The organism is Vibrio sp. 1F253 (genome assembly GCF_041439295.1).
GTDB classification, from domain to species: Bacteria; Pseudomonadota; Gammaproteobacteria; order Enterobacterales; family Vibrionaceae; genus Vibrio; species Vibrio tasmaniensis_A.
Map to the genome: position 1 here is coordinate 1 of NZ_JBGONU010000026.1, position 57,671 is coordinate 57,671.

Consider the following 57,671-nt stretch of genomic DNA (forward strand, 5'->3'; position numbering starts at 1 on the left):
AGATGCTAGATGCTAGATGCTAGATGCTAGATGCTAGATGCTAGATGCTAGATGCGAGGTTGGTGTTGTTGGAGTGGTAAAAAGTTCAGGCGATAAAAAACGGAGCCTTGAGGGCTCCGCTTCTTATCGTATTCGGTAATTAAAAATTAACGAGCACGGAAGACGATGCGGCCTTTAGAAAGGTCGTATGGAGTCATCTCAACAGTTACTTTATCACCAGTAAGAATACGGATGTAGTTCTTACGCATTTTACCAGAGATGTGTGCTGTCACTACGTGACCGTTTTCAAGCTCAACACGGAACATTGTGTTTGGTAGAGTATCAAGGACAGTGCCTTGCATCTCGATTACGTCTTCTTTAGCCATCTAATCCTCTTTCGAAATTTGGCGGTTTTCAACGGCTTGATTGTGCCGTTAAAATCAAAATATGTAAAGTTGTCGCGTATTCTACCCTTGCCACCGCTGATTTACTAGCCTTTGATGACGTTGAAATCGTACTTTATAGTTCATCGCAGGGCATTCATCGATTTGATAACCCAAATATAACCATTGTTTTTGTTCTTTCTGGGCATGTTGGATCTGGAATAGAACGCCAAGAGTTCCCATGGAAATGTCGATATCAGGGTCGAAGAAGGTATAAAACGCGCTCGTACAGTGAGACATGATGTCTGTAACGGCAATGCCGACTAACTGCCCCTCATCATAGATGTGCATGAACTTTGTAGCAAGCCATTCATTTTTAGAGAAATGCAGAAACTCTTCTTTCTTCGGTGGATACATGGTTCCCGAACGGTGGCGAGCGGTTATATAGCGGCTATACAAGTCAAACCAGTTGTCATCCATTTCATCTTTCAGCTCCCAACGCAGCGCTTTGGCCTTGTTGAGTATTCGTCGTTGGCTCTTGGAAAACTTGACCTCGGGAATCGACAGTCGAATCGCTTGGCACGATGAGCAATTATCGCAATGTGGTTTATAAATGGTTGTTCCACTGCGGCGAAATCCATTCGCAAGTAGAACTTCATAGTTATCTGCGGTGTGCATGTGTTCATCAAGCGTGACTGCCACTCTTTCTTCGAGATGGGGTAAGTAACTGCAAGCGTGATTGTCTGTTAATCCAATTCTGATTTGTTGTAAATCTGGATTCATTAAGGCATTTCCTTTAGCCATTGTTTTTTAAAACATGCATCGTTAACGGACGTTTCTTTGAGTAATCGAAGAGAACTCAGGAATTCATCCCTATCAACCTCGATAGCGCCCAAGGATTCCAAGTGTGGGTTCATGACTTGGCAATCAATGAGTTGTCCGCCGAATTGTGTAAAGTGCTCGCAAAAGTACCATAGCGCAATTTTAGAGGCATTAGTCTTCAGGCTGAACATCGATTCACCGCAAAAGACTTGGCCTCTTTGTAACCCGTAAAGTCCGCCGATCAGTTCATCATCTTGCCAAACCTCAACCGAGTGGCAGAAACCTAATGAAGCGAGTTTGCGGTAGGCTGACTGCATGTCGCTGTTTAGCCAGGTTTCTTCTTCGGGCCTTAGTGAAGAGCAATAACCAATTACTCTGTCCGTCGCTTGGTTGATGCTGACTCGGTAATTGTGCTTTCTTTGAAACTTTTTAAGACTTTTTGACGGTTCGAATGTCTTAGGATTAAATACCGCTCGCGGTGCAGGGCTCCACCAAAGTATAGGCTCTCCTGGGCCATACCATGGAAATATACCTTGGCTATAAGCGTTCAGAATTCGTATGGGTGACAAATCACCACCGAACGCGAGTAGACCGTTGGGTTCATCAAGCGCGTCGAAGGGCGAAGGAAACTCTATACTAGTAGTATCAAGTTCGGTTAGGTATATAGTCATAAGTACCGCATTACAGATTAATCACTGACCAAGAGGTCTTTAGGAGTTTTACCATGAAGAAGTTGCTTTGGATTTTACTTGTTTTGCCCATGTTGGCAAATGCAGCTTACAACAGAAACCAAGCCAGACCAGTGAATGAGGTCGTTTACGGTGAGGTTGATACGGTCAGGTACATTACCCAACAGGAGATCGTAGAGTCGAAAGCGAATGGTTGGGAAACCTTGTTGGGTGCGGCAATTGGTGGTTTGGTTGGTAATCAGTTTGGTGGCGGCACAGGTAAAGAAGTCGCAACGGCGGTTGGTGCTGTAGCGGGGGCGGGGATCGCTCGTAATCGCGGTAATACGCAATATCGGGTGGAATATAAACTCGTTGAATTATTGGTTAAAACCAAGGATGACAATCTGGTTAACATCATTCAAGACGTTGACAATTCGATGTTGTTCAATAGAGGTGATGATGTGCGGATTCTCTATTTTTCAGATGGCGTTCGAGTTGATCTAGCGTACTAGTATATAAATGTGTTTAGTTGGCTAATTAATCGCCTTTATCGAGGGGATTAGCTCTGGAGTTCGTTGGAAAAGTTAGTTAGTCTGCAAGTACGAAGAATTATTCATCACCCGAAAATAGATACGCGCCAGTGACTTCGGGTGGTACAAGGACTATAAGAACTAATGGAAAGCCTTACGTTACAACCAATTCAGAAAGTGAGCGGGGAAGTTAACCTACCTGGCTCAAAAAGTGTTTCTAATCGTGCGCTTCTTTTGGCTGCACTTTCAACGGGAACAACTCGCCTAACAAACTTACTAGACAGTGATGACATTCGTCATATGTTGAATGCATTAACACAGTTAGGTGTTGATTATCAGTTGTCTGCAGACAAAACAGTTTGTGGAGTGACAGGTGTTGGTGGTGCATTTTCAAGTGACAAAGCCCTAGAGCTTTTCTTAGGTAACGCGGGTACAGCAATGCGTCCATTGGCTGCTGCACTTTGTTTAGGTCGCGGTGAATACGTTCTTACTGGTGAGCCACGTATGAAAGAGCGCCCAATTGGTCACTTAGTGACTGCACTGAGAGAAGCTGGTGCCGACGTTGAATACTTAGAAAACGAAAACTATCCACCATTGAAGATCACAGGTACCGGTCTGAAGAGTGGTACGGTTTCTATCGACGGTTCTATCTCTAGTCAATTCTTGACGGCATTTTTGATGGCTGCACCTTTAGCTGAAGGCGAAGTGACCATCAAAATCGAGGGTGAATTGGTTTCTAAGCCTTACATCGATATTACGCTGCATATCATGAAGCAATTTGGTGTGGATGTTATCAACAATGACTACCAAGAATTTGTGATTCCAACCGGGCAATCTTACACAGCACCCGGTGATTTCTTGGTTGAAGGTGATGCATCATCTGCGTCATATTTCCTTGCAGCCGCTGCTATCAAAGGTGGCGAGATTAAAGTGACAGGTATTGGCAAAAACAGTATCCAAGGTGATATCCAATTCGCTGATGCACTTGAGAAAATGGGTGCTGAAATTGAATGGGGTGATGACTACGTTATCTCTCGTTGTGGTGAGCTAAAAGGCATTGATATGGACTACAACCATATTCCAGATGCGGCGATGACAATTGCGACAACGGCTCTGTTTGCTAAGGGAACAACCGCAATCCGCAATGTTTACAACTGGCGTGTGAAAGAGACGGATCGCTTAGCGGCAATGGCAACAGAACTACGTAAAGTGGGCGCTGAGGTGGAAGAGGGTGAAGACTACATCATTGTTAACCCTGTGGCTGAACTGACGCACGCGGCGATTGATACTTACGATGATCACCGCATGGCGATGTGTTTCTCGTTGGTTGCTTTGAGTGACACCCCGGTGACGATCAATGAGCCAGGTTGTACATCAAAGACATTCCCTGACTACTTCGATAAGCTGAAAATGCTGAGTCTATAAAAATACTAAGTCTATAAAAATGATAAGTATATAAAGGTCCAGGAACAAAAAAGCTTGCCTAGATGGCAAGCTTTTTAATTATTGCTGAATTGTAAATTCTTTCGAAAGGTGATGCGCCAAGTACTTAAACATGTTAAATACCGCGGTTGTATTTTCTGTCGGCATTCCATTGTTGTCTAAGAAGTATTCACCTTTGAAAATGAGTACATCGTCTTTTTCTACTACGCTGTTTGCGCGCATGCCTTCAATGTAGTCATCATGTGATTGGATAATTTGGTTTGCGATAAGCAGTAAATCAAATTCTGCTATTACTTTCTTTGTCATGAGTTTATCTCTGATAACTGAATATAACGTTGAGTTTATGGTGTCGAACTAGAAATTCAATGATTTCACAACCGATTAAGAGAGTCTTTTAAAACATCCACAATTTATTTTGTGATTTATGACAAAAATAATTGAATGGGGCTCGCGTTAGATTCGCCGACAAGCTTAGTATGAGCGCGTTTAGACGTAATGCCTGATGAATAGGCTCTTGCAAGTATTCTTAGTGAGTACTTTATAGCTTCTTTATATTGTGACTCTTTTCTCTATGAGTCGTCGAATTGTCGAGCGATCAGATCCAATTTTGAAAAAAGCGGTTGATCTTCTAGTAATCTCGCACAATAGTAAAAAAAGAAGCAATGAATTTAGAATATCATGCGTAAAAGCCCACAAGTAAAATTGTTGGTGTTGAAGCATCGTGATTAAGGACGTTAGAGTCAATATGGGTAAATCGCTCGTTATAGTGGAGTCGCCAGCCAAGGCTAAAACTATCAATAAATATCTTGGCAAAGACTTTGTCGTTAAGTCGAGTGTAGGTCACGTTCGTGATTTACCAACGGCGGGTCAAAGTACAGGTCAAAAGGCTGCTGCAGTTTCAACCAAGGGTATGAGCCCAGAAGATAAAGCTCGTATCAAGAAAGAAAAAGATCGCAAAGCGCTTATTAAAAAGATGGGTATCAACCCTTATCAAGAGTGGGAAGCGAATTACCAAATCTTACCGGGCAAAGAAAAAGTCGTTGCTGAATTGCAAAAACTGGCTGAGAACGCAGACCATGTTTATCTCGCAACCGATTTGGACCGCGAAGGAGAAGCTATCGCATGGCACCTTCGTGAGATCATCGGTGGTGATGAAACGCGATACAAACGAGTGGTTTTTAACGAAATCACTAAAAATGCTATTCAGCAAGCTTTCGAAACTCCAGGCGAGCTAAATATCGACGGCGTAAACGCACAACAAGCACGACGTTTTATGGACCGTGTTGTTGGCTTTATGGTGTCACCACTGCTTTGGAAAAAAGTAGCACGAGGCCTATCCGCTGGCCGTGTTCAATCTGTAGCTGTAAAACTACTGGTTGAACGTGAGCGCGAGATCAACGCTTTTATCCCTGAAGAGTTCTGGGATGTGCATGCTGATACCAAAACGGCAGAGAAAACAGATTTCAGACTGCAAGTCGCTCAAAAAGACGGTGTTGCGTTTAAACCTGATAATGAAGCGCAAACACAAGCTGCAGTAAGCGTTTTAGAAAAAGCGCAATACGAAGTCTGTAAACGTGAAGACCGCCCAACTAAGAGTAAGCCGTCTGCACCTTACATCACGTCGACTCTGCAACAAGCGGCGAGCACACGTCTTGGTTACGGCGTAAAGAAAACCATGATGTTGGCTCAACGTTTGTATGAAGCGGGTTACATCACTTATATGCGTACTGACTCGACCAACTTGAGTTCAGAAGCTGTAGAAGCCGCACGTGAATACATTGGTTCTGAGTTTGGTGCACAATATCTTCCACCGAAAGCGCTTGTATACGGCAGCAAAGAGGGCGCACAAGAGGCTCACGAAGCGATTCGTCCTTCGAGTGTCGATGTTAAGTCTGAAGACCTAAACGGCGTAGACGCAGACGCACACAAGCTTTACTCGCTGATTTGGAATCAATTTGTTGCATGTCAAATGACACCTGCGCAGTACGATTCAACGACGGTAAGCGTTAAAGCTGATGAGTACACATTAAAAGCGAAAGGTCGTATTCTTAAATTTGATGGTTGGACTCGCGTTCAACGTCCAATGGGTAAAAATGAAGATACGATTCTTCCTGCTGTACAGGTTGGTGAAAAGCTAGACCTAATCGCATTAGACCCTAAACAGCACTTCACTAAGCCGCCAGCCCGTTTTACTGAAGCGGCGCTAGTTAAAGAGCTTGAGAAGCGTGGTATTGGCCGTCCTTCAACGTACGCATCAATCATCTCTACGATTCAAGATCGTGGTTATGTAAAAGTTGAACAGCGTCGTTTCTATGCAGAGAAGATGGGTGAAATTGTTACTGACCGTCTAGATGGCAGTTTCAATGATCTAATGAACTATGACTTTACAGCTCGTATGGAGCAGAAGTTAGACCAAATTGCAGAAGGCGAAGCAAGCTGGAAAGGCGTGCTAGATAACTTCTTCGAAGACTTTACAGGCGATTTGGAAAAAGCCGATTTAGATGAAGACGCTGGTGGCATGAAGCCAAATCATATCGTTGAAACCGATATTGAGTGTCCAACTTGTAGCCGTAAAATGGGTATTCGTACAGCTTCGACTGGCGTATTCCTAGGTTGTTCTGGTTATGCACTTCCACCAAAAGAGCGCTGTAAGACAACCATTAACCTTGGTGATGAAGACGGTATTATCAACGTTCTTGAAGAAGACGTTGAAACCGCAGCACTTCGAGCGAAAAAGCGTTGTCCGATTTGTGAAACGGCAATGGATGCTTATCTGATCGATGATAAGCGGAAGATGCATGTGTGTGGTAACAACCCTAACTGTGAAGGTTATGTGGTTGAACACGGCGAATTCAAAGTGAAAGGCTATGATGGTCCGCTTGTTGAGTGTGACAAATGTAGTTCTGACATGGTTTTGAAGAATGGTCGTTTCGGTAAATACATGGACTGTACGAGTGAAGATTGTAAGAACACTCGTAAGATTCTGAAGAATGGCGAAGTAGCGCCACCTAAAGAAGACCCAGTGCATTTCCCTGAACTCCCATGTGAAAATTCAGATGCATACTTCGTACTTCGTGATGGGGCTTCTGGTCTGTTTATGGCCGCGAGTAATTTCCCTAAATCACGTGAAACACGTGCACCATTAGTGGAAGAGCTGGTTCGTTTTAAAGACCGTATTTCACCTAAATTCCAGTACCTGGCATCAGCACCGGTTGCTGATCCTGATGGCAAGCCGACTGTAGTTCGTTTTAGTCGTAAGACAAAAGAAAACTACGTTCGTACCGAAGTGGACGGTAAACCTTCAGGTTGGACCGCTTTGTACATCGACGGTAAGTGGGAAGTTACGGATAAACGTAAAAAGCCTAAAGAGAAGTAACTGAATGTGTGACCCGATCTGATATGGGTTGACATTTTATTGATGAAAAAAGCAGCCATTAGGCTGCTTTTTTTTGATCTGAATATGACTAATTATGCTGTCTCTCGATCGTCGGCCTTACCTGTGTCTATTTGTTAAATTCAGGTCATGAAATAAATGAAATGGATAATAATCTTTAATTATGCAACCTTAACGTGATTGTAACTTAATTAAAATATTGTAAGTCACAGATCAGGTTTTAGTTGTATACCTGATGTGTTCCGAGTGTTAACTTAATGTTTCATAAAAACAGTGTAATGTGAGCTGCTTTAAGTCTTAGGAAAGCAATCGGCTTACATAACACAGAATGGCGTATTAAAAATTGAAATCGACCGGAAAGTCGATAACGTATATAAAACCAAGTGCAAACAATAGTGCACACTTAACAACGTTTGGCTTAGGATATTTTCACTGCATGTGAATGGATATTCGTTAAGTACCGAAATAAGTGTTGGTGCTCATCCCCCAGAGGAAGATACCTCTTAGAGCACTAACATCGACAAGCTATAAATATATGGAGAATAAAATGGCTGGTGTATTAGGAATGATTCTTGCTGGTGGTGAAGGCTCTCGCTTAAGACCTTTAACTGAATCTCGCAGCAAACCCTCGGTTCCTTTCGGTGGTAGTTACCGCTTAATTGATTTTGCTCTGAATAACTTCGTTAATGCTGATCTAATGAAGATCTACGTATTAACACAGTTTAAGTCACAATCACTGTTCCATCACATGAAAAAAGGTTGGAATATCAGTGGTATAACAGACCGTTTTATCGACCCAATCCCTGCGCAAATGCGTACAGGTAAGCGTTGGTATGAAGGTACTGCAGATGCTATTTATCAAAACCTTCGCTTCATGCAGTTGGAAGAACCTGATCAAGTTTGTATTTTTGGATCAGATCATATTTACAAAATGGACATTAAGCAGATGCTTGATTTCCACAAAGAGAAGAAAGCGGCTTTAACCGTTTCTGCATTGCGTATGCCGCTTGCTGAAGCATCTGAATTCGGCGTTATCGAAGTGGATGCTGAAGGACGTATGATTGGTTTTGAAGAGAAACCGGCTAACCCGAAACCAATTCCAGGTGACCCGGAGTCTGCGCTTGTGTCTATGGGTAACTACGTATTTGAAGCTAACGAGTTGTTCGCAGAACTTGTTGAAGATGCAGATAAAGAAGACTCGACACATGATTTCGGAAAAGACATCATTCCAAACATGGTTCCGCGTGGTGATGTGTTTGTTTATGACTTCAGTACTAACCGTATTACTGGTGAGAAAGAAGAAGTTTATTGGCGCGATGTAGGTACGATTGACGCGTACTGGCAAGCTCATATGGATCTTCTTGAGAAAGATGCGCCATTCTCGCTATACAACCGCAAGTGGCCACTACATACATACTATCCGCCACTACCGCCGGCTACGTTTACTGATTCGGCAAACGGCCGTGTTCAGATCATCGATAGCTTAGTGTGTAACGGCAGCTATGTACGTGGCTCTCGCATTGAGAAGTGTGTATTGGGTTTCCGCAGTAATATCGCATCAGCGTGTGATATTAGTGAGAGTATCTTACTCGGTGATGTGAAAGTGGGTGAAGGTTGCGTACTTCGTCGTGTCATCGTCGATAAAGATGCAGATATCGCACCTGGAACACAGATTGGCGTAAATCTGAAAGAAGATAAAAAGCATTACCATGTCTCTGACGATGGTGTAGTAGTTATTTCCAAAGGAGCTCGAGTTGGTTACTAAGACTCTCTCGGTACTTTTTGTAGCGTCTGAAGTTGAAGGCTTGATTAAAAGTGGTGGCTTGGCTGATGTAGCCAAGGCACTGCCAAAAGCGTTACAAACACTCGAACAAGATGTTCGAGTGACCATCCCTGCTTATAGAAACATTCCAAACATTGATTCAGCTGAAGTGATTTTGTCGACCGAGCTCGATCATTGGCCTCATACTGCTTATCAAGTCAAAAAGTTGAGTGTCGAAGGTGTTCAAATCTTCGCTCTTGAATGTGACAAGTATTTTGACCGTCCTGAAATGTACGCAGAGAACAATCAAGCGTATGCTGATAACGGAGAGCGCTTCTCGTTCTTCAGTACGGCTTGTTTGGATATGCTTCCTAAGCTCGCGTTCCAACCTGATATCATTCATGCAAATGACTGGCACACAGGCTTTGTGCCTTTCTTGCTTAAATCACGTTATCAACAACATGATTTCTTTGAAAATACGCGCAGTGTTATCTCGATTCACAATGCAGTTTTCAAAGGGGTGTTCGCATACGATGAACTGCAATGTCTGCCAGAGATGCACAGTTACAATGTGCCAGAAGCATCTGTAAGTGACACGCATGTCACCATGCTAAAAGCAGGGGTGATGTGTGCCGATAAGGTCAATGCAGTAAGCCCAACGTATGCGGAAGAGCTGAAAACGGAGTTAGGTAGCCATGGCATGGCAGCAGAGTTCCAACATCGTTCGGCCGACTTATTTGGTATTCTCAACGGTTGTGATTATGGAGCTTGGAACCCGGAAACAGACGCTTCCCTTCCTCGTAAATTCAAAGCAACGAAACACAGCATGACTCGTGGAAAATCTGCTTGTAAGCAAAAACTGCAACAAGATGTTGGTTTACCCGTTACCGATTGTGCGGTTTATGGCATGGTTTGTCGTCTGACCAACCAAAAAGGCGTTCATTACTTACTGCCTGTCATCGAGCAGTTCTTGAAAAACGAATTGCAGATCGTGATTGTCGGTACTGGTGATCCGGTTTTGGCGAGTCAATTGAAAGAGTTATCAGCACTTCATTCAGACAAGTTCTCATTCGTAGAAGCCTACAATAATGAACTAGCGCATTTGGTTGAAGCGGGCTCTGATTTTTTCTTGATGCCTTCTGAATTTGAGCCTTGTGGCTTGAACCAAATCTACAGCATGGCTTACGGCACTTTGCCTATTGTGCGCTCTGTTGGTGGTTTAAAGGACAGTGTGAATGATTACGATCAGGATCCCGAGATAGCAACAGGCTTTGCTTTTGAAGAGCCAACACCGCAAGCATTGCTAGCGGTACTGCATCGTTCATTGCTACTTTATGCTCAAAATCCATCTGAAATTAAGCGCGTTCAACTTTACGCGATGCAACAAGATTTTAGTTGGGAAGATGCGGCAGAAGAATATCTTGCGATGTACCATTCTGCATTTTAACTTGTTGACTTAGCTTTAAAATACAGTTGTTGAATAACAACTGTTCATAATAAAAAAAGGCGCTCTGCTGATAGAGTGCCTTTTTTTTCTGGTCAGATCACATCACGTTTCCAAAGACAAAGCTTGCAAACTCATTTTAGTCAGGTAGAAAAGGTGGTCAGGTATTCACATGACTAGTGTTGGGTTTGACACTATTATCACTTAAAATTCTTAATTGCGTGATATCCTTAGTCATCGCCTTGTGATGAGGCTTAGCTCCATAAATAAATTAAGCGATAGGTATGTCTGAGAGTTTATTATTTCATAAAACATTTACTCACCCTACGAGTGATGAGTGGGTTGTGTTTGTGCATGGCGCAGGGGGCAGTTCCTCCATTTGGTTTAAGCAGATCAAAGCGTATAAACAGCATTTCAACTTGCTTCTCATTGACTTGAGAGGGCACGGTAAATCAGACAACATACTTAAAGATCTGATTTCGAACCGTTATACGTTCAAATCAGTAACGCTCGATATTCTTAAAGTGTTAGATCATCTAAAAATCCGATCCGCACACTTTGTGGGTATGTCTTTGGGTACAATTATCGTTCGTAACGTGGCCGAACTGGCCGCAAGCAGAGTACGTTCGATGGTGCTTGGTGGTGCTGTCACTAAACTCAACACTCGATCTCAAGTCTTAATCAAATTAGGAAACCTGAGTAAGCACATCATTCCTTATATGTGGCTATACAGCCTTTTTGCTTATGTTGTGATGCCGCAAAAAAGTCAGAAAGAATCACGTCACCTGTTTATCCGCGAAGCGAAAAAGCTGTGCCAAAAAGAGTTCAAGCGCTGGTTTATCCTCACGGCTGATGTGAACCCATTGATGAAATACTTTAAAGACAGGGAGTTGCCGATTCCGACTTTGTATTTGATGGGCGAGCGCGATTACATGTTCATCAAACCCGTTAAAGAAATGGTCGAAGCGCACGAGTCGAGCGAGTTGGTAGAAATTGCCAACTGTGGGCATGTATGTAATGTAGAAAATCCTGAAGAATTCAATCAACAATCTATCGCTTTTATCCAAAAGCAAATTCAGTGATTCTCTGGGTTGGTTATCAGACTCGATGATCCAATAGAATTAAAATAAAAACGGGAAGCTAATTTAGCTTCCCGTTTTTATTTGGAGGAGGTATTTGACCGAATCGTGTCTGTAATAACTGAAACTTTGCTATTCAGGCGAAGCAGCGCCGCACTGCCAACAAGACCCGAATTGTGCTTCATTGATTTCATGACACTCAACACAACGCCACTCTTCATGGATGATCGAATCTTGCTGTTTTTGGTAGTCATTGACGATCGTGCGGGCTTTACTAGCGAGTTCTGGCTCATGTAACCATACGTAAGGGTCTGTATCTTCGGTAAATGGGATTTCACCTTTTAAACCAAACAAACCCTCACCACGGACTTCACACGCAATATTCTCACTTTCTAACAACCCACAGATGATATGAGCTTCTGTTGGATTCGATGCACTGAAGATTTTCATTGAAATAGAACCTTATTTGGCTGCATGCGTTACTAAGTTATTTAGCCATCTAGCCATCTAGCCATCTAGCTATCTACATACGTTACTCAGCGACAGGTGCTGAGCGAAATTTGTTCATCAACCATTTAGCAATAATTGGGAACACACCCAGTAAGGCAAATGACAACAGTACTGAGGGAGACACGATGCCCGAAAGTGAATCAATTTCTGCGAGTTGAGTTCCGGCATTCAAGAAAACGGCGGTACCCGGCAACATACCGATTTGGCTAGTAATATAGTAACGACTCACGGACATAGGTGTTAGACCCATCAATAGATTGATAAGGAAAAATGGGAAAACAGGAATTAGACGTAGCGAGAATAAGTAAAATGCACCGTCTTTCTCAACGCCCTTATTGATGGTGGCTAACTTGTCGCCAAACTTGGTTTGGATCCAGTCACGTAACAAGTAACGGCTACTTAAGAAGGCGAGGGTTGCGCCAATAGCGCTCGCGAAAGACACCAGCAGTAAACTGTTCCAAAACCCAAACAGCGCAGCGCCTAACAGCGTAACAACGGCAGCGCCAGGAATTGAGAAAGCCGTAATCATGACATACGCGACAAAATAGATAGCGGCAGCGGCAATGAAATTGCTCTCGATGTAGTCATTCAAAACAGCTTGCTGGGCTTTTGCATTTTCAAGCGTTAAGTACTGGCCGAAATTGACGCCTAACAAGACGATGGTTATGACCAACACAATACCCAATATCATTTTTTTACTCATTGATACTTCCTCTAAATTTTCAATGCATACCATTAGTTTTTCAATGTATACCACTAGTATAGATAGACAGGCAAAGCATAGAATAACTTTCACCAGATATAAAAAAAGCCGCAAAAATGCGGCTTAGTTATCTATATAGTTTGCACTGACAATGTTAATTGACGTGATTGATAAGCTCTTCACGACGTTGCTGCGGTATAACAGACCAATGTGTACCATTGATCGCGCCTTCTAGCGCCCATAACAGTTCAATACTGACAGAAGACGCATGCGATTCTTTGATGGCGTTAAATGCGTTTACAGAGCCAGATTCATATAAACGTTCTACAGAATCGATCCCTGCCTTTTTCAACATCCGCTCGGTAGCGAGTCGAAGGTTAGGCAGATCTTTGAGTCTAGTTGGTTTAGCAGAAGATTGTTCAGCTTTCTCTTCTTTAGCAAAACCTAGAGACGTAGTCGCAAGCTGCAAGATTTTCTCTTGGTCTTGCCATAAGCCTTCAGGTAAAGCGAAATATTTAGTAACGACAGGAAAACCACGTTTTTTGTAGACGTACGGTTGAAATCCTTGTTGTTCGAATTGTTGTGTTGTGCATTTGTCAGCTCGTATATGCAACTGGTCATTCACAACCAGGGCAAACATAGTGTCATCAGCAAAAAGCCCGAATCCACCAAACATTGAGCGTGACTTAATTTTTCCTAGGGGCTCAAATAATTTCATTGAGTCCTTTAGTATCGGTTTATCCATGTTATTTATCTCGGTGTATTTGAACTACGCCACCAAATAAGCAGGTCCGAGAGATTAGCAAAATGTTGCAATTAAATTGTCAATAGGCTGTAAATTACTAAAGTATTAGCAGTTACTGCATTTTGCCATCGGTAACCCCGCTACCATACCAACGAGTGGTTTAGGCCGGAAGCTTTGCGTCCCACTTTTTCAAGTGGTTTGCCCTGTGCGTGACTGGGTTATTAGAATAAAGTTTTTGTTGAATTAGGCTCACACTTCTTATTTCAAAATGTGACATTGCTTCAATTAATGATCTTTGAATTATGCACTCAAGTGCACTTTGTTTGTTGATAAAAAAAACGCACCTAAAGGTGCGCTTGATTAAACTAAACTCATTACATCAATTAATTTAACGTTTTAACTGTACTTCGCTCAACAATTTCAGGGTGCATTTCGAAGACGCGTTTCTCGTGGTCTTTGTCTTTTATACGCTCTAGTAGTATTTCGAATGCATTTTTACCAACACGGCGCTTAGGTTGGTGAACCGTCGTTAACGGTGGAGAGAAGTATTCAGCCAATTCTATGTTGTCGTAACCGATCACTGAGATATCTTCAGGAATACGAATACCTTTTTCTTGTAATCGGCTCATCAGTCCTAATGCCATCGTGTCGTTAAAACAGAATACTGCGGTAGGGCGATCTTTCATCTCAATGATTTGGTCAGCAGCAATCACAGCTGTGTCACATTCAAAGTTGCCTTCGATGATCATATTTTCATCGGCAGTAATCTTCGCTTCATTGAGTGCGCGCTTGTAACCTGAGATGCGTTCAACACACGCTGCTTTGTCTAAGTGGCCACTTAAACATGCAATCTTGGAGTGACCGCGCTCAATGAGGTATTTGGTTGCTAGGTAGCCACCTTCTTCAGAGTTATCGATGATCTTATCAGCCTGAGAGCTTTCAGGGCCCCAGTCCATGATAACTTTAGGGATGTCTGCGTGACGGTCTAACATCTCTCTTAGTTCTTCAGTCAGGTCAGAACACATAACTAAGATGCCATCTACACGTTTCTCTGCAAGCATTCGAATGTAGTCACGTTGCTTTTCGTAGATACCGCCCGTATTACATAGGATCAAAGTGTAACCTTGACGGTAGCAGTAGCTCTCAACACCATCGATAACTTCAGAGAAGAATAGGTTAGTTGATTGAGTCACTAGCATACCGATGGTGCGGGTTGTATTGCACTTCAAACTACGAGCAACGGCACTTGGCGCATAGTTCAGTTCGTCTACGGCTTTGTTTACTTTTTCTTGAGTCGCTTCAGCAACAAAGCGAGTTTTGTTGATTACGTGAGAAACGGTTGTTGTTGATACGCCGGCTAAGCGTGCGACATCTTTTATAGTGGCCATGTTTTTATCCTATTAGAAGCTACTTTCCCAAAGTACGGAATGAAGTAGCCGTTAAGCTACCTAACTAAGAGCTTAAATTTGTAGGGCTCTTTGGGTACTAAAGTGCTAAAAAACAAAAAACCGCTATTGAGCGGCTTGTCTTAACACCGAAATGCTCTGAACTTCAATAAGTGTAGCATTTCGTGAATGTTTCATATTTTATCGTTTGCGGTCACAATTTTAGACTGACTAGAAATTACTCGCAATAAAATTCACCCAGAAATCCGGGTGAATGGTCACAATTCTATTGAATTTATTTATCGAGTCGCCAAAAAAAGCTTATTCGCCAGCTAGGTATTGAGTGTCCAATTTGCAGAATGCCAATAGCAGGGATGAGATTGAAGCGTAGAAACCGAATGTGTCAATGTCATGACATTTAACGTTGAACTTTGGTACCCAAGTAAGCAGTTGCTGTTCGATAAATTGTTGTTGAACAGCGAAGGATTTCTCTAGTTCTTCTTCAAGTTCAGTTTCGTTCGAACGAATGATTAGATTACCTAGGAAATCGAGTTCGATAGCAATGTGGTCAGCTGGCTCTTTTAGGTCTTGGTTAACCACTAAGTTGTGTTTAGCCATGATCTCTTCCATATCTTTTGCTGGCTTATCGTTCAATAGGCCAGTCTGGCCGATATACATAGAAGCGTAAGGAAGTGCGCCATGTTTATCAGTCTTTAAGAATAAGTCACAGAAGTCAGCAGACAATTCTAATTGAGCATCTTCACGTGTTTGTAGACGGTTGAGCGCATCCACTAAGCTATCAATCGCCGGCTTTAGTGTTTCATTTTCACCTAAACCAGTTAGGAAAGAACGAATTTCAACAGAGTGGTAGTGATCGAGTTCTTCTTGAGTGAGCTCTTTAGCGAACAAGCTTGATAGCCACCAGTATATTTCTGCTCGTTGTTCGTTGAATGCTTTCGTATCTTTCATTTCTTAGATCCTGATTTAGTCTTGTGGTGTGTGTATACCTAGCATCGTCGAGTGATTTGGGTATAGGCACACCAAGGCTGAATAACAAGGTTATTTGCGAAACGCAAAGTTACTCGTTAGTGGTAATGCCTATATTGAATTGCGATGGGCGACAAATAGCAAGGTTTAAGATTGTCTTGTATCAAAAAAAAATCATGTTTCTGGCTTTTATCTTCTGTAGTACTAGAATTGTTACGAGTTATGAATAGAATGGTCACTGAAACTATTAAATAAGAAAAGTGGTGTAGATGAGCTATCACGTATTAGTCGTAGAAGATGATGTGGTAACCCGCAGTAAACTGGTTGGATATTTCCAGAATGAAGGTTACACAGTGAGCGAAGCTGAAAGCGGGGCTCAAATGAGAAAAATGTTAGAAGAAAATAACGTTGACCTCATTATGTTAGACATCAACTTGCCAGGCGAAGATGGATTGATGCTAACTCGCGAATTACGCAGTCAATCAGACATTGGAATAATTTTAGTTACTGGACGCACGGATAGCATTGACAAGATCGTTGGCCTTGAAATGGGCGCAGACGATTACGTTACTAAACCCTTCGAACTTCGCGAGTTGTTGGTTCGAGTTAAAAACCTCTTGTGGCGTATTTCGGCTGCTCGTAAAACGGCAGCGGTTGCGGTAGAACAAACAGAAGACGAATCTGTGGTTCGTTTTGGTGAATGGACGTTTGATATACCTCGCCGTGCGCTAAGCAAGAACAGCGAGCCAGTGAAATTGACCAAAGCTGAATATGAACTATTGGTTGCACTCTCTTCTTACCCTAACCATGTATTAAGCCGTGAACGTATTTTGAATATGATCAGCCATCGAGTAGACGCGCCGAATGACCGCACTATCGACGTGTTAATCCGTCGTATGCGTGCAAAAATGGAGTTTGACCCTAAGAACCCACAAATTTTTGTGACGGTTCACGGTGAAGGTTACATGTTTGCTGGTGACTAATCTCCCGTGGAAAGCTGATTTCAGCAACGATACTTGAACGTAAAAAAACCGAGACATCAATGATGCCTCGGTTTTTTTGTTACTGAACTTTTTAATTGTTTATCATCGGAGTACTGCTCTCGACAGGGTCATTACTTGTGTCTAGCCAATCTCGCAAGCTTTGCCAAACTAATCCCATCGTCTCATGCCAATAGCGCTCAGTCTGCTCGAGATAGATAGCCTTAGGCATATACTTATTCCATGGTTCAACAATCCCTTCTTGTGCAAGGTAGTTGGTTGGAGCTGGTAATGGTTTCATGCCAGCGGCATTGAATTCATTAAGGGCGCGAGTCATATGGCTAGCTGATGTCACGAGCACCATTTTCTTATTCTTAACGAATGCAGCGGCTTGGCGAGCTTCTTCCCACGTATCTTTCGCAGTCTCAAGCAGAATGATATCGGGTTTTGCCACGCCGAGTGCTAGCGCTACTTTAGCCATCATTTTTGCGTTGCTCACCTCAGTGCCTGCGCCATAACCAGACAAAATGAGTTTAGCTCCAGGGTAAAGACGTAAGATACGAATCCCTTCACTTAAGCGCATCAGACCGGTGCGGCTAAGCTCTGAGGTTGGTGGGATTTGGTCATCAACAACGTGACCACTTCCAAGAACCATAATGTAATCGACGGTATCATCGATAGGTAAAAAAGCGGTGTGTTGCCTTTCCATTGGCATTAAAAGTTGACTAGAAACAGGCTGGAAAGCGATTAGGAAAATACCACAGAGGGCTGAAAGGGTAATTAGGCAACCTGTCTTCCTTTTTGCAGTAAACATCACTAGGGCTAAACCCAGAAAAGCGAGAATTAACATTGCTGGCAGTGGCATCAGTAACGAAGACACTACTTTTTTCAGCTCAAACATATCCGAATAGTCCGAAAAAACATCACTTAGTAGTAAAAAGAGACATCGCCTCTTTATTCCTGAAATTCCTGTGACAGAATAGCAGGCACGATAGGACATAATAACTCAAGTAGCCGTGACTGAAGACCGTAATTTCGACGATATTGCCCACAAATTTGCAAAAAACATTTACGGCTCTGACAAAGGAGAGATCCGTCAGTGCATCGTATGGGAAGATTTAGAACAAGCTTTGAGCAAGTTTGATCAATCCGCTTCGCCGCTGCATGTGCTTGATGCAGGCGGTGGACTTGCACAGATGTCACAAAAAATTGCGACACTAGGCCACAACGTTTCTCTGTGCGACCTCTCTTCTGAAATGTTGAAGCTCGCAGAAGAAAGTATCAGCGAAGCGGGTTTGCTCGATCAATATCGATTTATTCATTCTCCGGTACAAAAAGTGGCAGAGCATCTCGAAGAGAAAGTCGATTTTGTGATGTTTCATGCCGTAATGGAATGGTTAGCAGACCCAAAACAGGCACTTGATTTATTGTTGGAACAAGTAAAACCCGGTGGTATTGCCTCGATAATGTTTTACAACCACCATGGTTTAGTCCTGAAAAATGTGATTTGTGGCAACATTCCTCATGTATTGAATGGGATGCCACATCGAAAAAGGTTTAAGCTGCAACCACAAAAAGGCTTGAAGCCTGAAGAGGTTTATCAATGGATAGAAGACGCTGGTCTAGAAATCTGTGGTAAATCAGGCATTCGCTCTTTCAGTGACTACATAGGTAATATGGAGTACATGGGTGATTACCAATTTGAAGATGTATTGGAACTGGAAAAACAGTTATGTCGCCAAGAGCCATATCTGTCACTAGGCCGTTATATTCACGTTTGGGCTCAAAAACCTGCGCAATAACAGCGGTGAATGTGGTAAAAGAAGCCACAACATGCGCTATGCAATCGTAAGAAGCCCGCGTCATAAAGAAATAGGCGTCATATCTAATACATTCGATATGACGAAGAACAGTAACAGGAACCACAATGAGTGAAATGACTCAAACTGCCGAAGAGCAGCCAATTGATGAGTTGGTGGGCTGGGTCAAGCAGCATGATTTTTCATTAAACTTGCCACCAGAGCGCTTAGCATTTTTGATTGCTATCGCAGTACTAAGCAATGAAAGGTTCGATGAAGAGTTGGGCGAGGGTGAACTGCACGATGCATTTACCATCGTCACTCGACTGTTTGAAGATACTGGCGAAGCGTCTGCGTTTCGTGCCAACAACGCTATCAATGAGTTGGTTAAACAGAAGTTGATCAGCCGCTTTACCAGCGAAATCACAGATGGTGCAAGCATTTATCGCTTATCGCCATTGGCGATTGGTATCTCAGATTATTACTTACGTCACCGCCAGTTTTCTAAATTAAAACTGTCTATCCAGCTTTCTATGGTTGCCGATGAGATGGCAAAAGCCATTGAAGCCGCCCAGAAAGGTGGAACTCCGGGACATTGGAGAAGGAATGTGTACGGCGTGCTCAAGTATTCTGTTGGCGAAATTTTTGATCAGATCGATCTCAACCAGCGGGTTATGGATGAACAGCAACAAACCGTCAAGCAGCAAATTGCGGATCTGTTAAATAAAGATTGGCGAGAAGCAATCAACAACTGTGAGTCTTTGCTATCAGAAACCTCAGCCACGCTAAAAGAGTTGCAAGACACCTTGCAAGCGGCGGGTGATGAACTGCAAACCCAGATTCTTGATATTCAAGAAATTGTTTATGGTGACGATGAGCTCGAGTTCGTTGGCGAAACCCTATTTGGTTTGCAAATGAAGCTAGACCGAATCACCAGTTGGGGCCAACAAGCGATTGATTTGTGGATCGGCTACGATCGCCACGTGCATAAATTTATCCGTACCGCGATCGATATGGATAAAAACCGTGCCTTTAGCCAACGCTTGCGTCAGTCAGTCACTGACTACTTTGATGCGCCTTGGTTATTGACCTACGCAGACGCAGAAAAACTCACGGATCTTCGCGATGAAGCACTTGTGCTCCGTGATGACGAAGTGATGGGGCAAGCCCCAATCGACGTAGAATACGAAGAATTTGAGCAAGTGAACGATCTACTTTCAGAACGAATCGCAGATATGTTGAAAGCTCACAAACAGCAAGGTGCGCCAATTGATCTTGGCCTTGTGCTGCGTGATTACCTCGCAGCGCACCCTCGCACACACCATTTTGATTTAGCCAGAATTGTTGTCGACCAAGCCGTTCGCTTAGGTTACTCAGAGTCTGACTATCAGGCTATTCAGCCAGATTGGCAGGCAATCAACGATTTCGGTGCAAAGGTACAAGCAAATGTCATTAACAAGTACTGATGATTACATGCCAGAGAAACTGGTAAAAGCGATAGCGAACCCATTGTTTCCTGCGCTAGATAGCATGTTGCGTTCAGGCAAGCATGTTTCAACAGAAGACCTCGATAACCATGCGTTGCTTTCTGATTTTGAAGTTGAGCTTCAGCATTTTTATCAACGCTACAATACGGAACTGGTAAAAGCGCCTGAAGGTTTCTTCTATCTGCGCCCGCGTTCTACGTCTTTAATTGGTCGTAGTGTGTTGTCTGAGCTCGACATGCTGGTTGGCAAAGTATTGTGTTTCTTATACCTAAGCCCAGAGCGTTTGGCTCATGAAGGCATCTTCACCAATCAAGAGTTGTTTGATGAACTGATGTCGTTAGCGGATGAGAAAAAACTCATGAAGCTAGCAACCAACCGTGCGTCTGGTTCTGACTTAGACAAAGAAAAGCTGTTTGAAAAAGTACGTACTTCTTTACGCCGTTTACGTCGTATCGGCATGCTGATCGTGATTGGTGAAACAGGTAAATTCCGTATCAGCGAAGCGGTGTTCCGTTTTGGTGCGGATGTTCGTGTTGGCGATGATATGAAAGAAGCGCAATTACGACTTATTCGTGATGGTGAAGCTGTTGTTCATACTCAAGAGCCTAACCAAGGTAGCTTGTTGAATGAAGAGCAAACGGAAGCCGTATCAGAAATAGATTCAGACGTAGACGAAAACGGTCAACAAGACATTTTTAACGATCAAGCCGGCTTTGACCTTGAGTCAAACGATGGCGAACAAACAAAAGTAGAAGGTGAAGCATGATTGAAAGAGGTAAGTATCAATCATTAACCATGATCAACTGGAACGGTTTCTTTGCACGTACTTTTGATATCGATGGATTGGTTACAACGCTTTCTGGCGGTAACGGTGCGGGTAAGTCGACCACAATGGCGGCATTCATCACTGCACTTATTCCTGACCAAAGCCTTCTGCATTTCCGTAACACAACGGAAGCGGGTAGCTCACAGTCATCACGCGATAAAGGCCTTTACGGTAAGCTTCAGCCGGGTGCATGTTATGCCGCGCTAGATGTTGTGAACTCTCGTAATCAACGCCTATTGTTTGCAGTAAAACTGCAGCAAGTTGCGGGTCGTGATAAGAAGGTCGACATCAAACCGTTTGTAATCCAAGGCCTTCCAAGCCATGTGAAGCCAACGGATGTATTGATTCAGAACGTTTCAGACAGCCACGCTCGTGTGTGTCAACTGAACGACGTGAAAGCAGCGGTAGCACAATATGAAGGGGCGCACTTTAAAGCTTTCTCTTCTATTGTTGATTACCACTCACAGATGTTTGAGTACGGTGTTGTTCCTAAGAAACTGCGTAATAGCAGTGACCGTTCTAAGTTCTACCGTTTGATTGAAGCATCACTTTACGGCGGTATCTCAAGTGCGATTACACGTTCTCTGCGTGATTACCTTCTGCCGCAAAATGGCGGTGTGAAGAAAGCATTCCAAGATATGGAATCAGCACTGCGTGAAAACCGCATGACGCTAGAAGCGATCAAAACGACTCAGTCGGATCGTGACCTGTTCAAGCACTTGATCACTGAATCTACGAACTACGTGGCAGCTGACTACATGCGCCATGCGAATGATCGCCGTAATAAGCTTGATCAAACCATGAAGTTCCGTGGTGAACTGTTTGGTTCTCGCGAAACCTTGCTTGATCAAAACAACTTGTTGAACCGCGTTCAAGAAGAGCTCGAACTGCTGGTGGATCAAGAGTCAGCGCTAGAGCAAGATTACCAAGCGGCTTCGGATCATCTTCAATTGGTTCAAACAGCACTTCGTCAGCAAGAGAAAATTGCTCGTTACAGCGAAGATCTAGAAGAGCTTAATGAGCGCCTAGAAGAGCAGATGATGGTGGTTGAAGAAGCTCAAGAGCGAGTACTTCTTGCTGAAGAACAGGCAACCATAACTGAAGAAGAAGTGGATAGCCTGAAAACTCAGCTTGCTGACTACCAACAAGCGTTGGATGTTCAGCAGACTCGTGCGCTTCAATACCAGCAAGCGGTTCAAGCATTAGAGAAAACTAAACAGCTACTTGGTGATGAGTCTATTACGGCAGAAAGCGCATTAACTCTGGTTTCTGAACTAAAAGCACAAGAAGAATCAAGCACTCAAACGCTACTGTCTACTAAACATAAGCTAGACATGTCCTCAGCTGCGTCTGCACAGTTCGACAAAGCACTGTCTCTTGTTAAAAGCATCGTTGGTGACGTTGAGCGTAAAGAAGCGTCTAACAGTGCTAAGCAAGCGTTAGAAAAAGGCCGTAACGCAAAACACGTTGTTGAAAACGAACAGCAATGGCGTGCTCAGCACCGCGACATGGCTCGTGATGTGGCGCAGCAGCGTCAAGCAAAAGAGCTTGCGACTGAATACCAAAAGCAACACAACATCTCACTGACTGACGAAGCGGTTTTCGATGAAGAACGTGAACGCCATGCAATGCAGATCGATTCTCTTGAGTACGCTCAAGAAGAGCTGCGTGAAGCGAAGAGTGAGCAACGTCGTGTGCAACAAAACCACGACCAAGAGATTCAAAAACTTGAGTCTATTGCTCCAGCGTGGATCACGGCGAACGACGCACTTGAAGCCCTAAGAGATCAAACAGAAGCTGAGCTAGAAGATAGCCAAGCAGTAATGACTCAAATGCAGCAAGTGCTTGAAGACGAAAAATCTCAAGCGGTAGCGAAAGATCAATTGGCGACGCGCCGTTCTGAACTTGAACAAGAGATAGAGCGTTTAGCTTCTCCGGGTGGCTCTAACGATCCTCGCCTGAAAGGTCTGGCGGATACGCTTGGTGGCGTGCTGCTTTCTGAGATCTACGATGACATCACGATTGGCGATGCACCGTACTTCAGTGCGATGTACGGCCCGGCTCGTCACGCAATTGTGGTTTCGGACCTTGATGGCATTAAAGAGAAGCTGGTGGATCTTGATGATTGTCCAGAAGATCTTTACATCCTAGAAGGCGATGTAGACGCGTTTGATGACAGCTCGTTCAATGCCGATGAGCTTGAAGGTGCGGTGTGTGTTCAGCTGAACGATCGCCAAATGCGTTACTCGCGCTTCCCTGAGATTCCATTGTTTGGCCGTGCGGCTCGTGAGCAACGCCTAGAGAAATTGCGTGAAGAGCGTGACGTTGTGGTAGAAAACCATGCCAAAGCTGCGTTTGACTCTCAGAAACTGAATCGCCTATACCAAGCATTTAACAGCTTTGTTGCGAAGCATCTGCACGTTGCGTTTAACGCAGATCCAGAACAAGCACTGGCTGCTATTCGTGATAAGCGTAATCAAATTGTTCGTTCTCTGGCTGAGCTTGACTCTAAAGAGCAACAACAACGCAGTCAGCTTCTACAAAGTAAGCAAGCACTTGGTGCACTGGACAAATTGGCACCAATGGTTCGTATTCTTGAAGACGAAACATTAGCTGAGCGTCTCGCTGAATTAGAAGCACAACTAGAGCGTTTAAGCGAAGCTAAGTCTTACTTGAACACTCATGGCAAAGCGCTTACTTCATTGGAGCAAATCGTTTCTGCACTCGATGCTGACCCAGAGCAATTCGAAGCTTTGGAAGCCGAGTATCGTCAGGCGGACAGCGCGTTACAAACTCTAAAAGGTAAAGTGTTTGCTCTTTCTGACTTAATCGAACGTCGTCACTACTTTGCTTACGCAGATTCTGTTGACCTGCTTAACAAGAGCAGCGAACTGAGCGAACAACTGAAAGCGAAGTTGGTTCAAGCAGAACAAGCACGAGCTAAAGGCCGCGATGGCTTGAAGCAAGCTCGCGAACAGATGAACCAGTACAACCAAGTATTGGCAGCATTGAAGAGCTCGCACCAAGCGAAGCAAGAGACGGTTCAAGAGTTCAAGCAAGAGCTACAAGAGTTCGGTGTTAACGCTGATGAAGGTGCTGAAGAGCGCGCGGTTCGTCGTCGTGACGAGCTTCAAGAGCGTTTGCATACTTCTCGTAGCCGTAAGAGTGAATACGAACGCACGATTACCTCAACTGAACTTGAGATGAAAGCGCTGGCTAAGCGTCTTAAGAAAGTTCAGAAAGAGTACACAGAGCTTCGTACCTTCGTTGTTGCAGCAAAAGCCGGCTGGTGTTCAGTACTGCGTTTAGCTCGTGAGAATGACGTTGAACGTCGTCTGCACAAACGTGAACTGGCTTATTTAACGGCGGGCGAACTTCGCTCTATGTCGGATAAATCACTGGGTGCGCTACGTCTGGCTGTAGCCGACAATGACGACCTGCGTGATTCGCTGCGTCTCTCTGAAGACAACGCACATCCAGAGCGTAAGGTTCTGTTTTACATTGCGGTTTACCAACACCTTCGAGAGCGCATTCGCCAAGACATCATTCATACCGATGATCCGGTTGAAGCAATCGAAGAGATGGAAGTAGAGCTAGCTCGACTAACAGAAGAACTGACGCAGCGTGAAAACCGCTTAGCGATCAGCTCTGAGTCGGTAGCAAGTATCATAAAGAAAACGATTCAGCGCGAGCAGAACCGTATTCGTATGCTCAACCAAGGTCTGTCGAATATCTACTTTGGTCAGGTTAAGGGCGTGCGTCTGAACGTTAAGATCCGTGAAAGCCACGAGATCTTGCTATCAGGGCTAGCGACTCAACAAGATCAACACAAAGATTTGTTTGAATCAACGCGCTTTACCTTCTCTGAAGCGATGGCGAAGTTGTTCCAACGTGTCAATCCACATATCGATATGGGTCAACGTTCTCCGCAAGTTCTTGGTGAAGAGTTACTGGATTACCGTAACTACCTAGAGCTGAGTGTTGAAGTTAACCGTGGTTCAGACGGTTGGTTACAAGCGGAATCGGGTGCATTGTCTACGGGTGAGGCGATCGGTACGGGTCAGTCAATCCTATTGATGGTTATTCAGAGCTGGGAAGAGGAATCTCGTCGACTTCGTAGTAAAGACATCGTTCCATGTCGTTTGTTGTTCCTTGATGAAGCCGCTCGTCTGGATTCTAAGTCGATCTCTACGCTGTTTGAACTGTGTGACCGTTTAGGTATGCAACTTCTGATTGCTGCGCCAGAGAACATTAGCCCAGAGAAAGGTACAACCTACAAACTGGTACGTAAGGTCTTCAAAGACCACGAACACGTACACGTTGTTGGTCTGCGTGGTTTTGCTCAAAACAAACCGGTATCTCCTGTTCAAGAGCTTATCGAAACCCCTTAGAAGCGTAATCTATCTACCGTAAATTAATAGCCTCGAAGTATACACTTCGGGGCTTTTTTTGTTTGGCAGCTTCACGGGTCTCGTATTCTTTTGGTGAGGGTGAGGGTGAGGGTGAGGGTGAGGGTGGTATTCCTGAGCTATTTATAATGACTGACTGTGATTGGCATGACTCAGCCTGAACTTATTACCATATAAAAAACCGCCTTCTCAGAAGAGAAGGCGGTTTTAATTACGTTATCTTTTTTTAAGCCGAAGATTTTGATACTTAGGCTTTAACGTATAGGTTGTCGGTACGTTTAGCTTATCTAAGATTAGATCTTAAACATCTTTATCGTTTGATGCAGTTCGTCCGAAACATTATTAACATTTTGCGCTGTTTGAACATTTTGCTGGACGTCATCGACAGTCGCTCGCGCCAAATCATTTACATTCACTACATTTTCGTTGATTTCAACGGCTACTTGCGATTGTTCTTCCGCTGCCGCTGCAATCTGGTTGTTCATGTCTTGAATTGTCCCAATCTCATGCTGAATAGTATTCAGCATTTGACTCGCTTGATCTGACTTTTCACGAGTTACTTTAGCTGTTTCCGCATTTTCAACCATAAGCTCAACAGATTGTTTTGCTTGAGTTTGAAGTGATGAAATCATGGTTTGTATTTCGTTTGTGCTTTCTTGTGTCTTGTTAGCGAGGTTACGCACCTCGTCAGCCACGACGGCGAAGCCGCGACCTTGCTCACCCGCTCGAGCTGCTTCAATTGCTGCGTTTAATGCCAGCAAGTTTGTTTGCTCAGCAATACCTCGGATAACATCAAGTATGCTACCTACATTTTGAGTTTCTTTTTCAACACCAAGAATCGAATCTTGAACCTGCTCAATATTCGTTACAAGTAAGCTGATTTGCTGGTTCATGTCACCCACAGTCTCAAGACCTGACTGAGATGAAAGGCTTGCCTCATTGGATGATGATGATGCCTGCATCGCATTTTGAGCCACTTCCGCAACAGTCGCGGTCATCTGATTCATCGCGGTTGCAACTTGCTCTAGCTGCATCATTTGCTCTTCTGATGAGGTACTTAACTGATTTGACGAGGTCTCAAGAGATGAAGATTGTGATGAGAGAGAGTTTGAAGACTGCTCAATATTGCCAATAATGCCTTGGAGGTTACCTGCCATTTCAAGAGTTGAACGGTAGATCCCCGTTTCATCGCCATTTAATTTAGGGATGTTGGTCAGGTCTCCTGCCGAGATTCGACTAACAAGAGCCTCTATGTATTGTGGCTCCCCGCCAATAGGACGATACATTAATCGGGTGACTAATAAGAATGTTATTCCGGTTGCCATAACCGCGAAAATTAGACCAACTACAGTATTTATTTTCACCATCGCATTTGAAGGCGCTTCAATGTCGTCCCAACTTGCCCAAGCCCAAATATTCCAACCTAATGACTCAATTTGAGACGAAACGACATAAAAGTCGCCTTTATCTGGAACATTGTAAGAGTGCTCACTGGTCATCTTACTACCGTGTTCACGGTATGATGGTCGAAGATCGTAGATATTTTTACCAATAAAATCTTCATAGCTAGCGGCAACAAGGAAACCATCTTGGCGAGAGACAAATAAATTTGGAACATCAGATAACTCGTTTATGTAGTCTGTGATGTCACTCATTTTAAGACTAAGACCAATAACAGCTTTCGTTTCACCTCTGGCTTTGAAAGGGATAACAACTGACATAGTTAAATGCCCTGTTGTTGCTAGGTAAGGGTTGGTTACTGAGCGCTTTGCGCCTGAAAACCCAAGGTTGAACCACTCACGCTGTTTTTGTTTAGCATTAAAGTTGGGAATGATACCTTGATTTTTAACGTCGTAAGTTTTGCCATCAGGAAGACCGATGTAAATATTAAGAACACCAAGAGATTCTTTACTGTTCGTCATCATTTTCAACAGCATCGGGTTGATCATGATGTTACCGGATCTATCAGTATGGAGACTGGTTGAAATGCTTTCCAAAGCGCCGAAATACGCTTCCATTTTCCCTTCGACAGCTTTGGCTACAAGAAACGATTTCGTTGACAAGTTATGACGGTAGTCATCCGTGGTGGCAGACTTAAATTCGAAATATCCTATCGTAGATATAACTAAAATCGTTAAACAGATTAGGCCGCTAATTGTTAGCATAATCTTATTTTTGACGGTCATCAGAGCATTTCCTTAACAGTTGTTGCTTATTTTATTGACTAAATTATCCGTATGCTAACATAGGGTTACAATTTATTTGTTGGTCGTTTTGTAAGGGAAAGTCGTTACAAATAGGCTGTGTGAATACTTATGCGTGGGATTTACAATGAATAGGGTATCTAAACAAATTTGATGGGTTTTAATTGATTTTGATGGTGCGTATTTTTCTACTTCCTAGGCGGAATTAGCACAAATAAGTACCTTTTAATCTATTTTTGGTGTGAATGTGTTGCTGAAGTAAGCGTATAGAAAGGATTGGGATGCAAGGGGAGATAACCCCAAACACCCCAAATTTTGGCCTAAAATTTAAGTGACAAAATTTTGACTAGTTGTGACCGAACTGTTTTGCAGCGTAAGCAACACGCTCCGCAGGTTTTGGATATTCAGCAGGCGTGCCAAGGTTTTCAATATGATGCAGTCTAGGAAGTAGCCCCGCGCCGTTCGCGATTTGGATAGCTAAACCAGGTCGAGCATTAAGTTCTAGTACCATAGGGCCTTCTTCTTGGTCTAATACCATGTCAGTACCCATATAGCCTAAGCCCGTCATTTCCCAAGCGCTTGATGCTAGAGTTAACAGCTTTTCCCAGTGAGGAACTTGTAATAACGCGAGTTCTTTACCCGTATCTGGATGGTGTGTAACAGGCTGATCGAACTGAACCGCTCGAACCGCTTTACCTGTCGCAATGTCTATACCCACACCAACAGCACCTTGGTGCAAGTTAGCCTTACCATCTGAATCTGAAGTGGACAGACGCATCATCGCCATCACAGGGTAGCCTTTGAATACGATGATTCGTACGTCTGGCACACCTTCGTAGCTGAAGCCTTCAAAACACTCATCAAACTTGATGAGGTTTTCAACTACGGCCACATCGTTCTTGCCACCCAGCGAGAAAAGGCCCGCGAGCGCGTTACTGATATGGCGCTCTACATCTTCTTCATTGATAGTAGAACCCGATGGTTTGGTGTAAACCCCATCTTTATGAGAGATCACAACAAGGATGCCTTTACCACCACTGCCTTGAGCGGGCTTGATTACAAAACCCGGCCACTCTTTAACCATCTTGTGGATTGTTTTTACTTCAGCTTGGTGACTAATCACGCCAATAAGCTTTGGCACGGTGGCGCCAGCCTGTTCAGCAAGGATTTTAGTCTTAAGCTTGTCATCAACGAGTGGGTACTTGGAACGATCATTGTAGCGGCCAATATAACTATGGTTACGCTTGTTCATTCCCATTATGCCTTTGTCTTTCAACTTAAACGGTGAAGTAAATTGATCAAACATAACTTAGTCCTCCGCTAGCGGTTTAAAGCGACGAAGCTCGGTTAGACGGTAGCCTGTGTAGTTACCTAGTAACAAGATGGTCGCTAGAATAACAAGCTGTAAACCAATAAAGTTAAACGTTAAGTGCTGAATGAACGGGTTAGTCATACCTAAGTAAACAAGCACCGCGGTAAATAGAGAGCCGCCACCTTGAAGTACAACTTCTTTCGCGCCTTCTTCTTCCCAAAGGATAGACATACGTTCGATAGTCCAAGACAAGATAATCATTGGGAAGAACGTAATTGATAGGCCTTCTGTAAGTCCGATTTTAAATGCGACGACAGTAAATATCGAAATAATCATAATTACCGTAATAATTACAGCGGATATCCTGGCCACGAGCAATAGGTTGAGTTTGGATAAGTAACTTCGAATTACAAGACCAGTACCGACAATCAGTAGGAAGCCAACAATACCGGTAACCAACTGTGTTTGAACGAATGCCACGGCAATCAGAACGGGCATGAACGTACCAGAAGTCTTAAGACCTATGATGACACGTAGGAACACAACAATCAGAGCACCGATAGGAATCAGCATGATGGTTTTAAACATCGCTTGCTCTTCTAGCGGCAGACTATGAATGGAAAGGTTTAACAGTTGATCCGCTGATACTTTACTGTTGGTTGCTTCAGTTGGAGTAACTTCCTGAGCAATCATAGAGAAGTGAACTTTACTGTTCTGACCGCCAACCACGTCTAATAGAGATACATTTGATTCATCCCAAATTAGCAGGTTTGGTTGAACTTGCTGCTCGCTAGATTCAGGAGAGAATAGAACCCACTGGTTATTATCCCAAATTTGGTTCATGTGTTGGATTGATTGGCGACGACGTCCGTCTTCCAGTTCAATAACACCGACGACTTTGTTGTGGATTTTAGCGGCAGAAAGTAGCTTGTGTGTCGCTTCCACTTTGGTCATATTATTCAGAATCAGCGCTGAGTTTTGGCTGTCTGGATCGTTAAGCGTTTTGATTAACTCACGAGTAAAGGTGATGTTGTCTGCTGAGCGCTTGGTTGCTCTGTCAATTAAAGCAAGGGCCGCGGCTTCTTCAGGACCATCAAAGCTTGGTTGAGCCACATCACCTTCTGGAGGTGTTGAGGTAACGTTCGCTTGGCTATCGACTAAGAACTGTGTCTTGTAGTAGATAGTCTGCGGACCATCTGCGTGACGAATTGACCACTCAGCACGGCGACCTGAATCTGTATTCAAGTATGAAATGCCGTAGCCTGGTGATGAAGCTGACTCGCCGATAAGTGTAAAGTTAGACTGTGTGTGAGGTGCGGCTAGTGAAACTTTTGCTTCTTTGCCCACTGCATTGAATTCGATACGAGCTTCAATGTCCCAAACCTGATTAGTTTCGCCTGGAGTCCAGGGTACACCGTAGGTTGTATGTCTGAACATACTCAGAGTTATACCTGCCACGATGAGCAGGAATATAGAAATATAAAATGGAATTCTTGACGTCATAGCTTACCCTACTATTGTTATTTAACTTCCGTTTGTACGTACTTTTTACTTACATCTACTAGCGCTATGTCTTTGATAAATTCGCGCCCTAGTAATACAGGGTGACTCATTTGAGAGCGATCCGCCAATGTAAATTGCGCTTTTTCATGGATTTTTCCGACTTTTACCCATAATTCGATCACAGCTCGACGTTCTGTTTGATCATTCGTCGATTGACGGATTTTCACATAACGTACAACGGGCGCTTCGATCCATTTTTGGTCTTCTTTTGCTTGTGCTTTATCTGCCAAATGGAACTTAACCCAATCTTTACCGTTGCGTTCGAATTCTTTGATGTCGACGGCATTTAAAGAAGAGGTGGTTGCGCCAGTATCAACACGAGCATCGAAGCTTTGTTTGATAGAGTCGATCGATACTTTTTCAATACCGCCTAGAATAGTCGGCTGTGATGTAGGAGCGGTAGGTGCAGCTGCAACGGCAACAGGCTCGGCTTCTTTTAGCTCTTCAATGACCCTGTGTTCCATACTGGTCAGGTGAACATCTAATTGACTAGAAAGAGTGGTAATTTCGTCTTCCAAGCTTTCAATATAATCACTTTGATTACTTAGCTGCAGTTCAAGATTTTGAACCTTGTTTGCGATGTTTGTCTCTGAGCGGGAAATAGCGTCGAGAGTTTCTTGATGGTAGGTAGCACCGCTCGTGAGGGTGCAACCAGAGAGCAAACCAACCGCCACGATAGGCGATAATCGCTTAAACATATAAAAACCTTTGGAAATTAGAGAATAGTTCAGACTATTTAGAAGTTTATCCCACAAAAAAGATGCGTGAAGCATCCTATTGTAAGAGTCTGGTCATATTGAATCGCAATGTGAGCGCTACGAAAATTATTGTCACTTAAGGGCGCTCACTTATTAAACATGAGCGTAACTTTTGTACAATTAGTTCTCTTTTTTATCAAAATTCCCACATATAAATAACGGTGGCTGTATGACGACAGAGCTTATGGTTTTGTGTAACAGAGCTTAAGGTTTTGTCGCTACTAGAATCGCACGCCTTGGTGCTGGGTGACCTTCTACGGTTTTACTTGGATCATTAGGGTCTAAGTAATCCGGTAGAGAGTTGTGTGTCATCCACTCCGTTGTGCGTTGTTCGCCAATCGTTGTAACATTTTCATCAACGATACGCACGTCTTCAAAGCCTACCTGTTCAAGCCAGCGTTTCAGTGCGCGTGCAGATGGGAAGAAGTAAACGTTTCTCATTTGCGCGTAGCGATCTACAGGCACAAGAACAGCGTTTTCGTCACCTTCAATCACTAACGTTTCAAGTACCAGTTCGCCACCAGATACCAATTGGTCTTTTAGTTGAATCAAATGATCAAGTGGTGAACGGCGGTGGTAAAGCACGCCCATGCTGAATACAGTGTCGTAAGCTTCCAGTTTTGGCAGTTGCTCAATACCTAGAGGTAATAGGTGAGCACGTTGGTCGTCGCCCATCAATTTACGAATGGCTTCAAACTGAACCAAGAATAAGTGAGAAGGGTCGATACCCACCGTTAAGCGAGCACCTTCACCTAGCATGCGCCACATGTGGTAGCCGTTGCCACAACCTACATCGAGAACCGAACGGTTTTTCAATGGAGAGATATGTGGAAGCACACGATCCCATTTCCAGTCACTGCGCCATTCTGTATCGATGTGAATGTCGTGAACTGTGTAAGGGCCTTTTCTCCAAGGGTGGAAAGTCTTCAGTAAGCTTTCTAACTTTTTAAGTTCACCAGTGTGGAACGGTGTAGAGCTGCCAATCGTCACTGAGTTTTTCAGATCAACTTGATCAGGTACACCTTGCGGGATTTTATTCAGTGCACGTAACCAACGGTCGAAGTCGCCGTGTTCTGCATTTTGCCAATCCGTCAGCTGTTGAGGAAGAACATTAAGCCACGGCTGAAGGCGAGTGTCTTGGGCAATGAGTTGATAAAAATTGGCAAAATTAAACATAGTTTTTCACTGAGTTAATAGGGTCAATAAACCCTAAAATAGAAATTAAATTTGTCATTCCCTACAGTGAGGGACGAACATGATAGGGAGTCTCGGTTTATCGTACTTGATAGAGATCCCCAACTCGCTCGTTCCTCGCTCTTGAGGATGACATTTTAGTACTAGCTGACTGGGTATGTGCGCTATTTAATCGCGAACATTGAACCGAAGTTGAAGCATTGGAACCACACTTCGCTACTTGAGAAGCCAATCTTTTCAAAACGTTGCTTGTGAACTGTAATCGAGTCAGGACGCATCACGTTTTCAATTGCGCTACGTTTCTGGCTGACTTCTAGCTCGCTGTATCCGTTAGCACGTTTGAAATCATGGTGCAGGTCGATAAGCAGTTCATTTGAGCTTTCGTCTTCGAATACGTACTTTTCAGAAAGGATTAAGATTCCGCCCGGGCGTAAGCCTGCATGAATTTTTTCAAGCAGAGAGTATCGGTCGTCAGGAGACAGAAATTGCAGTGTAAAGTTAAGCACCACAACAGAGGCGTCTTTGATTTCCACTTCACGGATGTCGGCTTCAATCACTTCTACCGGTGTGTCACTGCGGTAGGCGTTTACATGCAGCTTACAGCGTTCAACCATGGCTTCTGAATTATCGATAGCGAAAATCGTGCAGCCTTCTTGCTGAATGTGACGACGCATAGAAAGTGTCGCAGCACCAAGCGAGCAGCCAAGGTCGTAAATATTTGAATGTGGCTTTACAAAGCGTTCAGCCAGCATGCCGATTGCAGAGATGATATTGCTATAGCCAGGCACCGAGCGTTGAATCATATCCGGAAATACTTCAGCAACCCTTGCATCAAAGGTGAAGTCTCCAATTTTATCAATAGGAGCGGAAAAGATATTGTCTGTGTTGCTCATGGCATTTTCTCTCGACAGTCAGCGTAATTGGCACAAAATTCATACCAAATAAAAGGGGACGTATTTTACGTAAAAAAAGCGCGGCTGTCACGAAAACTGAGATTGATGAAAGTGAACGCTTGTTAGTAGTTGTTTACTATCAAAACATCGAGATTTGATGGTCACCTTTTTGAGCCGGAAACTCCGCCAAATTAGGCAAGGTTATCTTTGTGTGTTCAGCAACTTGCGTCTGTAATTGCTTATAGATAGCAATCGCCAACTCAGGGGCGTGATTATTGTCTGGGGTGTGGATCATTAAATAAGGTTGTTTTCCTTCGTTTAACCAAGTCGGTAATTTCGCGAACCAAGGTTTAAAGAAAGCCAGATTGGGTTCCTGATCTGGATGTCCAATAAAGCGAACCATCGGATTGTTTGCCGTCGCAATGGCATGAACCGGAACACGTGGTTTCTTTTGATGCGCGTCGATCACCGCTTCTGTGGTTGGTGGTGCGGAGAAAACAGGACGGCTATCCATAATGATGCGGTTGATCCCTTCTTCTACTAACCAATGATTGAAACGTTTTTCGGCATCGCCTTTATCAAAGAAACCAAGGTGACGAACTTCGACGCCGAGCTGCATGTCTTTTGGAAACAAGGTACAAAATTTTTGCAGGGCAGGCAGCATGCTGGGTTCGAAGCTATGGGGCAATTGAATCGTCCACTGACCAATGCGCCTATGTAGGGGCGACATGGTGAGCAGAAATTCTTTGAGTTCGGCTTGGCAATGTTTTAAGTGCTGCTGGTGGGTGATGAACTTAGGCAGCTTAAAAGTAAACTTGAAATCATCGTGACTCGCGGCTTTCCAGTTATTGACCGTTGAGACACTGGGTGTCGCATAGAAAGTCGTGTTGCCTTCAACGGTATGAAAAACTTGGGTGTATTTTTCTAAGCGCTCAGCGGGTTTTGTTCCTTTACCATAGAACTGACTTTGCCACTCGGAATGAGACCACATTGTTAACCCAAGTCTTAGAGGTAAAGTTTCTGTTGTTATTACACGAGCATCCATCTATTACACCGTTATTTATCACGCCATCAGTCATTACAAAAAGTTTTTGGGTTGAAATTAGGGCGTGTTGATCTTTCGAGCTGGTTTTTGCAGCGAGTTGCTGGGTATTTATACAAGGCAGAGGCTTTGATGTGTAGCTAGCCTACATGAGAAGCCGATAACGTAGTAGAAATGACCAGCAAACGCTGCCCGAAGGGTTCGGCTAAAAGCGTTTTACTCTTTGTTGAGGGAGATTTGCTTAGAATGACTAGGCTACTTCTCCCTCGCCGCGATTAAAACGCTTTTATCTCGAACAAAATTTAACCGCGAAAGGTCAACACGCCCTAATCTCATTCAGCAGCAAATACATTAAAGTCGATTGCCCAGTTTAGCCTGTGCCAAATGGTAGCCTCTGTCTATCATCTCTTGTGAGCGATCAAACTCTAAGGTGCCACAGGCATTACGTGGGATTTCAAGCGTAATATCGGCAGGATAAGCGGCCAATTTTTGGCGAGCAATGGTCGATTGCATCGCATCAAACGCTTGGTTGGCAATGTCGTAGGCTGCAAAGTTAAAGCTCATTTTACTTTTTACACTGCTACCGAGATTATCGATAAAGTGAACAACCTTTTCGTGCAGGTTGCTCTCTTTTGTTGGTAGGGAAACAGGTATCACTTCCTGTTGAACAATTTCAGGTTCGCCGCCTAAGTTCACAGCAAGAGTAAAGTCTGTCTTATCACCAAAGGTAGGCGCAATCGGTACGGGATTGAGTACCCCGCCATCAATCAGCGCTTCGCCATTAATCACATGAGGAGTGAAGAACAATGGCAAAGAGATAGAAGCGCGAATGGCATCAAACAGAGAGCCTGATTGCAGCCAAACCTCTTTTTCATCGGCGACGTTAGCGGCAACTGCGGTATAAGGGATAGGCAGTTCTTCAATTGAAATCTCACCGATCAATCCACGCAGTGTATCGATGATCTTGTCCCCTTTGAAGATACCACTCGACTGCCATGAAAAATCCAACATCATCGCCATATCCGATTGGTCGATACTGGTGACCCACTCTTCAAATTCATCCAATTTACCCGCCGCGTAAACACCACCGATAAGTGCGCCAATTGAACAACCAGAGATGGATTTTATCTGATAGCCATGCTCAATTAACCAACGGATGATTCCAACGTGAACCAAGCCTCTTGCGCCACCACTGCCAAGTACCAACGAGATCGTTTTTTCCATCGTACTCATCCTTTAATTCATTAGCTCTTCAAAGCTTTGGGCAAAAATTATATCACTTCGTGTCAGTGTAAGCTGTGTAATGCTTTGAAAACTGCACCACCTGCGTGCCTAAATGTGTCGCGGATTGAGATCGGGCAGCTTAAGTTGATTGCTGAAACTCATAGACTTTAGACTACCGCACTAAACTAAAAGTGAGTCATTCCAGTAAGCCTAAGCGCGACTAGGAATCTGCTTTCCGTTAGCGCTTGATACAAAAAAGTCGCCCACTTGAAAGCGAGCGACCTCTTGTTGTTCATTGTGTTTTTGAGCTCATTCTGTAAGTGAGAACAAAGAATTACAACACGCGTAAGCACTCTTCTGGCGACAAGCTCAAGAGCGTATTGGCGAAGTTAATCTTCTCATCACGCCATCTCAATGCTGCCTCTCGACCTTCTTGTGCGTGTCTGTCGGCCTCAAAATAGCTTTTTCTTGGAAGCCCGTCTGCTGGCGTCATCACCATAGACTGTTCATTCAAGCGAAGCGTAAACAAGAACTGACCACGTTGTCCGGTTTGCGCTGCAGGGTGATGCAATGTGGTATCACAGCAATAGCGCCTATCACGCAGTGCGCGGCATGTGTACTCAAAAGCATCTTGAGCACCACGTCCAGGGAACGCGGTATAAACACTGATGCCATCACGTTGCAAAGACTGCTCACCCGCCGCGAGTTGCACCGCATGTTGGATCATCCTAAAGCCCAGAACCACGCCACCAATGCTGTTCAATCCACTGTATTGAATTGCGCCTTCTAAGCTCAGATGAAGTTTGTCTTCCCCTTCATAGAGAAAGAGAGCAGGCGATGCCCAATCGCTCTTTGGAATAAGCAGTTGAGTAATATCCGAGTGTTCCATGTTGGTCTCCGCAACAATGAGTGTGTTTGAGCCCACAAGGTAACGTAATGAGAATTATTATCAATAGTTTTTAACCAAAAACGTACCCCAGAAACCACTCATCGATGGATGCTATCTGATGCTTTAACGCCAAGCATTTCTTGTTAGATATTCATTTATTACCAATAAAGCTCATCGCCTACAAATAAACAGACACATACTATCTACAGGGTCTAATACTAGTCGTCCGACTCTACGACTAATGTCTAACCGACTGAGTCTATTTGTTTTTTTTGGTTTGGTATAAGGTACTAACAACTAAATGTTAATGAATTTTTAATGATAAGTTGACGCATTGTTTTCACTTCATGCCGTGAGTCAACAACGTTTGTTGGAATAACACACCTCAGAGTGTGAACGAAAGGAATCAAAATGAGCACTACTTTAGAGTCCGCACATATACAAACAGAGAAGCCTCAAGTCCATGAGGATGAACTCACCTATGAACAACAACATAAACCAAGATCGGAATTTGATTCCCGAGAACAGTATCTAGAACACGAATTGCAAATCATGTCGCCTAAGCGCTGGCGTCCAAATTTGCCGTTTAAAGATTATCGATTTGAGATAGAAGACGCCATCCCAGCGATGGCGGCGACCATTGGTAAAGTGGTTATGGTGGGCGCTATTGCAGCCACCTTTGCTGGGGCTCTCGGATTAAATGAAGACTTCATTCTAGAAAACGTTCGTTATGAACTCCTCATCGCCTCTGTTTTCATTATTATTTTCTCTGGCTTCCTATTGCCGACCGCAAACCTCGCAGGTACACACGGCCCACTCATTCCTTTAATTCCGATTGTGGTTGCAGCAGGCGGACACCCTATGGCGTTTGGGTTATTGATTGGCGCTTTTGGCCTCATCTTAGCCATCAGTAAAGGTGGCAGCATGTTGGCCAACCTCACCAGTAAAGGCGTATGTGGCGGATTATTGCTCTACCTTGGCTTTGTTGGAACCGCTTCTCAAGTGAAAAAGCTGTTCGCTTGGGCTGAGGGAATCGGCATGAGCCATATCGCTTTTGTCGTGATCTTTTGCACCATTATTTTGTACGCGCTATTGGAACACTTCCGTAAACGTTGGTTAGCCGTCCCTCTTAGCTGCTTGCTAGGCGGTACGATTGCATTTGCCATGGGTGCCCCATTCGCTTTCCACACTGAGCCAGGCTTACCTAACATGAACCCTATGTATTGGTGGGGAGAAGATACAGGTTGGATGCTAGGCCTACCAACGATTGAGCACTTCATGGTGGTATTGCCGTTTGCAATTTTGGCTGTCGCTATGTGGTCTCCAGATTTCTTAGGGCATCAAGTATTCCAAAAGATCAGCTACCCAGAGCGTACCGAAAAAGTACACATGAACATCGACGACACCATGACCACGGCTTCAATTCGTCAAACGTTCGGTTCTCTGCTCGGTGGTACTAACTTTACTTCTTCATGGGGTACTTACATCGTACCGGCGGCGATTGCTAAACGCCCTATTCCTGCTGGCGCGCTACTCACAGCTCTATTCTGTATCATCGCCGCAGTTTGGGGTTACCCGATGGATTTAGCTATCTGGCAACCTGTACTGTGTGTGGCGCTGATTGTTGGGGTATTTGTTCCATTGCTAGAAGCTGGCATGGAAATGACGCGTGAAGGAAAAACCACACAGTCGGCTGCTATTGTTGTGTTCTCTTCAGCGCTCGTTAACCCTGCATTTGGCTGGGCTCTCACCATGCTGTTGGATAACTTAGGCTTAGTCGGTTGTAAAGAACGCAGTAGTGAACTGAGTAAAATGAGCCGCTGGGTGTTGCCTGGCACTATGTTTATTGTGCTAAGTGGCGTAATGGCATTGGTTGGCCTTCTACCGGGGATTCCAGCGATTATCCCAAGTTTTCGTTAAGCTCGATTAATATTGAGTTTTAGTCGGAACACAAAAAGGCCTCGCACACGCGAGGCCTTAGTTTTATCTGCGTTCCAACGAACAAGCAGCTAACAATTGACGATGGTAAACCAAATCAACTAGAGAGCCATTCATCCAGTACTGTGATGAATTTAGGGTTGATTAGATAGCCGATAGAAGCATGTGGATTGCTTTTTCCGTTGCGAATATTGAGATTGTAAATGGGGTGAATATCTTTCATTCCGCCGGGTATCAGATCCAGTTCGAGCATATCCTTAAAGTCATTTCTAATTTTGTTGTCATGAGAGATAAAATCATCTTCTGCCGATATGTTTATCCATTGCTGAATGTTTAAAGGGTACTTCTTCTCATCTTTCAAGCGGCTCCCTTTTAGCCTGTCTTTTACGTTTTCATCGCCTAACGGTGACCCGAGCGTAAGCAATAAATTGACCTTCTTATTCGCACCATAGTCGTGTCTATACTCTCCGTAATGAGACAACTTCCATAACACGTCATAGCTGATCATCGACCCGAGACTGTGCGATACGATCATCACATCATCTTGATTATCAAGCGCTTCCTTCAGTTCAACCATTAGCCTATGCCTGACATCGCTACCAAAATAGGTATCTTCATTCCAATAATGCGCCATATCCGGCGCGACCTTCGTTATAAGTGTCTCAGCCACACCCAGCTTTCCAAATAGCGATGAAAAAGTATCTGCCAACGCCTCTTTTAGAAAACCAACTTTAGATACCTTGTTATACGTTGTTTTATTGAACTGGCTTGTCTTGTACTTTTTGAGTTCAGACAGCGCTTGTTGTCGACTTGCAGGGTCTTCCGTTGGTTTATCTAACAATGTGTTTGATAGTTCTCCGTAATAGACAAACCGTTTATCGACATCTTTAAAAGCTTGTAATGAACTTGAGTCTCCACAATCTCGCTGCAAGCCATGCTCTATAGCCTCGTACCAGAGTGCTTGAAGGGAATCTTTATCGGGCTTTTGAGCGCGACCATGAATGAATATTATTTTCTTAGCCATAGCAGGACGTCCTAAACACATAGTTAAAGTGATTATCAGCAGAAAGCACCACTAGATTCGGTCAGCCCTTACCAAGAACAGCAGCGCTAAGGACGTATCTAGGAGTGGTTGATAGACCATTTATATAACTATGAGGCCGTCGTTTAAGGACCATAAACGAATGAACGATGCGATCATTACTCGCAAATTGAAATGAATGTATCTAGCAAAACCTCCAACTCACAAAAAGGCCCCGCACATGCGAGGCCTTAGTTTTATCTATAGAATGATTACAACTGCCCTACTTCAATGGCTTTAATCCATTCGGGTAATGAAGGTTTGTTCGTCATCGACAAAAGCCACGTAGTCGCCGTGATAGATGAAAACACGACCAAGCTCTTCACCAATACACGTTAGTTGCGGGTTCAAGTCTTTTTCAAGATCTAGGTTTTTAAATGTTCCGGTGTCGGTGCTCACGCCGCAAAGTGCCGGCAAAAAACCATAGCGCTTGGCTTGATCAATCAGGCTCAATTCACTGTTGCTAGAGAAGTAAGATGGGATTGGACCTGCTTCTTCGATAAACATCGGTTTTAATTCTTCAAAGGCGGTAATCACCAGCCAGTCGACGCCGTTTACATGATGGATAAACATAGTGGTTCTCGATATTTCTAATGCGGGGATTCTACAACTATCAGGAAAAGAACATAGCGCCAATTGCGTAACTAAGGACAAGGTTCAACCCACTTGCCATCGATAAACGTACCCTAACTGTTGATGATGACTAGCGCCACCTTCCCGCTCCATATTTCTGATGTTACTTGGTCGCCACCTTGAGATATCGCAGTTCTTTATAACAGTTAAGTCATTAGACAAAAACAAAAAATGAGACCCCAGCAAAATATAAACAATTAGGCATACTAGATAAAAATATATATAATTCAATTCCTTACAGACCAATTATTGATAAAAAAGTCAACAAATGAAAAGACAATACAACTTTCGAAAAGAATTGACCCAATGTCTGAAAATTAAGGACACTACAACTTTTATTGCCACCCTCAGAAAAAAGTTAAGCAATCCTATTTTTCAAGCGTCGCTATTATTCAGCAAATCCAAGTTTTTAAAAACTCCGTTCGGTGGCGATGAAAGCATGATTCCTGGTGGTGACCTTGACCATGTGCTGTCGATAATTCTTATTAAGCTACAAAAAGAAAAGAAACTACTAGCGTCCTTTAATACACTAAAGTCGCAATATGAACATCAAGTGTTAAAAGGTCAATTTGAAGAAGCTTTGGACACAATTGAAACAGTAAAAAACGTTTCAGGTTTATCTTGCTGGTTTGTTGAGTGCAAGTTTGCGCTATTAGCATCGTTAGAACGATATGAAGAGTTTGAAGATTTCTACAATACGCTAATGAAAAACATTAAGTCAGATCTTGAGAAAAGAGATATTGATCTTATTTTTGAGCGGACTTCACCCAATAGCATCGCAGAAAGAGTGGAATTTTCATTAGATTCACTAAAAGAAGGCCTCGTACAAGAAAAAGCTTTTGATGCACACATAGTAGACTTTCTACATCGATTCGATGCATCAAAGCGATATGATACAGAAACTATCCTTTCCTATTTCTGGCAAAGTAATATCGTAGATATTTATAACATTATATGCCGATTACTGTTTAGTAACTCAATTGAGGGTAATTCAGTTACAAAGCTAAAAAGTATATTCATTGATCTAGCAGATTCTACTGGATCTGTAAAATTGAAAAATTTCTTTTCCCATGACTTTGAAGATTACCTAGATAAAAACATTGAATCAGAGTTTGTAAATATATGTGATACATATATTACTGGGGACTATAAATACTGTATTAGTCTATGTGAAGACTTTCTTAAAAACTACCCTCACGCTACTTCAATATACGAGTTTTATTGTAATTCTCTTTTCAATGAAAACTGGATTACAGCATTGGAGAATAAGAGTCTACTTAAAGAATTGATTGAACTTAATCTAGAATATAACAATGATAATGATTCCAAAATAAATAAAATATTTCTCAGATTCAACAACCTTGACTCAATTCAATTTATCTCACTTAGAAACAAGAAAAAGATAATTTCATTTTCAGAAGATAAACTTGAATCTATTGAAAATATCTATCATTTCTTTGAGTGTACTGTAATACCAAGTAATCCATTCAATCCTAAATTACAAATCAAAGACTCTATAAGCTCAACGATTACCAATAACTCTGAAGCATACATCAATGGAATTCCTGAATATAGAACTAGAAAAAGACTAGCTGACAAACACTTTCATGAGAGAGAGTTTTCACTTGCAATTGAAACGTATATGGGAATAAAAAACACGCCTAATCACATGGTCAATGAGATTAGCAACAAAATAATTTTGTCTTACTTTAGTAACAACCAAGTTGACCTGGCCTGCAAATATATTTCAGATATGTATTTTTCAGGAAACCTAAGTATTGAAAGGCTCGATAAAAAACAAATTATTGATATTCTCGAAGACTGTGATCCTGTCGAGGAGCCAATGGTCGAGATTCCAATAAGCCTTTATCTTCTAACCAGCAAAAAAGACTCCCATATAGTTGCATTACACCTAGATGATTACTTGGATTTTATGGATCTAAGAAAGCCAAGTGATATAAAAATATCTGATGAGATGCATAAATTCATGCTTCATAAAGTTTGTAACTTAGACGTTTTAGAGTCCTTACACATTATTAGGAAAGTATACCCGACATCCAACGATAGGATGCTAGACAGGACACTAATCTTATCTAAATTAAAAAATGATCTATCATACAAAGAAGAAGAAATATCTAAAGAATTAGAGTTCCTTCAACATCAGTTTTCTAGGAACCTCTGTGTATCTGATGTCGCTCCTGGTAAAATAAACATTAATAATGAAATGATAGCTCAGATATTTAAATCTGAGAGAAAAAATGTAATATCTAACTTACAAATATCCTATTCAAAAGAAAAGGATAACTTTGAATTTGAATTTGATAAAATATCTTGCCAAGTGAATACTAACTTATTTGTTAGCGCATACGAGTTTTTCATGGCTATACGAGATATCTACACACTCGACCAGAAATACGGTTTAGATTATCAGTTAAATACAAATATTAGACATAACGGTATCGTGCCTTCACTAAGATCAATATTTGAAAGTGAAGGAATTATTTGTGACCATGAAAATAATCAATACAAAGATAACATTATCTTCGAGACAGAGTGTCGTAGTCTCCTTGTTAGGTATAAATATGAGGAACTTCAAAATAAAATAAAACTATTTTCTAAGAATGTTGACACTCGTTTAAACAAACTAAAATCTGTTTACATGCATGTGGCAACTAATGATAAAGACGATAAAGATAAACTATTTAAGATCATAATTGATGAGTCCGATATATTTAAATTACTCGTTTTCATGAATGACAAGAATGACATTGACTCTTGTATAAATTACTGTCTAGGAATAATGACCAACAAATCGGAAGAGTGTCTAAAATTAGGTCGTGCGCTTATAAACGTTGGATTAGGAGAACTATTCAAAAAGGAGTTAAAAAGTTTAGAGACATCTCTCAAAGGAACATTCTCTAAGAAATTTGTAGACGCCGTTTCTATAACTAGAAATGATCTAGATACTCGATTAGAAAGTATATCAGAATGGTTAAACTTCTCAGAATATAGTGCTGATGACTTTTTATTAGAAGTCGCATTATATGAAGCCAACAGTTTTTTAGATACAATATTCTGTAATGTCAACGTGGAAATGGAAATAAACAACACATTTAATAGTAAAATAAATGGCAAATACTTAATGTCATTTATTAATATTTTTATATTGATTTTTGAAAACGCCTGCAAGAGAAGAAAAAACAAAGAAAGTATCAAAATAGTTATAACTACCTCACTCGTTGGTGAAAATGTGTCTATAGAGATATCGAATAAATCATCAACCATAGACAAAGAAGTGATAAATAAAATTAATAGCGATATAAACGATATAAGCAAGTTGGATAATGCAAATAAAGAAATCAATAGTGGGATATATAAAGTAAAGAAACATTTAGAGATAGATATCTCTGCTAAGAATAACATTTATATTCAAAGTTCAGGGGATGAGTTTATATTTAACATCGATATTGACACTCTCAGTATTTGTTCAGGAGTATAACGTGAGTAAAACAAAAGTACTTATAGTAGAAGACAACCCGGTTAAGTTGGATTCTATAATCGATGCAATAGATTGTTATAGCTTCGATATCAAGACTGTAGTAACACCTGCAGACGCAATAGCTGACTTGCGTGAAAATAGCTATGATTTGTTTATACTTGATATGAGTTTACCTAGCTATGAAGAAGAAAAAAATTCAATTGGTTCATTATCAGGTAAACATATCCTTCAAACAATGAAGCACAAAAGAATATCAGTACCTACTGTGATAATTACACAATGGGATGTATTCGGTCACCATGATGACACAGTGGCTCTTGATACACTCAAAGATGAACTATTGAAAAAGTTCTCCAAAAACCTTCATGATGTAATCTTTTGGGATAAGTCCGATGAATCATGGGAAGAACAACTACGCAATGTCTTAGGGAAAATCATTAATGATTGATTTTTTAATTGTTGAAGATTCTAATGAAAAACTTATAAAGATTAGAGACTTATTACTATCAATTAATTCGAACTTCCACATTAAACATGTTGGAAATTGTGATGATGCAATGCAAGAAATGCTAAAAAGGCGTTATGCTTTCGTCATCTTAGATATCCAAATACCCAATACCGAAAGTGATAAAGTAAAAAACCCAGAGGGTGGTGTAGAGCTTTTGCGTTGGATAAAACATAAGCAGAAAAGAAAAAAAATATCTCCACCAAAGAATATTATAGTTTTAACCGAGTACCCTAATCTGAAAGATAAGTATACTGACGAAAACCAAGGTTATCGAGTCTTCACTTATCTTTATAGTTCATCAGATTTAACATGGAAAACAAAAATTACTGACTATGTAGAAGAATATCAACTAACGACATCAGATAAAACACTTCCTAAGAATGATACTAAAATAGTATTCTCTGTGCATGGTATTAATACACATGGAGAGTGGCAAGATAACTTCGATCAGTACATCAAAACTAATCAGTGTGAGTAGACTCACCTCTTATATGATTATCAGTATTTCCCTGTAACTAGCTTTCTATATCCTCCAAGAAGACACATAGAAGTAGAGCGGTTAACAAGAGAATTTCAACTTATTGCACGTACATACCCAAACGCAAAAGTACAATTAGTCGGTCATAGCTTCGGCACATATTTAATTGCAGAAGCGTTGCGAAAAATCCCGAATGAACACGCACCCACTTTTGATAAGGTTGTCTTAAATGGTTCTGTTCTCAAAAGTGGTTACAATTGGTCTGATATAGTGACAAAGCATGGTATTACTAAAATAGTTAATAATTGTGCACTGAATGACAAAGCACTTTTAGCTAGTCAAGCATTGGCAGTTGGTTTAGGTATGGCTGGCAGGGAAGGATTTAAAGGAAGTCTAGCAGGCATAATGGCCAATAGATTTTATAAAGGAGGACATAGTGCATGTTTGTCAACAGATCAGTTTTTGGAGTGGTTTAATCTTTTCGAACGATCCGAAATTACACAAGCTGATTATAGAGGAACGGTAAAAATAAGAACGGCAATAAAAAACACTCTAATTACGTTAATGCCTATGTTCATTCCTATTTCGATTTTGGCTTTGTTATTGTGGTTATTTAACTCTTAACACTATAGGTTACTTAGTCAAAAAAGGCCTCGCAATGCGAGGCCTTTGGTTTTTCTATCTATCAGAAGAGATTAGTCGCGAAGTGCTGCGCCGAATTTCTCTGAGATTGAAGCTACGATTGCATCTACTGAACCAGCGATGTCTGCATCTTCAAGTGTGCGCTCTACAGACTGTAGGCTAAGTGCGATTGCTAGGCTCTTCTTACCTTCTTCAACGCCTTGACCAACGTATACGTCGAACAGTTTAGCGCCTGTTAGGAATTCGCCACCCGCTGCGATACACGCTTCTACGATGTCGCCAGAAGCGACTGCTTCATCAACAACAACGGCGATATCACGACGGTTTGCAGGGAACTTAGATACGGCTACTGCTTCTGGAAGCACGCGAGTATTGATAGCAGCCCATTCGATTTCGAATACGATAGTGCGGCCGTTAAGACCAAACTTACGCTCTAGTTCTGGGTGAACAGTACCAATGATACCCACTTCCCTTTCTGTTTCTAAACCAGCGTCTACTACGATAGCCGCAGTTTGACCTGGGTGAAGTGCTGGGTGCTTCGCTGCTTTGAAGCTGTATGCGATTTCGTTTGCAGAAAGCTCAAGAACTGCTTCTAGGTCACCTTTAAGATCGAAGAAATCTACAGTGTTAGTTGCAATGTCCCAGTGCTCTTCGCCACGAGTACCAGAGATAACGCCCGCAAGCATCATTTCTTGGCGCATGCCGTTTTCAGCAGTTGCTTCAGGGATGAAACGTAGGCCTGATTCGAATAGACGAACGCGAGACTGTTGACGCTTCTGGTTGTGAACAACTGTGTTTAGAAGACCTTGGATTAGGCCAAGACGCATTGCTGACATGTCCGCAGAGATTGGGAATGGCAGGATTAGCGGCTCAACACCAGGTACAACAAGTTTTTGCTGTTCTGGTTCTACGAAGCTGTATGTGATTGCTTCGTGGTAGCCACGGTCTACAAGAAGGTCACGAACGCGCTTAAGCGGTTGGTTAGCTTCTTTGTGGTCATTCATTTTAAGTGCCGCTTTAGGCGCTTGGTTTGGAATGTTATCGTAACCGTAGATACGACCTACTTCTTCAATTAGGTCTTGCTCGATTGCGATATCAAAACGCCAAGATGGAGACGTTGCCGTCCAACCAGCATCAGTGCTTTCAACTTCACAACCTAGGCGAGTAAGAATTTCCACTACGTCTGTAGATGGGATTTCGTGACCTAATAGGCTGTCTAGCTTAGCGCGACGTAGAGCAACTACGTTTGCTTTAGGAAGATCAGCTTCAGATTCGCTGCCGTTTACTGGAGCAACTTCACCACCACAGATTTCAACTAGAAGCTGTGTTGCACGCTCCATTGCTGCTGCTTGTAGCGTTGAATCAACACCACGTTCGAAACGTAGAGAAGAATCTGTGTGAAGGCCGTAAGCACGTGCGCGACCACGGATATGATCCGGTGCGAAGAATGCAGCTTCAAGAAGAACGTCAGTCGTTTCAGTAGTAACACCTGAATCTTGACCGCCAAAGATACCAGCGATTGCTAGTGCTTTGTTGTGGTCAGCGATAACAAGTGTGTTGCTGTTTAGTTCAGCTTCGTTGCCATCTAGAAGTGTTAGCTTTTCGCCCTGCTCTGCTAGACGAACCACGATACCGCCTTCGATCTTAGCTAGATCGAATGCGTGCATTGGTTGGCCTTGCTCTAGCATCACGTAGTTTGTGATGTCTACAACTGGGTCGATTGAACGGATACCACAACGGCGCAGTTTTTCTTGCATCCAGATTGGAGATTCCGCTTTCACGTTTACGTTCTTAACCACACGGCCAAGGTAACGTGGACAAGCATCAGTTGCTTTGATTTCAACAGATACTGTGTCTTCAATGCTTGTTGCAACAGCTTCAACTGTTGGCTCTGTAACGTCTGCGCGGTTTAGTACGCCAACTTCACGAGCAAGGCCACGGATGCTGAAGCAGTCTGCGCGGTTTGCTGTTAGGTCTACGTCGATAGTTACGTCGTTAAGCTCAAGAAGCTCACGTACGTCCATACCTAGTGTTGTGCCTTCTGGCAGCTCAAGGATGCCGTCAGACTCTACGTCGATACCTAGCTCAGAGAAAGAACAAAGCATGCCGTGCGATGGAACGCCACGTAGTTTTGCTTTCTTGATTTTGAAGTCACCAGGAAGTACTGCACCAACTGTTGCTACTGCTACAGTTAGGCCAAGACGACAGTTAGATGCACCACATACGATGTCTAAAAGTTCTTCTTCGCCGATATCAATTTTAGTTACTTGTAGTTTGTCTGCGTCTGGGTGCTGACCGCACTCAACCACTTTACCTACTTTAACGCCGGTGAATTCACCAGCAACAGGTTCTACATCGTCAACTTCCAAACCAGCCATAGTGATTTGGTGAGCTAGCTCTTCGCTGTTAATTGCAGGTTTAACCCACTCGCGTAGCCAAGATTCACTGAATTTCATAGTTTTGACTGCCCCGGATTACTTGAATTGTTTAAGGAAACGAAGGTCGTTCTCGAAGAACGCACGAAGGTCATTTACGCCGTAACGAAGCATCGTTAGACGCTCTACACCCATACCGAATGCAAAACCAGAGTATTTCTCAGGGTCGATGCCAACAGAGCGAAGTACGTTAGGGTGAACCATGCCACAGCCTAGAACTTCTAGCCATTTGCCATCTTTACGTTTCACGTCAACTTCAGCTGAAGGCTCTGTGAACGGGAAGAATGAAGGACGGAAACGCACTTCAACTTCTTCTTCAAAGAAGTTACAAAGGAAATCGTTAAGAATGCCTTTAAGTTGTGCGAAGTTTACGTTCTCATCAACTAACATACCTTCCACTTGGTGGAACATTGGCGTGTGAGTTTGATCGTAGTCGTTACGGTAAACACGACCCGGAGCAATGAAGCGGAATGGCGGTTTGCCGTTTTCCATCGTACGGATTTGAACACCAGAAGTGTGCGTACGTAGCATTAGATCAGGGTTGAAGAAGAAAGTATCGTGATCAGTACGAGCTGGGTGATCGTCTGCGATGTTTAGTGCATCAAAGTTGTGGAATGCATCTTCGATCTCAGGGCCAGACTCAGTGCTAAAGCCAAGCTCACCAAAGAACTGTTCGATACGCTCAACTGTGCGAGTAACTGGGTGAAGACCACCGTTCTCAATGCGACGACCTGGTAGGCTCACATCGATAGTTTCTTCAGCTAGTTTCGCTTCAAGCTCTGCACGTTGTAGTGCGTCTTTGCGAGCTGCGATCGCTTGTTGAACAGCACCTTTCGCTTTGTTGATCTCTTGACCAGCAGTGCGACGCTCTTCAGGTGGAAGTTTACCTAGGCTTTGTAGTTGAAGAGTTAGTTCACCCTTCTTACCTAAATACTGAACTCGCACTTCATCAAGTGCGACTAACGAATCTGCTGTATCAATAGCAGTCGTTGCATTAGCAATGATCTCTTCTAGATGTTGCATCATTTCCTCATCTACCAGTTGGTAGTGTCCGTATCGGATGATTAGTTTTTTTAGATAGCTACACATAGTAATCAAACACGCTACCAATGCCAAATTGAATCGCTAAAAGAGCTAGTTATTGACTAAAAACACGGCAAATTTAACAGGATATTAATGAGGAATAGGAAGAAGTGGAACAAATACCGGTTCCACTTGTTTATTTTAAAGTGAGTCGCACTCAAAAACTAAAGTGAACTAGGTTCTAGAATTAAAGCGAATAGCGCTCAAAAAATAAAGTGAGTAGCGCTCAAAGACTAAAGCGAGCGGTGTTCTAGATCTGAAGTGCACGGTACCCTCGATCTCGAGTGAACCGAGCTCTAAATCTGAATCGAACAAACGCTATTTTTGCCTGCGTTTTTCGCTAAATAAACGGACTCATCGGCGGCTTTAACCAACTCATTCATGGACTCGAATTCTTGGGTTATTTCGGCTACACCGACACTAATACTGCCAATCCAAACTTGATTACTGGTTTCAACCTCTAATTCAGACACTTTCTGTCGAGCGGTTTCCGCTATGTACATCCCACCTTTAAGGTCGGTGTCTGGGCAGATAACCAAGAACTCATCGCCACCTAACCGGCAAACAATATCATCATTACGGAACGTGTTTTTCAGTTCACGCGAGAGGGTTTTTAGCACCAAGTCGCCTGCATCATGACCGCTAGTGTCATTAATGCGCTTGAAGTGGTCGGCATCAATCATAATGCACACTAAAGGCATGCCAAGTTCTTTAGAGTCTTGCCAATGCAGCGCTAACTGTTTAAAAGCACTACGACGGTTATGCAAATTAGTGAGAGAGTCGGTTAATGACAGCTCTTCAAGTCTCTTGTTCGCTCTTTTTAATTCAGCCGTGCGTTCCTCAACTTTATCTTCGAGTAACTGGTTGAAGCGTAACAACTGCTTATTGCGTTCAGAGACTTGTTCAAATAAGCCTTTAAGAGCCGCCAACAAAGGCACAGTCGAAGAGTCTTGCTGCTTTTCCTCCGCTTCAAAGGCTTGCAGAGGTGTCGCGCCCTCTTCTATGGCGGTCATTTGTCGCGCCATGTTTTGATCAATGCCAAGGATGTGATAAGCAAGCCAATGGATCAAGAAATCCAGTAACTGCCGTGCTGACGACTGATCTTCTTCCAAGATGAAGGCTTGCATACTGTAGATATCTCGCATGAATACACGATGCACTTTGATGTGCTCTTCAATGTGTAACTCATACACACCGCAATCCCTCATCAAAGATTCTTCCTCTTTAAAGTGAAATTCGGCATAGCGTGTGAGATCGAGTAAAGCGACGTTAATGTCGTCAATAGAGATAGTATTCTCTGACAACAGGTTTCCGTAGTGGTTGATAAAACCAACAAGGTATTGATGTTGTTCGTCTACGACGCCAATGCCTGTTTCAAAGTTATTATCCCAATTAAATGAATTCATAAATCCCTTAGGGCCGATACCACCAGCATGCTTCACATGCATATTCGGAGGTTATAGATACTGGAAAAATATAACCATTTTACCTGTAGGTTTATTCGATTGTTTGATCCACTTTATAAAAAGACGACTTTGAACATTCTAAATATGGCTCATCTTAAATTTGAGACGTCCCCCTTAAGAAGAACGCCTCACGAAACCAATGTTAGCTTTTCGGGAAATGCCAATTTTTTTGGAAATGCTAAATGGTTGGAAATACTAACTTTTTGTAAAGACTAAAAATAATATTCCAACGCCAGTTCAACAAAATCATCCTTACGAGCGAAGAACAACAAGTCTTCTGGGGTTTCGTTCTCAAACAACCAAGCGTTTAATCGCCACTTGAGATTGTTGTTGATGCGGCTTGAAGCTTCGAGCTTCGCGCTGTAGACATCGCTGTTATCTAAGTCTTGAGTAATGCCTGTAAGCACTTCGGTGCCGTCTTCATCATTCAAGGCGAAACGCGCCCCGAGGAACACATCGTTTTGGCCAATGGTTTGAGCATTGTTGCCTCGGCTGTCATACAAGTATTCGGCAATAAAACCGATGTCCCAATAGGATTCAAGCGCCCCAACCCATGTGTATTCAAAGCCTGTTACCACGCCAGTGTGGTTGTCGTAGCTATCGCGATAAATGCTTTCTAGCTTCCATAACCAGTCACCCATAATACCTTGTACATCGAGTCCGAAGTGCTGCATTTGCGCGTAATACGGCTTGAGTTCATTGCCTTCTACACGGTAATAAGGGTCGCGGTTTGTACCACCTAGATAACTTAAACCGACATCCCAATCGTCGTACATTTGGCTATAACGCAATGCCACATCGACGTGCTTTTCTTCTCTCGACGATTCGTAAAGCGCATCATCCGATACAGGTACAGTTGGCCTTAATCGACCATCTTCCCCTGCAAAGGTACGCTCACGAAAATACGGCAGTAACATGGCATCGATGGTTCCCCAGTCTTTGATTGAGGTAAAGTGGACCATTGGCTGACCTAACTTCGACTCACCATCGACCGATTCAATGGCATCGGTTTGGTTTACCACATCCACCAAATGCGCTGATTCGGTCACGCCCCAAAACACCTTGCCGACTCCTGCGCGCAGTTCATAATCGTCCCAATAATTGAGATACAGAGCTTCACGAACGTCGCCATGGGTGCGCTCATCATCTTCACTGTCTAGACGGTAAAACGGCGTGAAGGTAAAGCTGTCATTGCCCTCTTGTTGCTCCCAATAAAACTCTGGTTGCAACACCAGTGAGCTTTGCCCTTTATCTTGCCCTTGCAAGCCGTTGCTAAAGAACTGCCTGTGTTCGAGGTTAACCTGCCCTGCGAGTTCCGGGGTGACCTGTTCTACGAACTCAGAGCTAAAACCTGCCGCCACACATGGCAACGACACTTGCATTAGCCCGACTGTCGCCGCCAAGGTTAAAGATAACTGCGTTCCTGTTAACACAATCCTTTTCATATTCTTGCCTTACTTTGCACGTTTAAGTGTGTTTTTTTGAAAATCCTTGTCCTTAAGACCGGTCTGGAAGGCTAAATCTGTCGTGGTTAATACCGTACTTTTGCCTGTTTGGTGGTTTTGCATCGACATGGTGTGTGCGCGCCAGTATTGGTTTAGGTATTGTTTGTAGTCTTGGAACGAGAGGGTTTTCAGCAATGCGCCTTTACGGTCGTAAAACTCCACTTGAACTGGGCGGTAATATTGTTGGTCTAGCCATACCTTTTGCATGGTGTAGCCAGAGTTTTTATCGGTCGGTACTTGCTCTAATACAAAGGTATCCACGCCTTCAATTTTGGCGTCTTCAATGTAGTTGAAGGTGTGCTTTCCTAACTCAAACGAGCTCAAATCTTCGTAAGCAAATTCGCTGCCCATAAACGGGCCTGATTTATTGCGTGAAGAGATACGCTTTACACGCTTCAATGCAGGTAGATACAACCATTGGTCATCCGATTTAGTGATGTGTGAATGGTTTAAGAAAGCCGTGCCTTTTACGTCGCGAGGCTCATCAAAAATGGTCAGCCCTTTATCACCATCGTCATCGACTTCCAAAGATTTCAATCGCATTAGGCGTGTGCTGCTTTCGCCCTGTTTGTTGCGAAGTAGCATTTCCATGGTTGCGACAGAATCACCCCACCCCATATCAACGGTTTTACGTTGCTCGGCAATCTCTAGGCCTTTCGCAGGGTCGGCTAATGCAGGGAAAGCTAATACCGCGCCCATACTAAATAATGTAGTAACGAATGTTTGTTCAACGCTTTTCATAAATTTCTCCTTGAGTCAGCCCACCGCTGTAGGCTGACGATTCCTTATTTGGTCGAAGTAGTCAGTTCGGCTGTTGGGCTAGGCTGCGACTTGGTGTCTGGCTTTGATCCGTGCTGAGTTTTAACTGCATAGTGAGCCTGTTTATCGAAGATCATCAGCAAGCTCGGTAGCAAGATGAAGTCGACCACCAGTGCAATGAAAATCACAATCGCGCTGAGCAAGCCCATGTCGGAATTGAGCCTGAAGCTCGACATCGCCAATACAGAGAAACCCGCCACAAGCACGACTGTGGTGATCCACAGTGCGCGGCCAACAGTGTGGAAGGCGTAACGAACGGCTTCTTCTGCTGATTTCCCTTCCATTCTGGCGCGTTGGTATTTACTCAAAAAGTGCACTGCATCATCGACAACGATACCCAGTGTGAGCGTGACCACGACTGACAAACCCAAGTTGATTTCACCAGAGATCAACGCCCACAAACCAAAGCCAATAATCGCCGGGGCAATGTTTGGTACTAGGCTGATCACACCCAAGCGAACCGAGCGCAGTGCGAAGATCATCAAGCCAGATATGAGTACTAAGGTAATAGGCAGAGTTGATAGCATGCTCGCCATGTTGGTTTCGCCAATGTGTGCAAACATCAATGACGGGCTCGACGCGACCACTTCATATTGCGGCGCATTAGCGGCAAACCATGAGTAGATGCGTTCTTCGAGTTCCACCAATTCCACGCTGCCTAGGTTGTCGACCGTGAGTACCATTTTAATTGACGATTTATCGACGTTGATTTGGTTGTTCAAGTCCAAACCGTACGGCAGAGACATCTCGTAAAGCAGTAGGTATTGCGCGGCAAGTTCTCGGTTTAGTGGGAGTTGGTAGTAACTGTCATCATCGCCGTGCATGTTCTTATTCAAACGCATGTAAACATCGGAAAGCGTGGCCACATGGTCGGTTTCTGGTTGAACGCGTAGCCACTCAGTAAAGTCGCCAATCGCTTGTAAGAACACAGGATCAGCAATCGCTTGAGATTCGTTGGTTTTGACCGCAATACTAATGGTGGTCATGCCGCTTACAGTCTCTTCCATGAAGTCGGCCGCTTGTCTGAATTCGCTTGAGGTATCGAAATACTTCACCGATTCATCATTCACTTTGTTGAGTGGGGTTAACGCGGCTGCGCCAACAATCACTAGAGTCGAAATAGGCAGCAGAGCATTACGGTTCGCTACGACAAAATCACCCAGCTTATCCATGAAAGTCACTTTGCTTTCTGCTGCCCCTTTTCCTTGCGTAGATAAGCTGGCTGGTAGAGTTTTAACTGGCAAGAGCTTTAACAGCGCAGGAAGCATGGTCACAGAGAGGAAACACGCGATGATCACGCCCAATGCCGACAAGTTACCGAAGTCTCGTAATACGGGAGAATCCGACATGTTCATCATCAAGAAACCAATCGCGGTGGTCACAGAAGTAATTAAGATCGGCATCGCATTAAGCTTGATGCTGTATTGAATGGCTTGTGCTTTCTCCATCCCGCGCTGCATCGCTTGTCTCATGGTCACAATCACGTGAACACAATCGGCAACGGCAAGAGTTAACACTAAGGTTGGAACGTTAACCGTTGCGGTGCTGAGGAACATCCCTGCCCAGCCAGACAAACCCATGGTCGCGACAATCGAGGAGATAATCACAACTAAGGTAGCCACCACACTAAAGAACGAGCGCAACATAAAGGTGAGGAACACCAACACCACCAACAGCATTAACGGCACGAGCGTTGAGCTGTCTTCTTGGGCCGACATCATAAACGCGTTGTTCATGGCAATGATGCCCGCTTTATGGAATTCGACATTCGGATAATCGGCTTGGTACTTACCAATCATGGTGTTGATGGCCGCGATCACTTCTTGCACTTCAGCAGTTTTATCCACTTCGGGCAATTGCACGGTGACGTTAACAATCGTCACATCACCAGAGGCCGACACCAATGCGTTCTTGAGCAGTGGTTCGTTGAGCGCGATCTGTTTTACTTTGGCGATTCGCTCTGGTGTGTGCTCATATTCTTCGTACAGCAAGTCTTCCACCAAGAGGTCGTCTTCAACCGCTTCGGTATGCTGATAATTGGCAAGCGAATCGACACGGCTTGAGTACGGGATCTGCCACGCATCGACCGTGAGGTTTTGAATTAAGGTAAGGGTTTCTGGGGTGAAGACATTGCCATCTTCAGGTGCAACAACAATCGCGAGGTTGTCGGTTTTTGCAAAGGTAGTTTGGATCTCGTCAAACGCCATCAACTGTTTGTTGGTGCCTTCAAAGAAAATGTTGTAGTCCCCTCTAAAGTAGAGGTTCTTCGCCCCTAATGCAGAGAGAATGATGATTGAAAACACCACCAGCAAAACGATAAACGAACGCTTGGTCGGTATTGAGTGCCAACTGTTATCTAGATTATGAGCCTGTTGACCTGAGTTGGACGATTGACTAGTTGAATCAGGGTTACTCATTAAATCTGAGCTATTAGCTAAATTGGGCTTCTGGCTGTCATGTTCCATCACAGTCTCCATTTGTGACGATTCGTCATAGTTGTGTCTTAAAAAGCCAGCCGGAGCTGACAAAAGACACAATTCTTAGTCATACACTCAAGAAAACCAAAACCACACTAGGCAAACTTAAGTTTATGACGAATCGTCACTAATGGTTATTAATAAACCCACACGAGTGGGCTTAATGGAAGATTATCGACCTACTGACTCTAGGTAAGCGACTTCTTCACTGAACAGTTCTTGTTCTACACGGCGCCAGGTTTTGCGGTAATCCCAATCGCTAGAAAGGGGCTGCCAATTTAGGCCGTCTAGTAGCATGTTCGCGTTATGTAATACTGAATACGGGTCTTGTAACCGCTTGATACAATGACTGTTTGATGCGTTCTGAGACAAGGCATTTGAACCAAATGCGATTGACCAGTTAGCAAACACGATGGCATCTGAACCCACACCAGAAGAGAACTTAAGGTCACCGGCTTCTACTGCTCGGTTTACCATTGAATCGGCTTGTTCAATCACCAACTCTTCCAGTTCATTCATCTCGGTTACACGTGCACTAGACGCTTTCTCTAGTACCCACGGGCTTTTCGCCATGATCGCACAGGTTGATAATACCGGTTCCATGCGAGCATAGATTCGGTAAGCAACGTGCAGTGCGACAATCTTTTCACGTGTGTTGCCTTCAAACTCTCCAGAACGAGCAAACATCAATGCCTCGGTCTTTAAAGAGTGAATACACAAGGCTAAAACCACGTCTTCTTTGCTGCAAAAGTGATTGTATATCGTACCTTTAGAATAAGAACTTGCTGCCGTTAGCCTATCCATCGTGAGGTTTCCGAACCCTTGTTCTCGAACCAGATCTTTTGCTAACAACAACAATTCTACTTCTCGGTCTGCTATAGACTGCTGCTTTTTAGACAACACGCCTTTGCAACCAAAGATACCTTGTTTATCGCCTTTACAACCAAAGCCAAACATAATTTCTCAGTCCGTATTTGAGCTTAGCTATCATCTAAGCTTCGCCAGTATTTAAAATGCTCCTATCCAATATATTAACACGAATAGTAAATTCATGTAGCTAACCATTTTGTGACGTTTCGTCATTTCTGACTTATCGTCATAATAGCGCAAATATTGATCATATCCAGGTGTTTCATAAAATTAAATTCACTTTATGAATAGATGAGAAAACCATCAATAATCACATCGCGTTACTCACCAGCCTGCCGTCATTAACTGGCATAGCATCAGTTAACCAACATAAGATCAATAACCGACACAGCATCACTAACCAACGCGGCATCACTAACCAACGCAACATCACTAACCAACGCAGAAAGAAGCGCCTTAGTTTGGCGAAACCAATACAAGCCCATTACGCTGTCTTCATCTAAATAGAGCATGATGGTTTAGGACAGTCAGCTATTCGAGCCGAATGGAGGGGTACGTAAACCACGAGAATGAGTGAGTTCAGGTTCACTTTTTGGTGCAGACCTCTCCTTATGGTTAATATTTGGCTTACTAATGCCGTTTTCTACTAAGTTGCTATAAATTAGGTAAGGGGTGACTTACAATAGTGACAACGACTTACCTTTTTTGAGAACACGATATTGAGCGCCAAATATTCTTATTTAGCTTGGCAAGTGAATACTTCTAGCCCAGCAGAAAAGCTTGTTTTATTGATGCTTGCAGACGGTGCTGACGAATTCGGCTACACCAATGTGTGCTTACAAACAGCAGGTCAACTTTGTGCTCTCTCTACGTTTGGTTTAGCCGACTGCCTTAAGTGTTTAGTCGACCAAGGTTTTCTCGATAAGATAAAAGTAGATTATCGAGATCAAAAAGAGATTCACGTTTTCAAAATGCTCATTGAGCAAGAGCAAGCTACGGCGCACGTTGAGGTTCAACCGACCAACAGTATTCCTGTCTACTCTACGGCACCTGCACCTGCACCTGCACCTGCACCTGCACCCAAGTTTCAGCCTGCTCCGGCACCGATGCAACACATGCAGCATGCCCCTCGCCCACAAGGCCGAGGCTCAATGAACAGCAACACCGTCTCTACTCATGATCTCAACGAAGAAGAGATACCATCATGGGCAGAACGTGCGTTTAAATTCTCCGGTTTGACCGGTGACCATAGTTTAGTATGGAAGAAATTTGTCCTCTGGTATAAAGCCAAAGCCAATGAATTAATGCCACTATCTCGGATTGAATCCAAGCTGCAGTACTGGCTAGTTAACGAGAAGCAAAATGAAAGACAACAACAGCAGAAGACCTCTCAATATTCAGGAAATGCAGGACAAGCTCAAGGAAATGGGTATAGACAAAAGCTTAGCCCATCTGAACGCTTCAGGCAGCAGCTCATTCAAAAAGGCAAAAAGCCAACCTTCTGAGCCAGCTTCACCTGTTGTTCCTGACTCTACAGGCTCAATAATACCTGAAGTTATTGAAGCACAGAGCACTGAAGTAGCGACACCCAATGCTGCTAGCACGGGTTCGTCTCAACAAGTGCCTGTTGTTGACCAAGATCCAGCAGAATTAGAGCTGACCGATTGGTGTATCCATGTTTTCGGTTCTTTCTTGAGCGTGTACGAAACTCAGTGGGAATACCAATACGGTAGTGAACCAAGCGGTAAGTTTCTTGAGTTTGCCCACTCTGTTGACTCAGACGGCCTTAACCGCGTGCTAATGCACTGTCATGAACGTATTCA

At 43.3% G+C, this 57,671-nt stretch carries 47 protein-coding genes and 1 riboswitch (1 of these 48 running past the window's edge); of the genes, 18 read left to right on the forward strand and 29 right to left on the reverse strand.

Going from position 1 to position 57,671, the window contains the following annotated elements:
* Positions 1 to 146 precede the first annotated feature (146 nt).
* The 3 genes from infA to aat all read right to left on the reverse strand — a co-directional run bounded on the left by infA (position 147) and on the right by aat (position 1,855).
* Positions 147 to 365: a translation initiation factor IF-1 gene (gene infA, locus ACED28_RS13800; RefSeq protein WP_001040192.1), complete on the reverse strand. Its 219-nt coding sequence runs from the start codon at positions 363 to 365 to the stop codon at positions 147 to 149.
* 81 nt (positions 366 to 446) lie between these two features.
* Positions 447 to 1,145, reverse strand: a complete 699-nt coding sequence (locus tag ACED28_RS13805; RefSeq protein ID WP_029223169.1) for an arginyltransferase — start codon at positions 1,143 to 1,145, stop codon at positions 447 to 449.
* Positions 1,145 to 1,855 (reverse strand): leucyl/phenylalanyl-tRNA--protein transferase, encoded by a 711-nt coding sequence (gene aat, locus ACED28_RS13810; protein ID WP_371710083.1) that lies wholly within the window; start codon positions 1,853 to 1,855, stop codon positions 1,145 to 1,147. The genes ACED28_RS13805 and aat overlap by 1 nt, the downstream gene beginning before the upstream one ends.
* 53 nt (positions 1,856 to 1,908) lie before the next feature.
* On the opposite strand from aat, the gene ACED28_RS13815 reads away from it, so the two are divergent.
* Positions 1,909 to 2,364, forward strand: a complete 456-nt coding sequence (locus ACED28_RS13815) for a glycine zipper 2TM domain-containing protein (RefSeq protein WP_012603608.1) — start codon at positions 1,909 to 1,911, stop codon at positions 2,362 to 2,364.
* A 162-nt stretch (positions 2,365 to 2,526) separates the two neighbouring features.
* Positions 2,527 to 3,807 carry a 3-phosphoshikimate 1-carboxyvinyltransferase gene (gene aroA / locus ACED28_RS13820; protein WP_371710084.1) on the forward strand — a complete coding sequence of 427 codons (1,281 nt, stop codon included), beginning with the start codon at positions 2,527 to 2,529 and terminating at the stop codon, positions 3,805 to 3,807.
* A 78-nt stretch (positions 3,808 to 3,885) separates the two neighbouring features.
* Here aroA and ACED28_RS13825 read toward each other — a convergent pair whose 3' ends face one another.
* A complete protein-coding gene (locus tag ACED28_RS13825) occupies positions 3,886 to 4,131 on the reverse strand; it encodes a YciN family protein (RefSeq protein WP_009846345.1) in 246 nt (81 codons plus the stop codon).
* Between the two features lie 439 nt (positions 4,132 to 4,570).
* Between ACED28_RS13825 and topA the strand changes: the two genes are divergently transcribed.
* The 4 genes from topA to ACED28_RS13845 all read left to right on the forward strand — a co-directional run bounded on the left by topA (position 4,571) and on the right by ACED28_RS13845 (position 11,507).
* Positions 4,571 to 7,201 carry a type I DNA topoisomerase gene (gene topA, locus ACED28_RS13830; protein ID WP_012603610.1) on the forward strand — a complete coding sequence of 877 codons (2,631 nt, stop codon included), beginning with the start codon at positions 4,571 to 4,573 and terminating at the stop codon, positions 7,199 to 7,201.
* A 553-nt stretch (positions 7,202 to 7,754) separates the two neighbouring features.
* Positions 7,755 to 8,984: a glucose-1-phosphate adenylyltransferase gene (glgC, locus tag ACED28_RS13835; RefSeq protein WP_080518005.1), complete on the forward strand. Its 1,230-nt coding sequence runs from the start codon at positions 7,755 to 7,757 to the stop codon at positions 8,982 to 8,984.
* Entirely contained in the window at positions 8,974 to 10,428 is a 1,455-nt protein-coding gene (gene glgA / locus ACED28_RS13840) for a glycogen synthase GlgA (RefSeq protein WP_371710085.1), read from the forward strand. The genes glgC and glgA overlap by 11 nt, the downstream gene beginning before the upstream one ends.
* Before the next feature lie 281 nt (positions 10,429 to 10,709).
* The gene (locus ACED28_RS13845; protein WP_009846349.1) at positions 10,710 to 11,507 is read left to right on the forward strand and encodes an alpha/beta fold hydrolase; all 798 of its coding nucleotides are present in this window, start codon (positions 10,710 to 10,712) and stop codon (positions 11,505 to 11,507) included.
* A 129-nt stretch (positions 11,508 to 11,636) separates the two neighbouring features.
* On the opposite strand, the gene ACED28_RS13850 is transcribed toward ACED28_RS13845, so the two are convergent.
* The 5 genes from ACED28_RS13850 to torD all read right to left on the reverse strand — a co-directional run bounded on the left by ACED28_RS13850 (position 11,637) and on the right by torD (position 15,816).
* Complete coding sequence (locus ACED28_RS13850) at positions 11,637 to 11,954, reverse strand: DUF2007 domain-containing protein (protein ID WP_371710086.1); 318 nt, start codon at positions 11,952 to 11,954, stop codon at positions 11,637 to 11,639.
* 82 nt (positions 11,955 to 12,036) lie between these two features.
* Entirely contained in the window at positions 12,037 to 12,717 is a 681-nt protein-coding gene (locus tag ACED28_RS13855) for a TVP38/TMEM64 family protein (protein WP_009846351.1), read from the reverse strand.
* A 154-nt stretch (positions 12,718 to 12,871) separates the two neighbouring features.
* Positions 12,872 to 13,462: a TfoX/Sxy family DNA transformation protein gene (locus ACED28_RS13860; RefSeq protein ID WP_009846352.1), complete on the reverse strand. Its 591-nt coding sequence runs from the start codon at positions 13,460 to 13,462 to the stop codon at positions 12,872 to 12,874.
* Positions 13,463 to 13,589: 127 nt separating this feature from the next.
* A riboswitch (cyclic di-GMP riboswitch) is annotated at positions 13,590 to 13,675 on the reverse strand.
* A gap of 170 nt (positions 13,676 to 13,845) precedes the next feature.
* Positions 13,846 to 14,850, reverse strand: coding sequence for an HTH-type transcriptional repressor PurR (gene purR / locus ACED28_RS13865; protein WP_017099945.1), 1,005 nt, complete (start codon positions 14,848 to 14,850; stop codon positions 13,846 to 13,848).
* Between the two features lie 318 nt (positions 14,851 to 15,168).
* Positions 15,169 to 15,816, reverse strand: coding sequence for a molecular chaperone TorD (gene torD, locus ACED28_RS13870; RefSeq protein WP_371710088.1), 648 nt, complete (start codon positions 15,814 to 15,816; stop codon positions 15,169 to 15,171).
* 287 nt (positions 15,817 to 16,103) lie between these two features.
* On the opposite strand from torD, the gene torR reads away from it, so the two are divergent.
* Positions 16,104 to 16,817, forward strand: a complete 714-nt coding sequence (gene torR, locus ACED28_RS13875) for a two-component system response regulator TorR (protein WP_371710089.1) — start codon at positions 16,104 to 16,106, stop codon at positions 16,815 to 16,817.
* Positions 16,818 to 16,908: 91 nt separating this feature from the next.
* Here the strand turns inward: torR and elyC are convergent, their stop codons facing one another.
* Positions 16,909 to 17,715 carry an envelope biogenesis factor ElyC gene (elyC, locus tag ACED28_RS13880; protein ID WP_086049120.1) on the reverse strand — a complete coding sequence of 269 codons (807 nt, stop codon included), beginning with the start codon at positions 17,713 to 17,715 and terminating at the stop codon, positions 16,909 to 16,911.
* 115 nt (positions 17,716 to 17,830) lie between these two features.
* On the opposite strand from elyC, the gene cmoM reads away from it, so the two are divergent.
* The 4 genes from cmoM to mukB all read left to right on the forward strand — a co-directional run bounded on the left by cmoM (position 17,831) and on the right by mukB (position 25,317).
* Positions 17,831 to 18,616 carry a tRNA uridine 5-oxyacetic acid(34) methyltransferase CmoM gene (gene cmoM / locus ACED28_RS13885; RefSeq protein ID WP_371710090.1) on the forward strand — a complete coding sequence of 262 codons (786 nt, stop codon included), beginning with the start codon at positions 17,831 to 17,833 and terminating at the stop codon, positions 18,614 to 18,616.
* A 125-nt stretch (positions 18,617 to 18,741) separates the two neighbouring features.
* Positions 18,742 to 20,079, forward strand: a complete 1,338-nt coding sequence (mukF, locus tag ACED28_RS13890) for a chromosome partition protein MukF (RefSeq protein WP_009846358.1) — start codon at positions 18,742 to 18,744, stop codon at positions 20,077 to 20,079.
* Complete coding sequence (gene mukE, locus ACED28_RS13895) at positions 20,060 to 20,866, forward strand: chromosome partition protein MukE (RefSeq protein ID WP_135443388.1); 807 nt, start codon at positions 20,060 to 20,062, stop codon at positions 20,864 to 20,866. Before mukF ends, mukE begins: the two co-directional genes overlap by 20 nt.
* On the forward strand, positions 20,863 to 25,317 hold the full coding sequence (gene mukB, locus ACED28_RS13900) for a chromosome partition protein MukB (protein WP_371710091.1): 4,455 nt from the start codon (positions 20,863 to 20,865) through the stop codon (positions 25,315 to 25,317). Before mukE ends, mukB begins: the two co-directional genes overlap by 4 nt.
* Positions 25,318 to 25,628: 311 nt before the next feature.
* Here the strand turns inward: mukB and ACED28_RS13905 are convergent, their stop codons facing one another.
* The 9 genes from ACED28_RS13905 to ACED28_RS13945 all read right to left on the reverse strand — a co-directional run bounded on the left by ACED28_RS13905 (position 25,629) and on the right by ACED28_RS13945 (position 36,414).
* Complete coding sequence (locus ACED28_RS13905; protein WP_371710092.1) at positions 25,629 to 27,521, reverse strand: methyl-accepting chemotaxis protein; 1,893 nt, start codon at positions 27,519 to 27,521, stop codon at positions 25,629 to 25,631.
* Positions 27,522 to 27,885: 364 nt separating this feature from the next.
* Positions 27,886 to 28,845, reverse strand: coding sequence for an alpha-L-glutamate ligase-like protein (locus ACED28_RS13910; protein WP_371710093.1), 960 nt, complete (start codon positions 28,843 to 28,845; stop codon positions 27,886 to 27,888).
* 3 nt (positions 28,846 to 28,848) lie between these two features.
* Positions 28,849 to 30,354, reverse strand: a complete 1,506-nt coding sequence (locus ACED28_RS13915; RefSeq protein WP_009846363.1) for an inactive transglutaminase family protein — start codon at positions 30,352 to 30,354, stop codon at positions 28,849 to 28,851.
* Between the two features lie 17 nt (positions 30,355 to 30,371).
* A complete protein-coding gene (locus ACED28_RS13920) occupies positions 30,372 to 31,112 on the reverse strand; it encodes an ATP-dependent zinc protease (protein ID WP_009846364.1) in 741 nt (246 codons plus the stop codon).
* Between the two features lie 264 nt (positions 31,113 to 31,376).
* Entirely contained in the window at positions 31,377 to 32,348 is a 972-nt protein-coding gene (cmoB, locus tag ACED28_RS13925) for a tRNA 5-methoxyuridine(34)/uridine 5-oxyacetic acid(34) synthase CmoB (RefSeq protein ID WP_009846365.1), read from the reverse strand.
* Positions 32,349 to 32,530: 182 nt separating this feature from the next.
* Positions 32,531 to 33,259: a carboxy-S-adenosyl-L-methionine synthase CmoA gene (gene cmoA / locus ACED28_RS13930; protein ID WP_122046862.1), complete on the reverse strand. Its 729-nt coding sequence runs from the start codon at positions 33,257 to 33,259 to the stop codon at positions 32,531 to 32,533.
* 139 nt (positions 33,260 to 33,398) lie between these two features.
* Entirely contained in the window at positions 33,399 to 34,304 is a 906-nt protein-coding gene (locus ACED28_RS13935; RefSeq protein ID WP_371710094.1) for a DUF72 domain-containing protein, read from the reverse strand.
* Between the two features lie 348 nt (positions 34,305 to 34,652).
* Positions 34,653 to 35,525: a patatin-like phospholipase family protein gene (locus ACED28_RS13940; protein WP_041472829.1), complete on the reverse strand. Its 873-nt coding sequence runs from the start codon at positions 35,523 to 35,525 to the stop codon at positions 34,653 to 34,655.
* 334 nt (positions 35,526 to 35,859) lie between these two features.
* Complete coding sequence (locus tag ACED28_RS13945) at positions 35,860 to 36,414, reverse strand: hypothetical protein (RefSeq protein ID WP_371710095.1); 555 nt, start codon at positions 36,412 to 36,414, stop codon at positions 35,860 to 35,862.
* Between the two features lie 411 nt (positions 36,415 to 36,825).
* Here ACED28_RS13945 and ACED28_RS13950 point away from each other — a divergent pair, with 411 nt between their 5' ends.
* Positions 36,826 to 38,334, forward strand: coding sequence for a DUF3360 domain-containing protein (locus tag ACED28_RS13950; RefSeq protein WP_371710096.1), 1,509 nt, complete (start codon positions 36,826 to 36,828; stop codon positions 38,332 to 38,334).
* A 115-nt stretch (positions 38,335 to 38,449) separates the two neighbouring features.
* On the opposite strand, the gene ACED28_RS13955 is transcribed toward ACED28_RS13950, so the two are convergent.
* Positions 38,450 to 39,376 (reverse strand): hypothetical protein, encoded by a 927-nt coding sequence (locus ACED28_RS13955; protein ID WP_371710097.1) that lies wholly within the window; start codon positions 39,374 to 39,376, stop codon positions 38,450 to 38,452.
* Between the two features lie 294 nt (positions 39,377 to 39,670).
* The gene (locus tag ACED28_RS13960) at positions 39,671 to 40,006 is read right to left on the reverse strand and encodes a cytosolic protein (RefSeq protein WP_371710098.1); all 336 of its coding nucleotides are present in this window, start codon (positions 40,004 to 40,006) and stop codon (positions 39,671 to 39,673) included.
* 328 nt (positions 40,007 to 40,334) lie between these two features.
* Here ACED28_RS13960 and ACED28_RS13965 point away from each other — a divergent pair, with 328 nt between their 5' ends.
* The 4 genes from ACED28_RS13965 (at position 40,335) to ACED28_RS13980 (ending at position 45,175) form a co-directional block, all read left to right on the forward strand.
* Positions 40,335 to 43,565, forward strand: a complete 3,231-nt coding sequence (locus tag ACED28_RS13965) for a hypothetical protein (RefSeq protein ID WP_371710099.1) — start codon at positions 40,335 to 40,337, stop codon at positions 43,563 to 43,565.
* Position 43,566: 1 nt separating this feature from the next.
* Positions 43,567 to 44,013 (forward strand): response regulator, encoded by a 447-nt coding sequence (locus tag ACED28_RS13970; RefSeq protein WP_123301381.1) that lies wholly within the window; start codon positions 43,567 to 43,569, stop codon positions 44,011 to 44,013.
* Positions 44,006 to 44,551 (forward strand): hypothetical protein, encoded by a 546-nt coding sequence (locus ACED28_RS13975; RefSeq protein ID WP_371710100.1) that lies wholly within the window; start codon positions 44,006 to 44,008, stop codon positions 44,549 to 44,551. Before ACED28_RS13970 ends, ACED28_RS13975 begins: the two co-directional genes overlap by 8 nt.
* 66 nt (positions 44,552 to 44,617) lie before the next feature.
* A complete protein-coding gene (locus ACED28_RS13980) occupies positions 44,618 to 45,175 on the forward strand; it encodes an alpha/beta hydrolase (protein WP_371710111.1) in 558 nt (185 codons plus the stop codon).
* A 71-nt stretch (positions 45,176 to 45,246) separates the two neighbouring features.
* Here the strand turns inward: ACED28_RS13980 and pheT are convergent, their stop codons facing one another.
* The 8 genes from pheT to ACED28_RS14020 form a co-directional block, all read right to left on the reverse strand.
* Positions 45,247 to 47,649, reverse strand: coding sequence for a phenylalanine--tRNA ligase subunit beta (gene pheT, locus ACED28_RS13985; protein ID WP_371710101.1), 2,403 nt, complete (start codon positions 47,647 to 47,649; stop codon positions 45,247 to 45,249).
* Positions 47,650 to 47,667: 18 nt separating this feature from the next.
* Positions 47,668 to 48,651: a phenylalanine--tRNA ligase subunit alpha gene (pheS, locus tag ACED28_RS13990; protein WP_004734764.1), complete on the reverse strand. Its 984-nt coding sequence runs from the start codon at positions 48,649 to 48,651 to the stop codon at positions 47,668 to 47,670.
* 356 nt (positions 48,652 to 49,007) lie between these two features.
* Positions 49,008 to 50,117, reverse strand: coding sequence for a GGDEF domain-containing protein (locus ACED28_RS13995; protein WP_371710102.1), 1,110 nt, complete (start codon positions 50,115 to 50,117; stop codon positions 49,008 to 49,010).
* A 272-nt stretch (positions 50,118 to 50,389) separates the two neighbouring features.
* Positions 50,390 to 51,622, reverse strand: coding sequence for a hypothetical protein (locus tag ACED28_RS14000; RefSeq protein ID WP_371710103.1), 1,233 nt, complete (start codon positions 51,620 to 51,622; stop codon positions 50,390 to 50,392).
* A 9-nt stretch (positions 51,623 to 51,631) separates the two neighbouring features.
* Positions 51,632 to 52,423 (reverse strand): outer membrane lipoprotein-sorting protein, encoded by a 792-nt coding sequence (locus ACED28_RS14005; protein ID WP_371710104.1) that lies wholly within the window; start codon positions 52,421 to 52,423, stop codon positions 51,632 to 51,634.
* A gap of 44 nt (positions 52,424 to 52,467) precedes the next feature.
* Positions 52,468 to 55,038, reverse strand: coding sequence for an RND family transporter (locus ACED28_RS14010; protein WP_371710105.1), 2,571 nt, complete (start codon positions 55,036 to 55,038; stop codon positions 52,468 to 52,470).
* Between the two features lie 111 nt (positions 55,039 to 55,149).
* The gene (locus tag ACED28_RS14015) at positions 55,150 to 55,935 is read right to left on the reverse strand and encodes a TetR/AcrR family transcriptional regulator (RefSeq protein WP_371710106.1); all 786 of its coding nucleotides are present in this window, start codon (positions 55,933 to 55,935) and stop codon (positions 55,150 to 55,152) included.
* A 269-nt stretch (positions 55,936 to 56,204) separates the two neighbouring features.
* Positions 56,205 to 56,360, reverse strand: coding sequence for a hypothetical protein (locus tag ACED28_RS14020; protein ID WP_371710107.1), 156 nt, complete (start codon positions 56,358 to 56,360; stop codon positions 56,205 to 56,207).
* A gap of 207 nt (positions 56,361 to 56,567) precedes the next feature.
* Here ACED28_RS14020 and ACED28_RS14025 point away from each other — a divergent pair, with 207 nt between their 5' ends.
* Complete coding sequence (locus ACED28_RS14025) at positions 56,568 to 57,353, forward strand: hypothetical protein (RefSeq protein WP_371692867.1); 786 nt, start codon at positions 56,568 to 56,570, stop codon at positions 57,351 to 57,353.
* Positions 57,274 to 57,671, forward strand: partial view of a hypothetical protein gene (locus tag ACED28_RS14030; protein ID WP_102249803.1) — the 5' portion only. Its footprint extends 379 nt past the window's final position; only the first 398 of its 777 coding nucleotides appear in the window; its start codon is at positions 57,274 to 57,276; its stop codon lies beyond the right edge, outside the window. The genes ACED28_RS14025 and ACED28_RS14030 overlap by 80 nt, the downstream gene beginning before the upstream one ends.

Coding starts and splice junctions, on each gene's coding strand:
- infA (WP_001040192.1), bottom strand. CDS start 365: ATGGCTAAAGAAGACGTAATCGAGATGCAAGGCACTGTCCTTGATACT.
- ACED28_RS13805 (WP_029223169.1), bottom strand. CDS start 1,145: ATGAATCCAGATTTACAACAAATCAGAATTGGATTAACAGACAATCAC.
- aat (WP_371710083.1), bottom strand. CDS start 1,855: ATGACTATATACCTAACCGAACTTGATACTACTAGTATAGAGTTTCCT.
- ACED28_RS13815 (WP_012603608.1), top strand. CDS start 1,909: ATGAAGAAGTTGCTTTGGATTTTACTTGTTTTGCCCATGTTGGCAAAT.
- aroA (WP_371710084.1), top strand. CDS start 2,527: ATGGAAAGCCTTACGTTACAACCAATTCAGAAAGTGAGCGGGGAAGTT.
- ACED28_RS13825 (WP_009846345.1), bottom strand. CDS start 4,131: ATGACAAAGAAAGTAATAGCAGAATTTGATTTACTGCTTATCGCAAAC.
- topA (WP_012603610.1), top strand. CDS start 4,571: ATGGGTAAATCGCTCGTTATAGTGGAGTCGCCAGCCAAGGCTAAAACT.
- glgC (WP_080518005.1), top strand. CDS start 7,755: ATGGAGAATAAAATGGCTGGTGTATTAGGAATGATTCTTGCTGGTGGT.
- ACED28_RS13845 (WP_009846349.1), top strand. CDS start 10,710: ATGTCTGAGAGTTTATTATTTCATAAAACATTTACTCACCCTACGAGT.
- ACED28_RS13850 (WP_371710086.1), bottom strand. CDS start 11,954: ATGAAAATCTTCAGTGCATCGAATCCAACAGAAGCTCATATCATCTGT.
- ACED28_RS13855 (WP_009846351.1), bottom strand. CDS start 12,717: ATGAGTAAAAAAATGATATTGGGTATTGTGTTGGTCATAACCATCGTC.
- ACED28_RS13860 (WP_009846352.1), bottom strand. CDS start 13,462: ATGGATAAACCGATACTAAAGGACTCAATGAAATTATTTGAGCCCCTA.
- purR (WP_017099945.1), bottom strand. CDS start 14,850: ATGGCCACTATAAAAGATGTCGCACGCTTAGCCGGCGTATCAACAACA.
- torD (WP_371710088.1), bottom strand. CDS start 15,816: ATGAAAGATACGAAAGCATTCAACGAACAACGAGCAGAAATATACTGG.
- torR (WP_371710089.1), top strand. CDS start 16,104: ATGAGCTATCACGTATTAGTCGTAGAAGATGATGTGGTAACCCGCAGT.
- elyC (WP_086049120.1), bottom strand. CDS start 17,715: ATGTTTGAGCTGAAAAAAGTAGTGTCTTCGTTACTGATGCCACTGCCA.
- mukF (WP_009846358.1), top strand. CDS start 18,742: ATGAGTGAAATGACTCAAACTGCCGAAGAGCAGCCAATTGATGAGTTG.
- mukE (WP_135443388.1), top strand. CDS start 20,060: ATGTCATTAACAAGTACTGATGATTACATGCCAGAGAAACTGGTAAAA.
- mukB (WP_371710091.1), top strand. CDS start 20,863: ATGATTGAAAGAGGTAAGTATCAATCATTAACCATGATCAACTGGAAC.
- ACED28_RS13905 (WP_371710092.1), bottom strand. CDS start 27,521: ATGACCGTCAAAAATAAGATTATGCTAACAATTAGCGGCCTAATCTGT.
- ACED28_RS13910 (WP_371710093.1), bottom strand. CDS start 28,845: ATGTTTGATCAATTTACTTCACCGTTTAAGTTGAAAGACAAAGGCATA.
- ACED28_RS13915 (WP_009846363.1), bottom strand. CDS start 30,354: ATGACGTCAAGAATTCCATTTTATATTTCTATATTCCTGCTCATCGTG.
- ACED28_RS13920 (WP_009846364.1), bottom strand. CDS start 31,112: ATGTTTAAGCGATTATCGCCTATCGTGGCGGTTGGTTTGCTCTCTGGT.
- cmoB (WP_009846365.1), bottom strand. CDS start 32,348: ATGTTTAATTTTGCCAATTTTTATCAACTCATTGCCCAAGACACTCGC.
- cmoA (WP_122046862.1), bottom strand. CDS start 33,259: ATGAGCAACACAGACAATATCTTTTCCGCTCCTATTGATAAAATTGGA.
- ACED28_RS13935 (WP_371710094.1), bottom strand. CDS start 34,304: ATGGATGCTCGTGTAATAACAACAGAAACTTTACCTCTAAGACTTGGG.
- ACED28_RS13940 (WP_041472829.1), bottom strand. CDS start 35,525: ATGGAAAAAACGATCTCGTTGGTACTTGGCAGTGGTGGCGCAAGAGGC.
- ACED28_RS13945 (WP_371710095.1), bottom strand. CDS start 36,414: ATGGAACACTCGGATATTACTCAACTGCTTATTCCAAAGAGCGATTGG.
- ACED28_RS13950 (WP_371710096.1), top strand. CDS start 36,826: ATGAGCACTACTTTAGAGTCCGCACATATACAAACAGAGAAGCCTCAA.
- ACED28_RS13955 (WP_371710097.1), bottom strand. CDS start 39,376: ATGGCTAAGAAAATAATATTCATTCATGGTCGCGCTCAAAAGCCCGAT.
- ACED28_RS13960 (WP_371710098.1), bottom strand. CDS start 40,006: ATGTTTATCCATCATGTAAACGGCGTCGACTGGCTGGTGATTACCGCC.
- ACED28_RS13965 (WP_371710099.1), top strand. CDS start 40,335: ATGAAAAGACAATACAACTTTCGAAAAGAATTGACCCAATGTCTGAAA.
- ACED28_RS13975 (WP_371710100.1), top strand. CDS start 44,006: ATGATTGATTTTTTAATTGTTGAAGATTCTAATGAAAAACTTATAAAG.
- pheT (WP_371710101.1), bottom strand. CDS start 47,649: ATGAAATTCAGTGAATCTTGGCTACGCGAGTGGGTTAAACCTGCAATT.
- pheS (WP_004734764.1), bottom strand. CDS start 48,651: ATGCAACATCTAGAAGAGATCATTGCTAATGCAACGACTGCTATTGAT.
- ACED28_RS13995 (WP_371710102.1), bottom strand. CDS start 50,117: ATGAATTCATTTAATTGGGATAATAACTTTGAAACAGGCATTGGCGTC.
- ACED28_RS14000 (WP_371710103.1), bottom strand. CDS start 51,622: ATGAAAAGGATTGTGTTAACAGGAACGCAGTTATCTTTAACCTTGGCG.
- ACED28_RS14005 (WP_371710104.1), bottom strand. CDS start 52,423: ATGAAAAGCGTTGAACAAACATTCGTTACTACATTATTTAGTATGGGC.
- ACED28_RS14015 (WP_371710106.1), bottom strand. CDS start 55,935: ATGTTTGGCTTTGGTTGTAAAGGCGATAAACAAGGTATCTTTGGTTGC.
- ACED28_RS14020 (WP_371710107.1), bottom strand. CDS start 56,360: ATGCTCTATTTAGATGAAGACAGCGTAATGGGCTTGTATTGGTTTCGC.